Below are 55,700 nucleotides of genomic sequence, written 5' to 3' on the forward strand. Positions count from 1 at the left end.
GCCCTTGATCACCTGGTCCAGGCCGAACTCGACCGGCTGGCCGCGCTGGTAGCTGCTGTCGAAGACGGTGCCGTCAAGCAGCTTGCCTTCATAGTTCACGCGCACCTTGCTGGTCGGCATCGGGCGTTCGCCCGAACCCGGACGCAGCACCTGGTACTGCAGGCCCGACGCGGTGGTGACCACGCCCGGCACGGTCTTGTTCTTGGCCATGAAGGCGTTGCCTTCGGTGCGGTTGGTGCCGGCCTGTGCGGCGGCCTTGGCCTGCTGCTCGGCCTGCTTGGCGGCCATGAAGCCCTCCAGCGTGGCCTTGGCCTGCTCGGCCGTCATCTTCTGCGTGCCCTTGTTGAACGTGGTGTTGACCGCGTCGAACAGCGCATCCAGGTCCACTTCGTCCTTCAGCGGGGCCAGCGACGGACCCACGGCATAGCCGCCCAGCATCAGGCCGACCTTTTCACGGTCCACCTTCGGTGCCGGGGTGCCCGGTGCCACGCCCGGAACCGGCTGGCCGCTCTTGGCCGCCATGGCCATGCGCAGCGCCTGGTCGGTCTTCTGTGCTTCTTCCTGGGTGATCAGCGGCTGCTTGCCGTCGAAGGCATTGGTCACGCCGCGACGCAGGGCCGCCAGGTCGATCTCGCTGGAGATCGGGGCGAACGAGTTGGCCACATCGATGCCGATGGCGTAGCCGAGCTTTTCACGCTGGGAGGTCAAAACGGAGGTCTCCTTGGCAGCCGCACCTGCGGCCGGTTGTTGCGACATCGCGGTACCGGTGGCACCCATCGCCAGAATCAGAACCGACGCCGCGGCGCCGCGCATTCCCATCTTCATTCGCTGCTTTCCTGGAAGTGACTGGACGCCGACGTCGGCGCGAAACGAGCATTGTCGCACGCACGTGCGAGATGTCGAGGATGTCAGCGCGTTGCGGGCGTGACAGACAGCTCGCGTTCGATGGCCGCGACCAGCGCCGGATCATCGGGGGTGATCTTGCTGGGGAACTGCGCCACCACCCGACCGTCGCGCGCCAGCAGGTATTTATGGAAGTTCCAGCCCGGCTGCACGCCCGTGGCGGCGGCGAGGCGCTGATACAGCGGCGTCGCTCCCGGCCCGGTCACCTGCACCTTCTGGAACATGGGGAACTTGACGCCATAGGTAAGCGTGCAGAATTCCTGGATCTGCGCCTCGCTGCCCGGCTCCTGGCCCTTGAAGTCATTGGACGGGAAGCCCAGCACCGAGAAACCGCGCGCCGCATACTTCTTCTGCAGCGCTTCCAGGCCTTCGTACTGCGGGGTGAACCCGCATTTGCTGGCGGTATTGACCACCAGCAGCACCTTGCCGCCGTACTGCTTCTGCAGGTTGACGTCAGTTTTCCCCGCCAGCGGCCGGTAGTTCAGGTCCAACAGGTCAGCGGCCTGGGCCGCGCCACTGCCCAGCAGCCCGACCAGCAGCAGACCGCTGCCCCAACGACGGGCGCGCGCCCGCGCGGCATGGAACGGGGACGGCACGCGGTGGGTCTGGGGCATCACGGAACTCCGGATCGGGGGCTGGAAACCCTGCGTTGCAGGGCAGGCGGACTATATCACCGGGGGTTTTGGCGGAGTGTCTGCGCGCCGGCACGCGCTGCCGATTGCCCCGTCTGGCGGGCATTTCGCTGCAGTTGACGCACATGGCCGTCACCGCGCTGAATGCACGCGGACCGGTTTCAGCCGGCCGCGCGGACGGTAGTTCCATGGAAATCAAGCACTTGAGCATTGAGCGCCGTCATTGTCATGCCCCTGCCATCAGTTGGGTGATGTCGGGTATTGCACTTGGGCGTGCCGGTGTTATAGTTGCATACAACACCAGTCACCTGATGCAGGGGAAGCCCATGAACCGCATGCGCCACCACTCCGCCAAAGCCCTGACAGCCGCGTCCGCGCTGCTGTTGCTGGGCTGGTTCAGCATCCCCGCCGGTGACCGTGGCAGTGCTGCCGCCACCGGTGCGTTTGAAGGCCCGCAGGACGCAGGCGTCATCGAGGCAGGGACCGCCGACGGCGCCCCCACGCCCCCCCGCCGGCTGCACAGCTCCCTGTCCATGCCTTACTTCTCATTCGCACAGTCGCTGAACCCACGGAGCTGACCATGAGCGATATTCAATGGAGCGATGGTGCTCCGATCTACCGTCAGCTGAAAGAACGCGTGATTGCCATGATGCTTGACGGCATCATCAAGCCCGGCGACGCGCTGCCTTCGGTTCGACAGGTGGCCGCCGAGTACCAGCTCAACCCCATCACCGTTTCGCGCGCCTACCAGGAGCTGGCCGATGAAGGCCTGGTCGAGAAGCGCCGCGGCCTGGGCATGTTCATGACCGAAGAAGCGGCCACGCAGCTGCGCAGCAGCGAGCGCGACCGCTTCCTCAATGAAGAATGGCCGCTGGTCCTGGAGCGCATCCAGCGCCTGGGCCTGCATCTCGACGAATTGCTGCCCCAGGGGAAATCCTCATGAATGCCGTTGCAAGTGATGTCGTCATCTCCGCCCGAGGCCTGCGCAAGGCCTACAAGCAGACCCTCGCGCTGGACAACACCAGCTTCACCATCGCCCCGGGCCGCATCACCGGCCTGATCGGCCCCAACGGCGCCGGCAAGACCACGCTGCTCAAGGCGCTGCTGGGCCTGACCGCCGTGGAAGGCGAGCTGAGCGTGCTGGGGCTGGACCCGAGCGTGCAGCGCAACGCACTGATGAATGAGGTGTGCTTCATCGCCGACGTGGCGGTGCTGCCGCGCTGGATGAAGGTGCGCGATGCGATCGACTTCGTTGCCGGGGTCCACCCGCGCTTCGACCGCGCCCGCTGCGAACGCTTCCTGGCCAGCACCAAGCTGCAGCCCAAGCAGCGCGTGCGCGAACTGTCCAAGGGCATGATCGTGCAGCTGCACCTGGCACTGGTGATGGCCATCGACGCCAAGGTGCTGGTGCTGGACGAGCCCACCCTGGGCCTGGACATCCTGTACCGCAAGGAGTTCTACCAGCGCCTGCTGGAAGACTACTTCGACGAGCAGAAGACGATCATCGTGACCACCCACCAGGTGGAAGAGATCGAGCACATCCTCACCGACGTGATGTTCATCCGCGATGGCCGCATCGTGCTCACCACCGACATGGAAGACGTCGGCGAGCGCTACACCGAAGTACTGGTGTCGGCCGAGACGCTGGAGGCGGCACGCGCGCTCAAGCCGATCGACGAACGTTCCCTGCCCTTCGGCAAGACCGTGCTGCTGTACGACGGGGTACCGCGCGCCCAGCTCACACCGCTTGGCGAACTCCGCAGCCCGGGGCTGGCGGATCTGTTCGTGGCCATCATGAAGGGAACCTACGCATGAACACCGTCAACCACCCCATCAGCAAGGCCAGCACCTTCAAGTGGCTGCTGAAGCGTGAATACTGGGAAAACCGCGGCGGTTTCCTGTGGGCGCCACTGATCGCCGGCGGCATCTCGCTGGTGATGAGCCTGATCGGCATCATGATCGGCCTGTGGGGCCTGCGCCGTGCGGCTGAAAGCGGCAACCTGCATATCGACAATACCAACGTCAACGTCAACGGCCTGGACCTCAAGGTGCTGACCGAGCAGCTGGATGCCAACAGCCTGGCCGACCTGGGCAACACCCTGGATGCCACGCTGGTACTCAGCTCGCTGTGGCCGTTCGTGGTGCTGGCCTTCGTGGTGTTCTTCTACTGCCTGGGCGCGTTGTATGACGACCGCCGCGACCGCAGCATCCTGTTCTGGAAGTCGCTGCCGCTGTCGGACACCCAGACCGTGCTGTCCAAGGCGTTGAGCGCACTGCTGGTGGCGCCGGTGATCGCGGTGATCGCCTCGGTGCTGACCATGTTCGGCTTCATGCTGATCCTGTCCATCGTTGCACTGGCGCACGGCGGCAACCCGATGACCCTGATCTGGGGCCCGGCCAGCCCGCTGACCTTCGTGGTCAGCCACCTGTCCTGGCTGCCGGTCTACCTGCTGTGGGCGCTGCCGACGGTGGGCTGGCTGCTGATGTGGTCGGCCTGGGCCAAGTCCAAGCCGTTCCTGTGGGCGGTGATGCTGCCGCTGTTTGCGGGCATCATCGTCAGCAGCACCCATGTCATGAAGCTGTTCGACATGACCAGCGGCTGGTTCTGGCAGCACATCGTGGGCCGCCTGCTGCTGGGCACGCTGCCGGGCAGTGACCTGTTCTACCGCACCGAACAGCTGCAGGCGGTGATGCGCGACAGCGACAACGTGGCCGCGGCACTGTCGCCGTCCAGCCAGCTGGCTGCGCTGCAGATGCCCGAGCTGTGGATCGGTGCGGCTGCCGGCGTGGTGTTCATCATCGTCGCCATCCGCCTGCGCCGCCGCGCCGGCGAAATCTGATCCCGATCCCTTTCGAGGAACTGCCCATGATCCGCACCATCGCCCTTGCTTCCCTGCTGTTGCTGCCGCTGACGGCGCTGGCCGATGAGCCGCAGTGCAAGTTCAACGCGCCGCGTGACCTCAAGCTCAACGTGGCCGGTGCCAAGGCCGTCGTGTTCGAGGTGAACCAGCACGACCTGGTGCTGCAGGCCGGGCCGGGCGCGCCCCAGCTCAGCGGCCGGGCCTGCGCGTCCAACGCCGACTGGCTGCGCGAGCTGACCGTCACCCAGGAGAAGGTGGGTGACAAGCTGGTGGTACGCCTGCAGCGTGAGAACCAGGGGCTGCGGTTCAACATGGGCGGCGACAGCTACGCCTACCTGGACCTGCGCGGCACGATCCCGGACAACGTGCTGGTCCAGCTGAAAGTGGGCTCCGGCGATGCAGGCGTTACCGGCGCACAGTCGCTCAGCGCGGATGTGGGTTCGGGCGACATCACGTTGCGCGACATCAAGGGCCTGGTCACCGCGGCGATCGGCTCCGGCGATGTGGAGCTCGACGGTGCCGGTGCACTGAACCTGCTGTCGGTGGGCTCGGGCGACTTCACCGCCCGCAACCTGCGCGGCAACGCCACGGTCGGCACGATCGGCTCGGGCGACCTCACCCTGGACGGGGTGGCCGGCAATGTCGACATCAAGACCGTCGGTTCGGGTGACGTCGACCTGCGCCAGATCAAGGGCACTGTCAGCATGGGCAACATCGGCTCGGGCGATTTCGAGGCCCGCGATGTCGGCGGCAGTGTCAAGATCGAGCGCCACGGTTCCGGTGATGTAACGGTGCGCGGCGTCGGTGGCGACCTGACGGTAGCCAACAGCGGCAGCGGCGACATCAACCACAGCAGCGTCGGCGGCCGCGTGCAGCTGCCCCGCGGGAAGTAGCGCGGACGGTAGAGCGGACTGTTGGTCCGCTGCTCTCAACGACAAGCGGACCAACAGTCCGCTCTACACGCCTCAACACGGGATCTGACGATGAACATTCGACTGCTGCTGCCCACCCTGCTGCTGTGCCTGCCACTGGCGGCCTGCGGCAACGCCGATTCCAACAAGACCGACCCGGCCACCGGCAAGGCGGTGGTGGATGCGGATTCGATCGGCAAGAAGGTGCAGGACGCCACGGACAAGGCGCGCAAGGAGATCGCGCAGGGCAACATCAACATCTCCGACGGGCAGTCGAACAAGGCCGAAATCACGCCGCAGGGCGACCTGCTGATCAACGGCAAGGCGGTAACCATCGACGCCAACCAGCGCGCGCTGCTGCTGGACTACCGCAAGCAGGTGGAAAAACTGGCCGGCGCGGGCATGGAGATCGGCGTGGCCGGTGCCAACCTCGGCGTGAAGGCCGCCGGTGAGGCGCTGCGCGGCGTGTTCTCCGGGGACACCCAGGGGATCGAAGCCAAGGTGAACGCCGAGGCGGCCAAGATCGAAGCCAGCGCCAAGCAGCTGTGCGAGCTGCTGCCGACGATGATGGCCAGGCAGCAGGCACTGGCGGCGGCGCTGCCGGCCTTCAAGCCGTACGCCACGATGGACCAGCACGACATCGATGACTGCCACAACTGAGTCATCGCCGTCTGCGACGTTCGGTCGCAGGCGGGCCAACGGTACGGGGGGAGGACTACACTAGTCCTCCCCTTTTTTCATTCTTCGCCCGCCATGAAGAAGTTGTGCCTGCTGCTGTTCGCCCTGTTCTGCCTTGCCGCCACCGGCTGCGACCAGGAATACCGCAACCACCGCGCCGAGCGCGGCAAGCCCAAGATCACCGTCAGCGACGGCATGGTCACCGTGCGCCGCGCGCCGGCACCCAACATCATCGTGCTGCCCAACGGCCACATGAAGATCGACGAGATCGAAATCCCGCTCGACGCCGGCCAGCAGGCCCTGCTCCAGCAGATGTTCGGCCAGCTGCAGGTCCTGCGCCAGAACACCCTCACCGACGCGCCACCGGACCCGGACAAGCGCGCGATCAAGATTCAGGTCCCGCCCGGCATGCAGCCGATCCCGCCGGACCTCGTCACCCGCATCCCGGAGTTCAAGGCCTACACCGAGACCTTCGACAACCTGATGGCGGACCGGCGGTAAGGCGATGGTTTGCTGGTTTCCGCGCGCAGGGCCGGCGGGTACGGGGGTACGGGACACGCCGTGAACCGCAGGGGGCTGCCCGACGGCCGCCCCGCTTGGAAGAATCAAAACGCTGCTCTTGGCGTTTGGCGTTTGGCGTTTGGCGTTTGGCGTTTGGCGTTTGGCTTTTGGCTCTCAGCGCTCAGCTATCAGCGCTCAACCCCCGCCACCGCCGCCACCGGCGTGGATGCCGCCTGCGGTCAGGGTGGCCGGGTCGAGCAGGCGGCGCAGCTCCGCTTCTGAGAGACCGCTGTCTTCCTTTGCCACCTCCAGCACCGGGCGCTGCTCCTTGTAGGCGCGCTTGGCGATGGCCGCCGCCTTTTCGTAACCGATGATCGGATTCAACGCCGTCACCAGGATCGGATTGCGGGCCAACGCCTCGCGCACGCGGTCCTCGCGTACCTTCAGCCCCGCGATGGCCGTATCGGCCAGCAGCCGCGAGATGCTCGACAACAGCCCGATCCCGTCCAGCAGGTTGGCCGCGATCAACGGCAGCGTCACGTTCAACTGGAAGTTGCCCGTCTGCCCCGCCACCGTGATCGCCGTGTGGTGGCCGATGACCTGCGCGCACACCATCACCGTCGCCTCCGGAATGACCGGATTGACCTTGCCCGGCATGATCGAACTGCCCGGCTGCAGTGCCGGCAACTCGATCTCGCCCAGCCCCGCCAACGGACCGGCATTCATCCAGCGCAGATCGTTCGCGATCTTGATCAGCGCCACCGCCAACGCATTGAGCTGGCCGGACAGCTCCACCGCATCATCCTGCGCCGCCAGCCCCTCGAACTTGTTCTCCGCGCTGTCGAACCGCACCCCCGTCTGCTGCTTCAGGCGCTTGGCCACCCGCTCGCCAAAGCGCGGATCGGCATTGATGCCCGTTCCGATCGCCGTGCCGCCCAGCGGCAGCCGTCGCAGCCGCTTCAGGCTGTCTTCCAGCCGCTCCTGCGCCGACGACAACTGCGCCGACCACGCACCGAATTCCTGCTCGAACGTCAGCGGCATCGCATCCATCAGATGCGTGCGCCCGGTCTTGACCACCTTGCGCAGCGCACGGCCGCGCTTGTCGATCGTCTTGCGCAGGTGCACCAGCGCCGGCAGCAGCTGTTCCTGCACCCCCAGCAACGCCGACACGCGCAGCGCAGTAGGAATCACGTCATTGGAACTCTGCCCCTGGTTGACGTGGTCGTTGGGATGCACCGCGGTCTTGCCGGTCTTGCCGGCCCGATTGGCCAGCGTGGCAATCACCTCGTTGGCATTCATGTTCGAGGATGTGCCCGACCCCGTCTGGTACACGTCGATCGGGAAGTGCGCGTCGTGGCGGCCCTCGGCCACCTCGTCCGCCGCCACTTCAATCGCCTTGCCGATGTTCTTCGGCAGATGGCCCAGCTCGGCATTCACCGCCGCCGCCGCGCCCTTGACCAGGCCCAGCGCGCGGATGAAGCCGCGCGGCATGCGCTGGCCCGACACCGGGAAATTGTCCACCGCGCGTTGCGTCTGCGCGCCCCACAGTGCGTCTGCGGGCACCTGCAGTTCGCCCATGCTGTCGTGCTCGGTCCTGAAACCCTTGCTCATTGCATCACTCCGAATCTTTCAGTAGGAAAGGGAACGGCGGCTGGCAACGGGCCTGATTCCCTGGCTGGCGGCTCTACGCACGATACTCCCAAGCAGGAATGAAACCCAACAGCGCTGCGCTTCGGCTATGCTCGGAATTCGTGTTCATTCAGGCATCACCTCTCTCCCATGGGCGACGACCCTCACTGTAGTGCGCGCCACACCCCGCGGTTGTGGCCTGCCGATCCGCATGCCGCCGCCGCGGCCCGCACGTCCGCCGTCACCTGCAGCGCCCTGCGCCGGGGTCGGCGATGATCGTTGGCAACCTGCTGCTCCTGCTCCTGGCGCTGTTCCTGGTGGTGCTCAACGGCTTCTTCGTGGCCGCCGAATTCGCCCTGGTCAAACTGCGCCACACCCAGGCCGTCGGCCTGGCCGCCAGGCACGGCTGGCGCGGCCGACTGCTGCTCAACGTGCATTCGCACCTGGATGCCTACCTTTCCGCCTGCCAGCTCGGCATCACCCTGTCCTCGCTCGGCCTCGGCTGGGTGGGCGAGCCGGCGTTCGCCCACCTGCTGCAGCCGTTGTTCGACACGTTGGGCATGGGTCCGGAAGGCGCACGCCTCACCGCCTTCATCATTGCTTTCAGCCTGATTTCATTCCTGCATATCGTGCTGGGCGAACTGGCCCCCAAGTCGATGGCCATCCGTCGCCCCGAAGCCATGTCGCTGTGGACGGCCGCGCCGCTGTACCTGTTCTACTGGGCGATGTTCCCGGCGATCTGGCTGCTCAACCACAGCGCCAACGCACTGCTGCGGCTGGTCGGCTGGGGCGATGTGGAACACACCTCGCACCGCTATTCGCGTGAGGAACTGAAGCTGATCGTCGCGCGCCAGCAGCCCGGCGCCGGCGCCCCCGACCAGGACCTCACCCTGATGAGCCACGCGCTGGAGCTGCCCGAACTGGTGGCCGGCGACCTGATGCGCCCACGCGAGCACATGCGCGTGTTCCGCCAGGGCATGGGGCTGCCCGAAGTGATGGCCGAATTCGCAGAAAGCCGCTACAGCCGCTACCCGTGGTTCGACCGCGACGGCGAAGAGGTGCTGGGCATCCTGCACATGAAGGACCTGCTGGTGGAGATCGCCCGTGGCCATCCCACCGACGACCTGCGTGCACTGCTGCGCCCGGCCAACCTGATCGCACTGGAGACCCCGGTGACATCGGTGCTGGAACGCTTCCGCACCGGCACCACGCACATGGCCCTGTGCGTGGAAGAACATGGCCGCATCCTGGGGTATTTCACTCTGGAGGACCTGCTGGAAGTGGTGGTCGGCGACATCGAGGACGAACACCCGCACGTGGTCAAGGACGCCCCGACCCGGGGGGCCGACGGCAGCCTGCTGGTGGCCGGGTCCACCTCCATCTTCCGCCTGGAGCGCCTGCTCGGCCGCGACCTGGCCGCGCCGGAACACCTGAACTCGGTGGGCGGCCTGATCGTGCATCAGCTGCAGCGGCTGCCCGAGGAGGGCGAAGTCGTGCGCATCGACGGATTCCTGTTCACCGTCAAGCGCATGGCCGGCCACCGCATCCAGGCGGTGACCGTGCGCCTGGCCCCCGAGGACGCCGACGAGGAGCCCGGGGCAGCGTAGAATGACGGCCCCCGCCGTCATTGCCTGCGCCCGCCATGTCCGAATTCGCCCTGCTCGCCCTGTCCCCGCTCGATGGCCGCTATGCCGGCAAGGTCGACGCCCTGCGCCCGATCTTCTCCGAGTACGGTCTGATCAAGGCCCGCGTGAAGGTCGAAGTGGAGTGGCTGCTGGCCCTGGCCGATGAGCCCGGCATTGCCGAGCTCGCCCCGTTCGCGCCGGCCGCCGCCGCCCGCCTGCGTGCCCTGGCCGACGACTTCGCCCCGGCGCACGCCGCCCGCGTGAAGGAGATCGAGCGCACCACCAACCATGACGTCAAGGCGGTGGAGTACTTCATCAAGGAACAGCTCAAGGGCGACGCCGAGCTGGGGCCCGCGCTGGAATTCGTGCATTTCGCCTGCACCAGCGAAGACATCAACAACCTCAGCTACGGCCTGATGCTCGAGCAGGCGCGCCGCGACGTGCTGCTGCCCTCGCTGGACGGCATCGCCACGCTCCTGCGCACGCTGGCCCACGCCCAGGCCGAACAGCCGATGCTCTCGCGCACCCACGGCCAGACCGCCTCGCCCACCACCCTGGGCAAGGAAGTGGCCAACGTCGTCGCCCGCCTGGAGCGTCAGCGCCGCCAGATCGCCGCGGTCGAGCTCACCGGCAAGATCAACGGCGCCGTCGGCAACTACAATGCCCACGCCATCGCCTACCCCGATGTGGACTGGCCGGCCTTCGCCCAGCGTTTCGTCGAAAGCCTGGGCCTGGTGTTCAACCCGTACACCACCCAGATCGAGCCGCACGACAACATCGCCGAGATCGGCGACGCCGCCCGCCGCGCCAACATCATCCTGATCGACCTGGCCCGCGACATCTGGGGCTACATCTCGCTGGGCTACTTCAAGCAGAAGCTCAAGGAAGGCGAAGTCGGCTCCTCGACCATGCCGCACAAGGTCAACCCGATCGACTTCGAAAACGCCGAAGGCAACTTCGGCATCGCCAACGCCCTGTTCGAGCATTTCAGCGCCAAGCTGCCGATCAGCCGCTGGCAGCGCGACCTGACCGATTCGACGGTGCTGCGCGCGCTGGGCACGGCCTTCGGCCACAGCCAAGTGGCGCTGGACTCGCTGTCCAAGGGGCTGGGCAAGCTGACCGTGAACCCCGAGCGCCTGAACGGCGACCTCGACGCGTCCTGGGAAGTGCTGGCCGAAGCCGTGCAGACCGTCATGCGTCGTTACGGCCTGCCCAACCCCTACGAACAGCTCAAGGCCCTGACCCGCGGCCAGGGCATCACCGCCGAATCGATGAAGGCCTTCGTCGAATCGCTGGACCTGCCGGAAGACGCCAAGCAGGGTCTGCGCACCCTGACCCCGGGCGGCTACGTCGGCCTTGCGGCGGATCTCGCCAAGGCAATCTGACGCCGATAGCGGCATGTAAGTGAAGAAGGGACGCCAAGGGCGTCCCTTCTTCATTTAAGGCATTAAAGCCTTCAATTGTTGGATTGCTCGTACAGGGCCGGGGGGTGCAGGGGTACGGGACACGCTGCAAGTACGTCCATGCAAGCTCGTTCACGCCATCCATGGCGCTCTACGGTCCCGCACCCCCACACCCCCCGGCCCTCAGACAGTGAACTGGTGGCCGCACGAAAAGCGGTAGAGCGACGCCATGCGTCGCTGCCCTCCCAACCGCCAGCGCGACCATCTTTGAGGGGCGGCCGGCGGGTAGCCTCCTACGGGACTGTTGAAAACATGGATGTTTTCAACAAGCCCCCATGGACGGGTTCACGGCGTGTCCCGTAGGAGGCTGCCCGTCGGCCGCCCCAACACGTAGAACAAGAGGCGCCTAAGCTCTACGCGACAAACCACCACATGTGCACATCGCCGCCAACCAGCAGACAATAGGCAGGCCCGAGCGCGCGACCACGCCGCGCCCCGCTTTCCGTCTTTACGCTGCAAGGATTTCCCCATGGCCGCACGCAAGACCAAAACCCCCGTCATCGAAGTCCAGGCCCGTCCGGGCCTGCCGCTGGGCATGCCCGCCGCCACCTTCCTTCGCGATTACTGGCAGAAGCGCCCGCTGCTCATCCGCGGCGCCTTCCCCGATTTTGACACCCCCGTCCAACCCGAAGACCTCGCCGGCCTCGCCTGCGAAGAGACCGCCCTGTCGCGACTGATCAGCCACGACCGCGCCACCGATGGCTGGACCGTCCGCACCGGCCCGTTCCAGGAAGACGAATTCCCCGGCATGCCCGACCACGACTGGACCCTGCTGGTCCAGGACGTCGACAAGTGGGACCCCGACGTGCGCGCCCTGATCCAGCACTTCAACTTCCTGCCGCGCTGGCGCATGGACGACGTCATGATCAGCTTTGCCGCCACCGGCGGCTCGGTCGGCGCCCACGTCGACCAGTACGACGTTTTCCTGCTGCAGGCCTACGGCCACCGCCGCTGGCAGATCGACGCCAGCGAGTCGATCAAGGGCAAGCGCCCCCCGCTCGAGTTCCGCGACGACGTCGAACTCAAGCTGCTGCGCCGCTTCAAGCCCACCCACGACTGGGTGCTGGAACCGGGCGACATGCTGTACCTGCCGCCCAACGTCCCGCACAACGGCGTGGCCGAAGACCCCTGCCTGACCTTCTCGTTCGGCATGCGCGCCCCCGCCTCGGCCGAACTGATCAGCGACTACCTGGACACCCTGATCGAGGATGCCGATGAGGCCATCCGCTACCAGGACCCCGACCTCAAGGTCCCCGAAGACCCGAACGAAATCGACGTCGTCGCCATGAACCGCGTCGTTGAAGCCCTCAACGCCATCCGCATGAACGACCCCGACCGCCTGGGCGACTGGTTCGGCCGCTTCATCACCACCTACCGCGCCGCCGGTGACGTCGTGGCCTCCGGCGATGCCCTGCCGCGCGACGCCGTGGAAGCCGCACTCGCCGAAGGCATCGAACTCGGCCGCCACCCCTGGGCCCGGCTGGCCTGGCGCCGTGCCAAGCGCGGCGCCAGCCTGTACTGCAGCGGCCTGGAGTTCGCCCTGCCGGTCAAGGATGCCCAGACCCTCGCCGCCGCCGAACAGGTCGGTTCCGCCCTGTACCTGAAGCTGTCGGCCAAGGGCCGCGACGCCCTGCACCAGCTCGTCGCCGGCGGCTACTACCAGCTGCTCGATGGCCAGGCGTTCGACGACGAGGACGACTACCCCGAGGACGCGGTGGCCGAATACGAAATCATCGACGCCGCCGAAACCGTCGAGGTGGTCGAGGATGAAGACGTCCAGGCCAACGTGCACGAAGTGAACATCCACGAGGACGGCGTCGAGGTGATCGTCGATTTCGACGACAGCGATGACACCGACACCCCCGATGGCACCCCGTCACGCTGACATGGCGCAGCCCGGCATCCAGGTCGAGGTGGTCGACTACCCCGCGCAGCACGCCCTGCTGCACCGGGTCCGCCACGCCGTCTTCGTGGACGAGCAGCAGGTGCCGGCCGACCTGGAGATCGACGCGCTCGACCCGCTCAGCATCCACGTCCTGGCCCGCGACCCGCAGGGCCAGCCGGTGGGGGCCGGCCGCCTCACCCCGGATGGCCGGATCGGGCGCATGGCCGTGCTGGCCGACGCCCGCGGCCAGGGGGTCGGCGAACAGCTGCTGCTCGCCCTGATCGACGCCGCCCGCCAGCGCGGCTGGCGCGAGGTCACCCTGCACGCCCAGCTGCCGGCCCGCGCGTTCTATACCCGCCAGGGCTTCCTGCCCCACGGCGAGGTGTTCGAAGAAGCCGGCATCGAACACCAGCACATGCGCCGCGTGCTGGAGGGCGCGGTCGCCATCGACCGTGCCGACGAGGCGGTGGCCATCACCACCGCCCTGGTCCACCGCGCCCGCCGCCAGCTGTGGATCCACAGCCGGGTGCTCGACCCCGGCCTGCTCGATGCCCCGCCGGTGCTGGAGGCGCTGCGCCGCTTCGCCACCGCCCGCCGTGACAAACAGGCCACCCTGATCGTGCATGACGCGGCCGCCATCGCCCAGGCCGGCTCGCCCCTGCTCGGCCTGATCCAGCGCCTGCCCACCGTGTTCCGGGTGCGCCAGGTGAGCGATCCCATCGACCGCGCCCTCGCATCGGCATGCCTGCTCAACGACGCGGGCGACTACTACTTTCGTCTGAGCGGCCTGCGCTTCGACGGCGAAGCCGCGCTCGCGCTGCCTGCACGTTCGCGACCGTTGCAGGACGGTTTGCAGCGCGTATGGGAACGTTCGCGCGATTGCACCGAACTTCGCGCGCTCGGCCTGTAGGTCACGCCAGGGTCTCGAACCTGTCTGGCAATGACACCGCGGACCCTCCGCGGGACCTGCCGGTGCCCCTTCGTGTCCCGATGGGGGTACAATTTGGACCGTTAGATACCGCCCGCGCAGGGCTATTCATTTTCCCTGCCGGATCACTGAAGCCTTACCCCACAAGCGAATCCGACCCTCCATCGTGGACAATCTACTGAAGCAGTTTGCGCAGTCTTCGCAGCTCGCCGGCGGCAACGCCTCCTATATCGAGGATCTGTACGAGCAGTACCTCGTTTCTCCGGACAGTGTCGATCCCAAATGGAAGACCTACTTCGACGGCTTCAAGGGCCGCGAAGCCGGTGACATTCCGCACTCGGCCGTCATCGCCCACATCACCGAAGCGGCCAAAAACGCTGGCAACAGCGCCACGGCCACCGGTACCGGCGACGAACGCGAGCGCAATGTCGGTCGTCTGATCACCGCCTACCGGTCGCGCGGCCACCTCGATGCCCGCCTGGACCCGCTGGGCCTGGCGCAGGCCGTGAACTCGCCGGACCTGGGCCTGCCCTTCCACAGCCTGTCCGAGGGTGACCTCAACGCTGATTTCAGCACGGGCGGTGTCGGTGGCCAGCCGCGCATGAAGCTGCGCGACCTGCTGGAACGCCTGAAGAAGACCTATACCGGTTCGATCGGCGCGGAGTTCATGCACATCTCCGAGGTCGAGCAGCGCCAGTGGATCTACCAGCGCCTGGAACTGGCCGGTGGCAACTACAGCCTCGACGCCGACACCCAGCGCCGGACCCTGGAGCGCCTCACGGCTGCCGAAGGCCTGGAACGCTACCTGCACACCAAGTACGTCGGCCAGAAGCGCTTCTCGCTGGAAGGCGGCGACTCGCTGATTCCGATGATGGACACCATCATCCGGGATGCCGGCAAGGACGGCGTCAAGGACGTCGTGGTCGGCATGGCCCACCGCGGCCGTCTGAACGTGCTGGTCAACACCCTGGGCAAGAACCCGCGCAAGCTGTTCGACGAGTTCGAAGGCAAGTTCGAGCATGACGAGCACGCCTCGGCCGGCGACGTGAAGTACCACATGGGCTTCTCGGCCGATATCGCCACCGAAGGTGGCCCGGTCCACCTCGCCCTGGCGTTCAACCCGTCGCACCTGGAAATCGCCGACCCGGTGGTTGCCGGTTCCGTGCGTTCGCGCCAGGAGCGCCGCAAGGACACCGCGCGCAAGCAGGTCATGCCGATCCTGATCCACGGCGACGCCGCCTTCTCCGGGCAGGGCGTGGTCATGGAACTGTTCCAGATGTCGCAGGCCCGCGGCTTCGCCGTCGGTGGCACCGTGCACATCGTGGTCAACAACCAGGTGGGCTTCACCACGTCCAACCCGGAAGACACCCGCTCGACCCGCTACGCCACCGACGTGGCGAAGATGATCGCCGCGCCCGTGCTGCACGTGAACGGTGACGATCCGGAAGCGGTCGTGTTCGCCGCGAAGCTGGCCTTCGAGTTCCGCCAGAAGTTCGCCAAGGACGTGGTCATCGACCTGATGTGCTACCGCCGTTGGGGCCACAACGAGGCCGACGAGCCGGCGATCACCCAGCCGCTGATGTACCAGGTGATCCGCAAGCACCAGACCACCCGCGAGCTCTACGCCGCCCAGCTGGAACAGGCGGGCGTGATCGAAGCCGGCGCCGGCAAGGCGATGGTCGATGCCTACCGCAACAAGCTGGACGCGGGCGAAGTGACCACCGAGCTGGCCAAGGTCGAAAAGACCCCGCCGACCAGCGCGCTGTTCGTCGACTGGCCCAAGCTGCTGGAAGGCAAGCTGTCCGACCCGGTGTCCACCAAGGTCGACCCGGCCAAGCTCAAGCAGCTGGCCGAGCTGATCAACACCGTGCCGGCCGAAGTGGAACTGCACTCGCGCGTGTCCAAGGTGTACGACGACCGTCGCAAGATGGCCGCCGGCGAGATCCCTGGCGACTGGGGCTTTGCCGAGAACCTGGCCTATGCCACCCTGCTCGACGAAGGCCACGCGCTGCGCCTGGTCGGCCAAGACGTCGGCCGCGGTACGTTCACGCACCGCCACGCGATCCTGCACGACCAGAAGACCGACAACTACTACCTGCCGCTACGTCAGCTGGTGGATTCGCCGGAGAAGGCCACCATCATCGATTCGCTGCTCAGCGAAGAAGCGGTGATGGCCTACGAATACGGCTTCTCCACCACCGACCCGAACACGCTGTGCATCTGGGAAGGCCAGTTCGGCGACTTCGCCAACGGTGCCCAGGTGGTCATCGACCAGTTCATCGCCGCCGGTGAAGCCAAGTGGGGCCGCGTCTCCGGCCTGACCCTGCTGCTGCCGCACGGTTACGAAGGGCAAGGCCCGGAACACAGCTCGGCGCGCCTGGAGCGCTTCCTGCAGCTGTGCGCGCTGGAGAACATGCTGGTGGTCGTCCCGTCGACCCCGGCGCAGGCATTCCACATGCTGCGCCGCCAGCTGCACCTGACCACCCGCAAGCCGCTGGTGGTGATGTCGCCCAAGTCGCTGCTGCGCCACAAGCTGGCCGTGTCGTCCCTGGACGAACTGGCCAACGGCGAATTCCAGCATCTGATCGGCGACGCGAACGCCGATGTCAAGAAGGTCAAGCGCGTGGTGCTGTGCTCGGGCAAGGTCTATTACGACCTGCTGGAAGACCAGACCAAGCGTGGCCAGGACGACGTCGCCATCATCCGCGTGGAACAGCTGTACCCGTTCCCGCGCGCGCTGCTGGCCGCTGAGCTCAAGAAGTACGGCAAGGCCACCGACGTGGTGTGGACGCAGGAAGAACCGCAGAACCAGGGTGCGTGGTACCAGATCCGCCACCACCTGCAGTTCTGCCTGGCCGATGGCCAGAGCCTGCACTACGCCGGTCGCGCCCGTTCGGCATCGCCGGCCGCTGGACACATGGCGGACCACATCATCGAACAGCAGAAGCTGGTCGCCGATGCGCTGGTCAACCCGTTCAACGACACGTTCGCCGAATAACCTCCCCCTCATTCTAGAAAAAGACAAACCAGGAAGCTCCCGCATGGCCACCGAAGTCAAAGCCCCGGTACTGCCCGAATCCGTCGCCGACGGCACCATCGCCACCTGGCACAAGAAGGTCGGCGATGCCGTCAAGCGCGATGAAAACCTGCTTGATCTGGAAACCGACAAGGTCGTCCTGGAAGTGCCGTCGCCGGTTGACGGCGTACTGAAGGAGATCAAGTTCGAGGTGGGCGCCACCGTGACCTCGAGCCAGGTCGTGGCCGTCATCGAAGAAGGCGCCGTGGCGGCTGCCCCGGCCCCGGCTGCTGAAGCCAAGCCGGCTGCCGCTGCACCCGCCGCTGCGGCTGCTCCGGCCGCTGCTGCTGCGCCGGCCCCGGCCGCGAAGTCCGCTGCCGATGCCCTGCCCCCGGGCGCCCGCTTCAGCGCCATCACCGAAGGCGTGAACCCGGCCGACGTGGACGGCACCGGCCGTCGCGGCGCGGTGACCAAGGAAGACATCGTCAACTTCGCCCGCAATGGCGGTGCCGGCAAGGCCGCCGGTGCGCGTCCGGAAGAGCGCGTGCCGATGACCCGCATCCGCAAGCGCATCGCCGAGCGCCTGATGCAGTCCAAGAACAGCACGGCCATGCTGACCACCTTCAACGAAGTCGACCTGTCCAAGGTCTCGGCGGCGCGCAAGGATCTGCAGGACGAGTTCGTCAAGGCGCACGGCATCAAGCTGGGCTTCATGAGCTTCTTCGTGAAGGCCGCCGCCAACGCGCTGCAGCGCTTCCCGCTGGTCAACGCCTCGATCGACGGCGACGACATCATCTACCACGGCTACTCGGACATCTCGATCGCCGTGTCGACCGAGAAGGGCCTGGTTACCCCGGTGCTGCGCAACGTCGAGCGCATGTCGTTCGCCGACATCGAGAAGACCATCGCCGACTACGCCAAGAAGGCCCGTGACGGCAAGCTGAGCCTGGAAGAACTGCAGGGCGGCACCTTCACCGTGACCAACGGCGGCACCTTCGGTTCGCTGCTGTCCACCCCGATCATCAATCCGCCGCAGAGCGCCATCTTGGGCATGCACGCCATCAAGGAGCGTCCGATCGCCCAGAACGGCCAGGTCGTGATCGCGCCGATGATGTACCTGGCGCTGTCCTACGACCACCGCATCATCGATGGCAAGGACTCGGTGCAGTTCCTGGTGGACATCAAGAACCAGCTGGAAAACCCGGGCCGCATGCTGTTCGGCCTGTAAGACCTTCCGCATCAAGGATTATTTCAATGGCTGAACAATTCGACGTCGTCGTCATCGGTGCCGGTCCGGCCGGCTACCATGCCGCCATCCGCGCCGCGCAGCTGGGCCTGAAGACCGCCTGCATCGACGCTGCCCTGGGCAAGGATGGCAAGCCGGCCCTGGGCGGCACCTGCCTGCGCGTGGGCTGCATTCCGTCCAAGGCGCTGCTGGATTCCTCGCGCCAGTTCTGGAACATGGGCCACATCTTTGGCGACCACGGCATCAGCTTCAAGGACGCCAAGATGGACGTCGAGGCGATGGTTGGCCGCAAGGACAAGATCGTCAAGCAGTTCACGGGCGGCATCGCCATGCTGTTCAAGGCGAACAAGGTCACGGCGTACTACGGTTTCGGTGAGCTGCAGCCGGGCAACATCGTCAAGGTCAAGCAGCACGACGGTTCGGAAGTCGAGCTGAAGGGCACCAACGTCATCATCGCTGCCGGTTCGGACTCGATCGAACTGCCGTTCGCCAAGTTCGACGGCGAGACCATCGTCGACAACGTCGGCGGCCTGGACTTCACCGAAGTGCCGGCCCGCCTGGCCGTCATCGGTGCCGGCGTGATCGGCCTGGAACTGGGCAGCGTGTGGAAGCGCCTGGGTTCGGACGTGACCATCCTGGAAGCCCTGCCGGACTTCCTGGCCGCTGCCGACACCGAAGTGGCCAAGACCGCCGCCAAGGAATTCAAGAAGCAGGGCCTGGAGATCCGCCTGGGTGCCAAGGTCTCCAAGGCTGAAGTGACCGGCAAGGGCAAGAAGAAGGAAGTTGCCCTGACCTACACCGATGCCGAAGGCGAGAAGAGCCTGGTGGTGGACAAGCTGCTGGTGGCCGTTGGCCGCCGCGCCGCAACCAAGGGCCTGCTGGCCGAAGGTACCGGCGTCAAGATCAACGAGCGCGGCCAGATCGAAGTGGACGACCACTGCCATACCGGCGTGGACGGCGTGTGGGCGGTCGGTGACTGCGTGCGCGGCCCGATGCTGGCCCACAAGGGCTTCGAGGAAGGCATCGCGGTGGCCGAACTGATCGCGGGCCTGCCGGGCCACGTCAACTTCGACACCATTCCGTGGGTCATCTACACCGAGCCGGAGCTGGCCTGGGTCGGCAAGACCGAGCAGCAGCTGAAGGCCGAAGGCATTCCGTACAAGGCCGGCAGCTTCCCGTTCGCCGCCAACGGCCGTGCCGTGGCCATGATCGAACCGTCCGGTTTCGTGAAAGTCCTGGCCCACGCCGAGACCGACCGCATCCTGGGCATGCACCTGGTCGGCGCGAACGTGTCCGAGCTGGTCCACGAAGGCGTGCTGACCATGGAGTTCAGTGGTTCGGCCGACGACCTGGCCCGCATCTGCCACGCCCACCCGTCCCTGTCGGAAGTCGTCCACGACGCCGCCATGGCCGTGAGCAAGCGCGCGATCCACAAGGCCAACTGACCGGCCCTGGCGTGATGCAACGAAAAACCCCGCTTCGGCGGGGTTTTTTGTGGGTGGAGGAATGATCTTGATTGGCCGTAGAGCCACGCCCTGCGTGGCTGCGACCGTGCCATACACCTCGCAGCCACGCAGGGCGTGGCTCGCAGCCACGCAGGGCGTGGCTCTACCGCGTCCGGGCACGACACGTCGCGCAGCCACGCAGGGCGTGGCTCTACCGCGTCCTGGCACGACCGGTAGCGCACGACCGTTGGTCGTGCGCCCGGCATCACGCCGTTGCCGCGCGCCCACCGCCGAGCAGGCGTGCCGGCAGCATGAACAGCGCGCCCAGGAACGCGAACAGCGCCGAGAAGGTGATGCCGACCAACCGGAACGGCAGGCTCAGCAGCCACACGAACGGCCACGCTACCAGGGCCAGGATCGCCAGCGGCCAGCACAGCACGAACAGCAGGCACCACACGCCCAGCGCGAACAGGGTCTTCATGACGGTCTCCAGGGCGGCACCTTGCCGCTGCGGGTCCACGTTGCCGCCCTGCCCGGCCAGGTTCAACGGGTTTGCGACGAAACCCGGCATTCGCCGACGAAAGCGCGGTAGCGCCGGCCGTTGGCCGGCTCCCGACGAACCGTACATCACGCGGAGCCGGCCAGCGGCCGGCACCCGACGAACCGTACATCCCGCGAAGCCGGCCAGCGGCCGGCACTACCGTGACGCTTTCGGCGTTACTCGAACGACCCCACCGAATCGTGCGACAGGTTGTCGAAGCGGGTGTATTCGCCGAAGAACTTGAGCTTGCACGAGCCCGTGGGTCCGCCACGGTGCTTGCCGATGATGATCTCGGCCAGGCCCTTGTCGGGCGACGTTTCCTTGTTGTAATAATCGTCGCGGTAGATGAAGACGATCATGTCCGCATCCTGCTCGATTGCGCCGGATTCGCGAAGGTCGGCCATCACCGGTCGCTTGTCGGTACGCGTTTCCAGCGATCGGTTGAGCTGGGACAGCGCGATCACCGGCACGTTCAGTTCCTTGGCCAGGCCCTTCAGCGAACGCGAGATTTCCGAGATTTCGGTCGCGCGGTTCTCGCTGTTGCCCGGCACGCTCATCAGCTGCAGGTAGTCGATCACGATCAGGCCCAGGTCGTGCTCGCGCTTGAGGCGGCGGCACTTGGAGCGCAGGATCTCCGGCGACACGCCCGGCGTGTCGTCGATGAAGATCTTGGTTTCCTTCAGCATGCGGATCGCGCCGGTGACGCGGCTCCAGTCCTCGTCTTCCAGCTGGCCGGTACGCAGGCGCTGGGCATTGATGCGGCCGTTGGACGAAATCAGGCGCATCGCCAGCTGCGACGCCGACATTTCCATCGAGAACACCGCCACGCCCTTCTTCGACTTGATGGCCGCGTACTCGGCAATGTTCAGCGCCAACGTGGTCTTGCCCATGGCGGGACGCGCGGCCAGGATGATCAGGTCGGTCGGCTGCAGGCCGGCCGTCATCGCGTCGAAATCGGCGTAGCCGGTCGGCAGGCCGGTGATGTTGCCGCCGTTCTCGAAGCGGTTGCGCAGCTCTTCGAAGGCGTCCTTCAACGCGCCCGGCATCGCCACGAAATCGGTACGGCCACGCGCGCCCTGCTCGGCGATGGCGAACACCGACTTTTCCGCCGCCGACAGCAGTTCGCTGCTCTCGCGGCCTTCGGGCTGGAAGCCGTCGTTGACGATGTCCGTGCCCACCTGGATCAGCTGGCGCAACACCGCCTTGTCGCGCACGATCTCGGCGTAGGCCGAGATGTTCGCCGCCGACGGCGTGGTGCTGGCCAGTTCGATCAGGTAGGCGCCGTCGCCAACGAGCTCCATCTTGCCCTGCGACTCGAACCACTCGCCCAGGGTCACCGCATCGAACGGGCGGTCGCGCTCGGAAAGCTCACGGATCGCGCGGTAGATGGTCTGGTGGTCGCGCCGATAGAAATCGGTCTCGGTCAGCTGGTCGTTGATCCGGTCGTAGCTTTCCGGCGCCAGCATCAACCCGCCCAGCACCGCCTGCTCGGCCTCGATCGAGTGCGGTGGCACGCGCAGCGCATCGATGCGCATCTCGTCGCGATCATAGCGGTCACCGCGGTCTTTGCGGTCGGAACGGAAGCCGGAGCGGGCGGACATGAGGGGGTGTACTTCCTGCAGAGTGGAGCGAGGGACATGGTAGGCACGGAGCGGCCGCCACAGCCATGCACAACCCTGTGGATAAGCAGTGGATAGCTGGAGGTGCCCGGGCAAGCCAGCACGACCAACGGTCGTGCGCTACCGGTTGCGGTTACGCGGGGTAGTGCACGACCGTTGGTCGCGCGCCTTGTCGCCCATTATCGCAGAACCACCCTGCTCAATGCTGACCGCCGTGGGTGGCGATCCAGGCCAGGAACCTGTCGACGAAGCCCTGCAGGAAGTCGCGGGTGCCTTCATTGCTGATGGTGCCCTGCGCGTCGATCAACCCTTCCTTGAAATGAATGAATGCCTCGGGCTGGCCCAGCACGGGCATGTCCAGGTAGGACAGGATGTTGCGCAGGTGCTGCTGGGCCAACGCGGTGCCGATCACGCCGATGGAGGCGCCGATCACAGCGGCCGGCTTGCCGGCGAAGGCGCTGTGGCCGTAAGGCCGCGAGCCCAGATCGATGGCGTTCTTCAGCACGCCCGGCACCGAACGGTTGTATTCGGGGGTGACGAACAACACTGCGTCGGCCTTGCGGATCTGCTCTTTCAGGCGCAGGCCTTCGGCCGGGTAGTCCTTGTCGAAGTCCTGGTTGTACAGCGGCAGGTCGCCGATCTGCACGTACTCGAAGCGGGCCTTGCCGGCGGCCAGCTTCTCCAGCGCATGGGCCAGGGCCTGATTGTGCGAGCCGGTGCGCAGGCTGCCGACGAGCACGGCGATGGTGGGTTGGGCCATGGGAGGTCTCCGTTGGGGGGACCTTCAGCGTAGAGCCACGCCCTGCGTGGCGTCGTGAACGTGTCCGGGCAGCCACGCAGGGCGTGGCTCTACGGCGTGTGGCCGGCATTGCCTGGGACACGCATGGCGTGTCTCTACGCGCCTACCACTCCTGCCCGCACCTGCTTCCAATGCGCCTGCCAGGCCTGGAACATCAGCACGTTCCACAGGTGCGTGTGCCACTTTCGTTCGCCGTTCTTGAACTGCGCCCACAGGGGAGCCACCGCCTCTACGTTGAACACCCCTTCGGCCGCCAACCGCGCCGGATCGAGCAGTTCATCGGCCCAGCCGCGCAGGTCGCCCTTGAGCCACGCACTGACCGGCGCGCCGAAGCCGCGCTTGGGCCGGTGCACCATGTCCTGCGGCACATAACGGCCCAGCACGCGCTTGAGCAGGTACTTGCTTACCCCATCGCGGTGCTTCATCGACAGCGGCAGCGACCAGGCGAACTCGGCCACGCGCCAGTCCAGCAGCGGCGCGCGGGCTTCCAGGCTGACCGCCATGCTGGTGCGGTCCACCTTGCACAACAGGTCATCGGGGAGATAGGTATTGAAGTCGGCCAGCATCATCGCGTCGGCGGGCGAGCCCGCGCCGTGCAGCGGGTCGGCCAGGTCGTAGAAACTGCCCGCCCCGCGCGCGCCGATCACCGCCGCGACAGGATCGCGCCAGCGCGAGATGCGGTTGCGGTACACATCGCCGATGCCGCGTGCGCCGGTCTCGGCCAGCAGCGCGGCCAGCCCGCCCGTGCGCGACGCCTCGCCCTGGGTATGTGCGTGCGCGGCCATCCAACGTCGCAACGGCGCCGGTACCCGGCCCAGCATCGTCCAGTTGCGCAGCGCGCGCTGGTAGCGGCTGTAGCCGAAGAACAGCTCGTCGCCGCCATCGCCGGACAGGGCCACCGTCACCGCACTGCGCGCCAGCCGGGCCACCAGCGCGGTCGGCACCTGCGAGGCGTCGGCGAAGGGTTCGTCGAACATCGCCGGCAACTGCGGCACCACGGCGAGCGCATCGGCACCGCTGACGTACAGTTCGGTGTGGTCGGTGCCCAGGTGCGTGGCCAGCGCCTTGGCCAGTGGTGCCTCGTCGTGATCCGACCCTTCAAAGCCGATGCTGAAACTGTGGATCGGCGTGGACGACTGCGACTGCATCAGCGCGGCCACCACCGACGAATCGGTGCCGCCGGAGAGGAACACGCCCACCGGCACGTCGGCCACCATCCGCAGGCCCACCGCATCGCGCAGCAGCCCATCCAGCTGGTTCTCCGCCTCGTCGTCGGAGCCGACGAAGGGCACCGCCAGCGCCTGCTGCATGCGCTCGCGCGCGTTCCAGAACGGCTGTTGCTGCTGGTCCGGGCGGTGCGCGGCGGCGCCGGCCGCCACGGCCGCCGCGTCCAGCCGAAGCACGCGTCCCGGCATCAGCTTGAAGCAGCGCTCGTGGATGCAGTGCGGCGCGGGAATGTAGTCCAGCCGCAGCAGCAGCGTCAGCGCGTCGCGATCGATGTCGTTGTCGAAGGCCGGGTGCTGCCACAGCGCCTTGAGTTCGGAGCCGAACACCAGCGTGTCGCCCGCCCAACCGTAATACAGCGGCTTCTTGCCAACGCGGTCGCGGGCCAGCCACAGGCACTGCTCGGCACGGTCCCACAGCGCGATGGCGAACATGCCGTTGGCGCGCTGCAGGGTGTCGTCCAGGCCCCAGGCCACGAAGGCGGCCAGCAGCACTTCGGTGTCGGAATGGCCGCGGAAGGCATGGCCCAGGCCCTCCAGCTCCGCCCGCAGCGCGGCGAAGTTGTAGACCTCGCCGTTGTAGGCCAGCACGTAGCGGCCATCGTCGGACGACATCGGCTGGTGGCCCAGCGGCGACAGGTCGAGGATGCTCAAGCGGCGGTGCGCCAGCGCAATGCCGTTGCCGGCGTCGGCCCACACGCCGCTGTCATCGGGCCCACGGTGCACCAGGGCATCGCCCATCCGGCGTGCCAGTCCTTCCAGCGCGGCCTGCTCCCGTACGGGGGCGGCCAGCAACATTCCTGCCAGTCCACACATGCGTCAGTGTTCCTGCGCCAACACCCGCGCGGCGCTTACCAGCGCATTGTCGCTTGGAAGCACCGACATTGCTGCCCCCGCCAACGGGGTATAGGTGTCGGCACCGCACACGCGCTGCAGCGGCAGGTGGCCCAGCCCGGCCTCGACCAGGGCGGTGATCACGCCCTCGCCCACCCCGGCACTGTGCCGCCCTTCGTCCACCACCAGCACGCGGCGGGCATCGGCGCCCTGTTCGGCAATGAAGCGGGCGTTGAGCGGCACCAGCCAGCGCAGGTCCACCACCCGCACCTGCCAGCCCAGCTCGGCCTCGATCGTGCGGGCCGCACGCAGGCTCATCGGCACCCCGTTGCCGTAGGTGTAGATCACCAGGTCCGTGGCCTCCGGCGCATACACCCGCCCTTCGCCCAGCACCAGCGCCTGGTCGGGTGCCGGGTACGGGAACAGCCACTGGCCATCGCCGGCCGCGTGCAGGTCCTTGGTCATGTACAGCGCGATCGGTTCCAGGAACACCGCAACCCGGCCGTCCACCCTGGCCAGTGCGGCCAGGGTACGCAGCATCATCGCCGCGTCGTCGCCACGCGACGGGCAGCCGACCACCAGCCCGGGAATGTCGCGCAGCGCGGTGATCGAGTTGTCGTTGTGGAAGTGCCCGCCGAAGCCCTTCTGGTAGCCGAGCCCGGCAATGCGCACCAGCATCGGGTTGCGGTACTGGTCGTTGGAGAAGAACTGCAACGAACAGGCCTCGCCGCGCAGCTGGTCGGCGGCGTTGTGCAGGTAGGCCAGGTACTGGATTTCCGGAATGGGCAGCATGCCCATGTTGGCCAGGCCCTGGGCCATGCCCAGGATCATGGTCTCGTCGAGCAGCGTGTTGAACACCCGCCTGGGCCCGAACGCCTTGAGCAGGCCCTTGCTGACCGTATACACGCCGCCCTTCTGGGCAACGTCCTCGCCGAACAGCAGCGCCGAGGGGTATTTGCACAGCAGGTCATGCAGCGCCTGGTTGATCTGGATCGCCAGGTGCCGCGGCGGCTGCCGCTCGGGCAGCTGCGCCGCACCACCGAAGGCGGCCTCGCGCGCCTGCGCCGCAGCCGGCCGCGTGGCCTCGGCGAATACGGCCGCCGGCGTATACGGCGCCAGCGGCGCGATGATCTCGGCCAGGTCGTGCAGCCTCGGGCGCTGGTCGGCGGCCTCGGCGGCGGCGAAGCAGCGCGCGCGCATCGCCTCGTAGCGCTCCAGCAGCTGCGCGGGGGTCATCCAGCCCGATGCCAGCGCGATCTGCGCCGAGCGCAGCAGCGGGTCGGCCGCCTCCGCCGCGCACAGCTCCGGCAACGGGCGCCATTCGATCTCGAAATCGGTCCCCGCATGGCCCATCAGGCGGGTGGTGCGCAGGTGCAGGAAGGTGGGACGGCGAGTGCGACGGCAGTGCTCCAGCGCGTGTTGCACCTGGGCGTGGCCCGACGCCAGGTCCAGGCCGTCGGCGAAGACGTAGTCCAGCCCCGGACGCTGGCGGAAGCTCTCCGCGATCCAGCCCTCCGGCGTCTTGACCGAGATGCCGATGCCGTTGTCTTCGCACACGAACAGGACCGGCGCCGGCAGCCGCTGGTAGGCAGCCCACGCGGCGGTGTTGAAGGCGGTCTGCGCGGTGGCATGGTTGGCCGATGCATCACCGAACGAACAGATCACCACGCTGTCGTCGGGGATCGGCAGCCGGTGGCCGATGCGACGCGCGGTTTCGATGGCCATGGCCGTGCCCAGCGCCTTGGGCAGGTGCGAGGCGATGGTGGAGGTCTGCGGCAGCACCCACAGCGGCTTGCTGCCCCACACCTTGTGGCGGCCGCCACTGGCCGGATCGTCGCGGCTGGCAGCGAACGACAGCGCCGCGTCCATCACCGGGTCCATGCCCGGCAGCTGACGGAAGCGCTCGGCCATGAACGCCCCGGACCGGTAATGCAGGAACGCTGGATCGGTGTGCCGGGCCAGCCGCGCGACCAGTGCATTGCCTTCGTGCCCGGACGATCCAATCGTGTAGAAGACCTTGTTCTGTACCCGCAGCACGCGCGCCATCAGGTCCAGGTGGCGGCTGACCAGCTGCGACTCCAGCAGCGCATCGAAGCCCTGCGCATCCAGCGTGCTGCCTGGCAGGATCGGCGCATCCGGCGCGGGCCGCGGGCCCGGGTCACCTCGCCACTGCTGCACGTATTCGATGAAGTTGGCGTCACAGATCTCGGCCCGGTTGAGGGCCCTCATGCGCGCGGGAATCGGATCGGGAACCACAGCAGACATGCACACCCTCCAGCAGAGCCGAACGGACGACCGCGCCGAGCATGGCCGCAACCGGCGCCGCTTGCCAAGCGCGGGTGCACAAAAAAGGGACTAGCACCGCTTGCTTCTCCACTGAGCCCGCGACTGCCCCCAGATCTCGATCGGCTTGCCGTCGTGCGGCGGCGGCAGTTCGCCGATGCGCAGCAGCGTGCTGCCGAGTTTGCGCGCAACGGCCTTGGAGTTCTCATTGGCCGCGTCGATGGTGTGGATCACCTCGCCCCAGCCGAGCGTGTCGAACGCCCAGTCGATGGCGGCAGCCGCCGCCTCCGGTGCGTAGCCCCTGCCCCAGCTGGCGTGACGGACACTCCAGCCGACTTCAGTCCCCGGCCAGTCCAGCGGTTGCCACGGGCCCATGCGCCCCACCCATTCACCGCTGCTCTTCTCGATCACCGAAAACATCGAGAAGCCATACAGGTGCCAACTGCCCGCCAGGCAGCTGAAACTCCGCCAGGCCTGGGACGGCGCCTGCACGCCGCCCAGGTGCTGCATCACCTGCGGATCGGTGCAGAACTGCAGGAAGGCATCGAAGTCCTCCGCGCGCGGCGGGCGCAGGATCAGCCGGTCGGTTTCCAGGCGCAGCTCGAAAATGCTCATAAAGACACCCCGTTGATAGGCCGGGATCCATCTTCGCAGAACGAAAGAGGCCGGCAACATGCCGGCCTCCTCGTGCCCCCTGCACAACGCCCGGTTACCGGGTGCTGGTATCCAGCGCAGCGGTCTGGGTGACCAGCTGGCCGTCGACCACCGGCAGGCGGTCGCTGCTGGGCTTGTTGGCCATCTTGACGGTCTTTTCGACGCCGTCGTAGCGGTAGGTCACGTTGTAGCCGGTGACGTTGTTGCTGGTGCCCATGGCGATGCGGTTGCCCGGCTTGCTGGCCATGCGCATGGTCCCGGTGGTGCCGTCTTCGTTGCGGTAGGTCACGTTGTAGCCGGTGACCTTGGTCGACTCGGAGGTCGCCGTTTCGGTGTGGCACTGACGCTCGGTGCGGTTGACCACGCGGCCACCGACGTGGCGCTTGTCCACCTGGTTGCCGATCACGCCGCCCGCGACGGCGCCAGCGGCCGTGGCGGCCTTGCGACCGTTTCCGCCGCCCACCTGGTTGCCGAGCAGGCCACCAATGACCGCACCGGCCACGGTGCCGCCGACGTTGCCGTCGCGCTCGGGCAGGCGTTCCTGCACCACCACGTCATTGCAGACTTCGTGCGGGGTCTGGGTGGTGGAGGTTTCCCGGACCGGTTCGGTACCGATCACGGTCGCGTAGGCCTTTTCCTTCTGGGTCAGCGGGTCGACCTTGACCACGTCGGCGTATTCCAGCCGACCGGCCTTGTCCACGGCCACCTCGTCCGTCGCGGCGCCATCGTCGGCCAGCGGGGTGGTGTCCAGGCTGGGACGGGTCTGCGACGCCGTGACCGGGTCAGCAGAGGTGCCGCTCTTCATGAAGGCCGCGGTGGCAATGCCGCCGACCAGCAAGGCGCCTGCAGCGACCAGGGCAGTAGTAGTTGTGCTTTTCATATGCCGACTCCCTGCGGACCATCCGCAACGTTCTTGATGCGGATTCCAGCATGCGGCTCCTGAACGGAATCTCCACATGGCGCACACGCTGCGCTTACCCATTCAGGTTCTGTCGTCCCTGGGCTCGTGATAGCGTTTACAGCATCTGTCGAGGAGAGTGCGATGCCTGGTCCCCTGCTGCTGCCCGTCATGAACTGGGCCCGCCGGCTGCGTTACCCCACGCTGTTCAAGATCACCGCCGCACTGTTCGCGGTGACGCTGGTGATTCCCGACCCGATCCCGTTCGTGGACGAGATCCTGTTCGGGCTGGGCACTCTGCTGCTGGCCAACTGGAAGCGGCGCAGCGATACGCTTCCGCCCACCCTGCCGGGCCGTCGCGGCGCGTGAACCTGGTCGACAGCCACTGCCATCTCGACGCCAGCGAGTTCGATGCCGACCGCGCACAGGTAATCGCACGTGCGCAGGCTGCGGGGGTGCACAGCCAGGTGCTGCCGGCGGTCACCGCCGCCAGCTGGCCCACGTTGCGCGAGACCTGCCAACTGGCCGACGGGCTGCACCCGGCCTACGGCCTGCACCCGATGTTCCTCGACCAGCACCGCCCCGAGCATCTTGAGCAGCTGCGTGAGTGGATTGCCCGCGAGCGCCCCTGCGCAGTGGGCGAATGCGGGCTGGATTTCTTCGTGGACGGACTGGATGCCGAGCAGCAGCAGTTCTACTTCGACGGGCAGCTGCGTATCGCCCGCGAGTTCGACCTGCCGGTGATCGTGCATGCGCGGCGCGCCGTGGATGCGGTGATCGCGTCGATCAGAAAGGTGGGCGGGTTGCGCGGGGTGATCCACAGTTTTCCCGGCAGCCCGGAACAGGCCGCGCAGCTGCACACGCTGGGGTTCATGGTGGGGTTGGGCGGTCCGCTGACCTACGACCGTGCGCAGCGCCTGCAACGCCTGGTGGCGAAGTTGCCGGCGGAGCAGCTGCTGCTGGAGACCGACGCGCCGGACCAGCCCGACGCCGGCATCCGCGGCGAGCGCAATGAGCCGGCGCGGTTGACGGTGATCGCCGATACCGTGGCGACGTTGCGAGGCGAACCGGTGGGAGCGATTGCCGAGCAGACAACCGCCAATGCACGCAGGCTCTTCAGCCTGCCGTAGCGCCACGCCCTGCGTGGCTGCGCGCGATGCCCGAACGTAGGCCACGCCCTGCGTGGCTGCGCGCGATGCCCGAACGTAGAGCCACGCCCTGCGTGGCTGCGCGATGTCCGGCGAAGAGCATCCACGCAGGGCGTGGATCTACGGCGTCGCCTTTTTCTTCAGCAACATCTCCAGCGCCTTCCCCACCGCCGCAAACGCAAACGCGCCGGTGATGTGGGTGGCCGCGCCCAACCCGGCGCCGCAGTCCAGCTTGAGCGCCGCATCGGCACCCAGTTGCGGACGGATGCCGCACACCGACCCGTCGGCCTGCGGGTACTTCACGTTTTCCAGCGAGTACACCGCCGGCACACCGAAGTAGCGCGAGGCGTTCTTCGGGAAGTTGAAGTCGCTGCGCAGCTTCTTGCGGATCAACGCCATCATCGCGTCGTGCTCGGTACGCGAGACATCACGGATGCGCACCAGCGTGGGATCGGTGCGGCCACCGGCGGCGCCGACGGTCAGGATCGGCAGCTTGCGGCGGCGGCACCAGGCGATCGTTTCCACCTTCACCCGGAAGCTGTCGCAGGCATCGATGACCAGGTCAAAGTCGCGGTCCAGCAGCGCCACCATGTTCGATACGGTGAGGAATGAGGCAATTGCGTCAACTTCGATGTCGGGATTGATCGCGCGACAGCGCTCGGCCATCGCCTCCGCCTTGTTGCGCCCGTACTGCCCGGCCAACGCCGGCAGCTGCCGGTTGGTGTTGGACACGCAGATGTCGTCGGCGTCGATCAGCGTCAGGTGCCCCACCGCCGTGCGCGCCAAGGCTTCCACGACCCACGAGCCCACCCCGCCCATGCCGACCACCGCCACCCGGCGGCGCGACAGCAGGTCCACGGTGCCCACCCCATACAACCGGTCGATGCCGGCAAAGCGTTCGCGCAATACGTCATTCATGCCGCCCATTTTAGACGGGTGGACGCGCAAGGCGTACGCCCGCCCCGATGCCGGGCGTAGGATGCAGCGAGCCACCCACAAGGAAGCCCTGCGCATGAATGCCCCCGTCCCCGCCCGCCGTGCCTCGGCCGCCTACCGTTATCTCTTCGTCGCCGGGCTCGGCCTGCTGGTGGGCGTGATCGCCACGGTCATGGTCGCGCGCGCCCTGCAGGCCCGGCAGGATCCCTTCCCGACCAGCCTGATGCAGGTCATGAGCCGCCAGACCGACCTGCTGCGCGATGCGCAGGCGCAGAACCGCTGCAGCCTGGCCGACAGCGTGCCGCGCCTGCAGACGCTGCGTTCGCTGTCCAACGACCTGGACCTGGCGTTCCCGGCGCTCAAGGACAGCGCGCAGTTCCAGCAGCACGCCAGCGCCCTGCGCGCCACGCTCAACACCGCGCTGGCCGCGCCGCCGACCGACTGCCTGGCCATGGGGCAGCTGATCGAAACGATCCAGACCGACTGCAAGGCCTGCCACCAGGATTTCCGCTGATTCATCTGGCAGCCACGAAGCGGGCACCGGATTGGCGCGCTGTTCACGCAGGACACGACAGGATCTGCGCCATGCGCTCCAGACGCATTCTCGACCACCCCTTCTGGCCAGGAGAACCACCATGAAGATCCAACTGATTGCCGCCGCCGCCGTTGCCACCGTCGCGCTGGCCGGCTGCGCCACCACTTCGCCTGGTTATGGCAACAGCGGCTACAACAACAACAGCTACGGCAACAACGGTGGCAACTACAACACCAACCGCTGCGCCGACTGCGGCATCGTCACCCGCATCAACCAGGTGGCCTCGGGCCGCAGCGCGCCGAGCGCGACCGGTGCGATCCTGGGCGGCATCGTCGGCGCCGTGGCGGGCCATGAGATCTCCGACCATACCGGCGGCAGCAAGGGCAACCAGAATGTCGCCGCTGCGGCAGGTGCCGTGGGTGGCGCCCTGGCCGGCAACCAGATCCAGAAGAACGTCACCAGCGACACCTTCGACGTCACCGTGCGCATGGACGACGGGCGCACCGTGGTGGTCAACCAGCGTGATCTCGGCGGCATCCGCGAGAACACCTATGTGCGCGTGGTCAACGGCCGGGTGGTCATTCGCTGACCGGTTGCCGGGCCCGCGCTGCCTGAAAAGAAAGGGCCCGCTTGCGCGGGCCCTTTCCGTATTTCCAACCGCATGGTGTGCGCTTAGAGCGGCTTCACCTTGTCGGCCTGCAGGCCCTTCTGGCCGGTCACTACTTCGAACTCGACCGCCTGGCCTTCCTTCAGGCTCTTGAAGCCCTGGGAATCGATCGCACGGAAGTGTACGAACACGTCCTCGCCGCTTTCACGGCTGATGAAACCGAAACCCTTCGCGTCGTTGAACCACTTGACGGTGCCCTTCTCTGCCATCTTCCTTACTCCCTTACTGTCTTGTAATTGGTTACGCCCTGACAGGCGGCTGACGAGCAAGGGGGAAGCGAGGTGCAACGATGCAGCGGATCTGGAAGATCTACCATCATCAGGCCACGATCCACGGTGACCTTGCCAAGCTCAGCGACTGCAACTTAACCCGGGCAAAACGAAAAATCAACTACCTGATTTCGCATATGTCAACCCCATTTCCTTTACCATACTTGGCAGCATGGACCCTTCATTCATCTTTTACCTGTTAGCCGTCGTCCTGGTCCTTGTCGGCATCGCCGGGATCATCCTGCCGGCCCTGCCCGGCATTCCCCTGGTGTTCGCCGGCCTGCTGGTCGCGGCCTGGGCCGATGGCTTCGTGCATGTGGGCTGGGTGCCGCTGACCGTGCTGGGGCTGCTGACCCTGGCCTCGTTCGCGGTGGACGTGCTGGCCACCGTGGTAGGTGCCAAGCGGGTCGGTGCCAGCCGGAAGGCGCTGTGGGGCACCTTCATCGGCAGCATCGTGGGCCTGTTCTTCATGCCGATCGGGTTGTTCGCCGGGCCGCTGGCCGGGGCCCTGCTGGGCGAGTACTGGCATACCCGTGAGCTGGGCCGGTCGACCAAGGTCGGCCTCGCCACGTGGCTGGGCATCCTGCTGGGCTTCGCACTCAAGCTGGCGCTGGTGATCGCCATGCTGGGCATCTTCGCGTTCGCGTGGTTTTTCTAGGCGACGCAGACGGCTTCACATCGCGCGCACGGGGGTGACCGGCATAAACGCGCTGAGCCGACCGCTGCTGGCGCGCTGTTGCCCGCGTGCTGGCAGGAAGGGCGGACAGCGGCCACACTGTCCCTGTTGAACCATTCATTTACCGGCCTGTCCCCATGACCACCCCGCGCCCCCGTTCCGCCCTGTTCACCGCCCTGGCCCTGGCCACGGCCAGCCTGCCGCTGGCCGCACAGGAAGCGGCGCCGACCCCGGCCTCACCCGAAGCCTGCGCGCTGGTGGACACCGATGCGGCCCGGCTGGCGTGTTACGACAAGCTGTTCCGGCTCACCGCCGACACCACGTCGGCCGCCGACGCCGCCGCAACCGCCGCCAAGCAGGAGCCCCGCGAAGAGCGCCAGGCGGCGCGCACGCCCGATGCGCCCGCCACCGAGCGGGTCAAGCAGCGCCTGGGCGAAGTGTTCAAGAACGATGGCCACGAAGCGGCGCTGGCCAATGCCGGCAAGGGCTCGCTGCTCGACAGCCGCTGGGAACTGGCGCAGGACTCCAAGCTGGGCGCCTTCCAGTTGCGCGCCTACAAGCCGGTGTACCTGCTGCCGGCGTTCTGGACCAGCGACAAGAACCAGATGCCACAGTCGCCCAACCCGGACAACACGGTGGCCACGCCGCAGCAGCTGGACAGCAACGAGCTGAAGTTCCAGCTGAGCTTCAAGACCAAGGTCTGGGAGAACGTGTTCGGCGACAACGGCGACATCTGGGCCGGTTACACCCAGAGCTCGCGCTGGCAGGCCTACAACGCCGACAACTCGCGCCCGTTCCGTGAGACCAACTACGAGCCGGAAGTGATGATGGTGTTCCGCAACGGCTACTCCATCGGTGGCTGGCGTGGGCGCATGAGCGGCATCAGCCTGACCCACATGTCCAACGGCCGCGCCGATCCGCTGTCGCGCAGCTGGAACCGGGTGATTGCGAACATCGGGCTGGACCGCGAGAACTGGGCCCTGGTGCTGCGCCCGTGGTACCGCCTGCCCGAAGACCGCGAAGACGACAACAACCCGGACATCGAAGACTACATGGGCCGCGGCGACGCGACCCTGACCTGGAACCGCAACGGCCACGAGGTCTCGCTGATGGCGCGGCATTCGCTGCGCGGTGGCGACCGTTCGCACGGCGCGCTGCAGATCGATTACGGCTTCCCGATCAGCAACCTGCTGCGCGGTCACGTGCAGGTGTTCGATGGGTATGGCGAGAGCATGATCGATTACAACCACAAGGCCACGTATGTGGGTGTGGGCGTGTCGCTGCTGGAGTGGTATTGAGATACCCGCGCAGCCACCCAAGGGGTGGCTCTACGGTGCAGGCATGTAGAGCCACACCCTGCGTGGCTGGAACTGACAGGCGTAGAGCCACGCCCTGCGTGGCTGGAACGGGGACGGTTTCGTGCGCAGCCACGCAGGGCGTGGCGCTACGGCAGGCTTATGTCCAGTCGGTGATGCCTTCGCGCCGATACACCTCGGCGAACGCCGGGCGCGCTTTCATGCGTTCGGCGTAGGCCTTGAGCACCGGCCACGAATCGCTTGGCCGCGGCATGTTGCGCGACCAGCGCATCAGCATCACCAGCATGAAATCGACCACGCTCAGCGCTTCTCCCAGCACGTACGGGCCTGCGCCATCCAGGTGGTCGGCCATCTGCTGCCACGCACGTTCCAGCTGCTGTCTGGCCATCTCGCGGGTGGCCTCTGCGTTGTCCGCACCTGCCGGTTCGTCAGCATAGAACCACGCGCGGTAAGCCGGCTGCAGCGTGTTGGCGCACCAGAACATCCACCGGTAGGCCTCGCCACGTCCGGCCGTGCCCGGCGCTGGCAGCAGCCCGGCGTGCGGGTGCAGGTCAGCCAGCTGCAGGGTGATGGCGGCCGCTTCGGTCAGCACCTGGCCGTCGATCACCAGCGTGGGCACGCGGCCGGCCGGGTTGAGCGCCAGGTACTGGGCCGACTTCTGCTCGCGGGTGTCGAAGTCGAGCAGCACCAGCTCGTGTTCAACGCCCAGTTCGAGCAGCAGCCAGTGCACCACCAGCGAGGCGGTGCTGGAGGAGCCATACAAAGTCGTTGTCATCGGCGCGCTACCTGTGTGGAAAGCAGGCCCGGATTATCGCCGAGACCGTCCCCCGGTAGCGCCGGCCGTTGGCCGACCCAGGCGATCCCGAACGCCGGCCACCGGCCGGCGCTGCCGGAACTACGCGTCCAGGGGCGCCTGCCGCGGATCGAGGCGGCAGGCGCTGACCGTGGCAGGCCTCAGGCCACCACCACCGGAATCTTTCCGATGCGGGCCTGCCACTCGCGTGGGCCGGTGGTGTGCACCGACTCACCGGTGGAATCCACCGCCACGGTCACCGGCATGTCCTGCACGGTGAATTCGTAGATCGCTTCCATGCCCAGGTCGGCGAAGCCGACCACCTTGGCCGCCTTGATCGCCTTGGACACCAGGTAGGCCGAACCGCCCACCGCCATCAGGTAGGCCGACTTGTTGTCACGGATCGCCTCGATCGCCGCCGGGCCGCGCTCGGCCTTGCCGACCATGCCCAGCAGGCCGGTCTGTTCCAGCACCTGGCGGGTGAACTTGTCCATGCGGGTGGCGGTGGTCGGGCCGGCCGGGCCCACCACTTCGTCGCGCACCGGATCCACCGGGCCCACGTAGTAGATGAAACGGCCCTTCAGGTCGACCGGCAGCGGCTCGCCCTTGTCCAGCATTTCCACCATGCGCTTGTGCGCGGCGTCGCGGCCGGTGAGCAGCTTGCCGTTGAGCAGCAGCGTCTGGCCGGGGGTCCAGCTGGCGACGTCTTCGGGGGTGATCGTGTCCAGATCGACACGGGTGCCCTTGGAGGCGTCATAGGTGATCTGCGGCCAGTCTTCCAGCGACGGCGGGTCCAGCATCACCGGGCCGCTGCCGTCCAGGGTGAAGTGCGCATGGCGGGTGGCCGCGCAGTTCGGGATCATCGCCACCGGCAGGTTGGCCGCGTGGGTCGGGAAATCCTTGACCTTGATATCCAGCACCGTGGTCAGGCCACCCAGGCCCTGCGCGCCGATACCCAGCGCGTTGACCTTGTCGAACAGTTCCAGGCGCAGCTCTTCGGCGCGGTTGGAAGCGCCACGCGCCTTGAGTTCATTGATGTCGATCGGCTCCATCAGCGACTCCTTGGCCAGCAGCATCGCCTTCTCGGCGGTGCCGCCGATGCCGATGCCCAGCATGCCCGGCGGGCACCAGCCGGCGCCCATGGTGGGCACGGTCTTGAGCACCCAGTCCACGATCGAGTCGGACGGGTTGAGCATGGCGAACTTGCTCTTGGCTTCCGAACCGCCGCCCTTGGCCGCGACGATCACCTCGACGGTGTCACCGGGGACGACTTTGACGTTGACCACGCCCGGGGTGTTGTCCCGGGTGTTGATGCGCTTGCCGGCCGGATCGGCCAGCACCGAGGCGCGCAGTTTGTTGTCCGGGTAGTTGTAGGCGCGGCGCACGCCTTCGTTGGCCATGTCTTCCACGCCCATGGTGGCATCGTCCCAGCGGACGTTCATGCCGATTTCCAGGAACACGGTGACGATGCCGGTGTCCTGGCAGATCGGCCGGTGGCCTTCGGCGCACATCCGGGAGTTGATCAGGATCTGGGCCATCGCTTCCTTCGCGGCCGGCGACTCCTCGCGCTCGTAGGCGGCGGCAAGGCTCTTGATGTAGTCGACCGGGTGGTAGTACGAGATGTACTGCAGCGCGTCGGCGATGGACTGGATGAGGTCTTCCTGCTTGATCGATGTCACGACTTGCTCGCTTGCTGGGGGCTGGCGGGGTTGAGCCGGCCATTTTACGCCCTGACGCCGCCCGGCGTTGATAATCGCTCCCGTTAGCGCCCCGATCCCGGCCCCGGCCGCGCATCGGCTGTCACAACCACGCACCCTGCAGCGTCCTCCCGGCATGGATACCACCGATACCTTCCAGACCCACCGCCCCCGCCTGTTCGCCCTGGCCTACCGGCTGCTGGGCAGCCGCAGCGACGCCGAGGACGTGGTGCAGGACGCCTGGCTGCGCTGGCAGGGCGCCGACGCGGCCGGCATCCGCGACCCGGAAGGCTGGCTGGTGACCGCCACCACCCGGCTCGGCCTGGACCGGCTGCGCGCCCTGCGCAATGCCCGCATCGAGTATGTCGGGCCGTGGCTGCCCGAGCCGCTGGAGATCACGCTGGACCCCGACCCCCTGCACGACCCGGCGGAGCGCCACGCGCTGGCCGACGAGGTCTCGGTCGCGTTCCTGGCCCTGCTCGAACAGCTCGGGCCGGAAGAGCGCGCGGCGTTCCTGCTCAAGGACCTGTTCGACTATGACTACCCGCAGATTGCCGCACTGCTGGACCTCAGCGAGGCCAATTGCCGCCAGCGGGTGCACCGGGCGCGGCAGCGACTGCAGGCCGGGCGGCCGCGGTTCGCGGTGAGTGCCGGCCAGCACCGCGACCTGCTGGCGCGCTTCATGCACGCCTCCCAGCAGGGTGACCAGGCCGCGCTGATGTCCCTGCTGCATGCCAATGCCGAGATGATCTCCGACGGCGGCGGCCGGGTCACGGCGGCGATCCGCCCGCTGCTGGGGGCCGAGCGCATCGCGCAGCTGTACTGGGCCATCGCCCGGCGCAATGGCGCGCATCCCGCGCAGCTGGGCTACGTCAACGGCGAGCCGGCGATCCTGCGCTTCGAGGGCGCGCTGCTGCACTCGGTCACGTTGGTGGGCGTGGACGAAGGCCGGATCGTGCAGGTGCTCAGCGTGCTCAATCCGGAAAAACTGCAGGCGCTTGTCACAGCGCGCGATGCTGGCGCGTCCTCCTGATGAAGGCGGCCACCGTGGCCGTCATGGAGTTGCCCCATGTCCGCGTCACCCCGCGTTCCCTACACCCGCCTGGCAGCCGATGCGTTCAAGGGCCTGCTGGCCACCAGCAAGGCCGTGCATGACAGTTCGATCGACCCGACCCTGATGGAACTGGTGTTCCTGCGCGTGTCGCAGATCAACGGCTGCGGTTACTGCATGGACATGCATGGCACCGCCCTGCGCAAGGGCGGGATCGAGCCGCGCAAGCTGGACACGCTGCCGGCGTGGCACGAGAGCCGGTTTTTCGATGACCGCGAAAAGGCCGCGCTGGGCTGGGCCGAGGCGCTGACCCGGCTGAGCACGGCCGCGCCCTCGGACGCTGTCTTCGACGCGCTGGCGCCGCATTTCGATGAGAAGGGCATCAGCGATCTGAGCATGGGCATCGCGGTCATCAACGCCTGGAACCGACTGGGCGCAGGTCTGTTGCCGCCGTTGCCGTAACGCGTACCCACCACCGCTGGGCACCTGTCCGTTGGTGCGTGGCGGCCGTGACCGCCAGCGCCGCGTAGTGCCGGCCGCTGGCCGGCTCTCCGTACAACCTGCATCGTGAGGAGCCGGCCAGCGGCCGGCACTACGATTTTTCGTTACATCCCGAGGAGCCGGCCAGCGGCCGGCACTACGATTTTTCGTTACATCCCGAGGAGCCGGCCAGCGGCCGGCACTACGATGTTTCGTTACATCCCGGGGAGCCGGACAGCGGCCGGCACTACCGCTTTGTCACAACGCGGGCTGGCACAATGCGGCCATGCCCGCCTCCCCCGCTGCCGGTCCCTCCGGCCAGAAGAATCCCAGCCTGCGCGAACGCTTCAAGGCGATGCGCAACCTGCCCCCGTTCCTGCGCCAGGTCTGGCAGACCAGCCCCGCGCTGGCCACCGCCAGCCTGGGCCTGCGCATCATCCGTGCGCTGCTGCCGGTGGCGATGCTGTATGTCGGCAAGCTCATCATCGACGCAGCACTGCTGCTGAGCCGACACGAGGCGGGGTTCCCGCCGTTCGACGAGGCGCTGTACAGCGGCCTGCTCAATCCGCTGCTGGGCCTGCTCGCGCTGGAGTTCGGGCTGGCCATCGCCTCGGACCTGCTGGGCCGCATCGTCAGCTATGCCGACACGCTGCTCTCGGAGCTGTTCACCAACGTCACCAGCATCCGGTTGATGGAACACGCCGCCGAGCTGGACCTGGAAGACTTCGAAGACCCCGACCTGCAGGACAAGCTCGACCGCGCGCGCCGCCAGACCATGGGCCGCATGAACCTGATGAGCCAGCTGTTCGGCCAGGTGCAGGACGCCATCACCGTGGCCAGCCTGGCGGTGGGCCTGCTGGTCTACGCACCGTGGTTGATCCTGCTGCTGGGCGTGGCGCTGGTGCCGGCGTTCATCGGCGAAGCGCACTTCAATGCGGCCGGCTACAGCCTCAACTTCCAGTGGACGCCCGAGCGCCGCCAGCTGGACTACCTGCGCCAGATCGGCGCCAGCGTGGAAACCGCCAAGGAGGTGAAGATCTTCAACCTCCATCGGTTCCTGATCGACCGCTACCGGTTCCTGGCCGAGAAGTTCTTCCGCGCCAACCGCACGCTGGCGCGCAAGCGTGCGTTCTGGGGCACCCTGCTGGCCGCGCTGGGCACGCTGGGGTACTACACCGCGTACGCCTACATCGCCTGGCGCACCGTGCGCGGCGACTTCTCCATCGGCGACCTGACCTTCCTGGCCGGCAGCTTCCTGCGCCTGCGCCAGCTGCTGGAGGGCCTGCTGATCGGCTTCTCGCAGGTGGCCAGCCAGGCGCTGTACCTGGATGATCTGTTCTCGTTCTTCCAGATCCAGCCGGAGATCCACTCGCGACCCGATGCCGTGGCCATCCCGCAGCCGATCACCCAGGGGTTCGTCTTCGAGAACGTCGGCTTCCGCTACCCCGATGCCGAGTCCTGGGCGGTGCGCCACCTGGATTTCGAACTGCGCGCCGGGGAAGTGCTGGCACTGGTCGGCGAGAACGGCGCGGGCAAGACCACGCTGGTCAAGCTGCTGGCGCGTCTGTACGACCCCGATGAAGGCCGCATCCTGCTCGATGGACGCGACCTGCGCGACTACGACCTGGACGACCTGCGCGCCAACATGGGGGTGATCTTCCAGGACTTCGTGCGCTACAACCTGAGCGCCGGCGAGAACATCGGCGTGGGCCTGGTCGAGGCCATGACCGACGATGCGCGCATCCGCGACGCCGCGCGCCGTGGCATGGCCGAGGACGTCATTGCCGCCCTGCCCAACGGCTACGAGCAGCTGATCGGGCGCCGCTTCAAACAGGGCGTGGACCTGTCCGGCGGCCAGTGGCAGAAGATCGCCATCGCCCGCGCGTACATGCGCGATGCCCAAGTGATGATCCTGGACGAGCCGACCGCCGCGCTGGACGCGCGCGCCGAGTTCGAGGTGTTCCAGCGGTTCAAGGAACTGTCCGACAACCGCACCGCCGTGCTGATCTCGCACCGCTTCTCCTCGGTACGCATGGCCGACCGCATCCTGGTGCTGGCCGGGGGGCGGATCGAAGCCAGTGGCACCCACGCCCAGCTGATGACCCAAGGCGGCCGCTACGCCGAGCTGTTCGAGCTGCAGGCGGCGGGGTACCGCTGACCGGGGGCCGACGGGGGTTCAATGAGAATTTATCTCATTTGAGCTAAACTGGGCGGGACAACACAGATCAGACCCCACCCCCATGTCTTCCGCTTTCGGCGCCGAAACGGTGCTTGAGGTCCGTCACTGGACCGACGCCTACTTCAGCTTCACCACGACCCGCGACAGCGGTTTCCGCTTCGAGAACGGTCAGTTCGTGATGATCGGCCTGGAAACCGAGACCCGGCCGCTGCTGCGCGCCTATTCCATCGCCAGCGCCAACTGGGAAGAGAACCTCGAGTTCTTCAGCATCAAGGTGCAGGACGGTCCGCTGACCTCGCGGCTGCAACACATCAAGCCGGGCGACAAGGTACTGGTCGGCAGGAAGCCCACCGGCACCCTGCTCATCAGCGACCTGCACCCCGGCAAGCACCTGTACCTGCTGGGCACCGGCACCGGCCTGGCGCCGTGGCTGTCGGTGATCAAGGACCCGGAAACCTACGAACGCTTCGACAAGGTGATCCTCACCCACGGCGTGCGTTACGAAAAGGACCTGGCCTACCGCGACCTGTTCGAAAAGGAACTGCGCGAACACGAGTTCCTGGGCGAGATGATCGGCGACAAGCTGTTGTACTACCCCGCCGTGACCCGCGAAGCGTTCCCCAACCAGGGCCGCCTGACCTCGCTGCTGGAAAGCGGCGAGATGCAGCGCACGCTGGGCCTGCCCGAGCTGAGCCCGGACAACGACCGCGCCATGATCTGCGGCAGCCCGCAGATGCTGGCCGACCTGCGCACCGTGCTGGACGCCCGCGGCTTCCAGACCTCGCCGCGCATCGGCACCCCGGGCCATTACGTGTTCGAGCGCGCGTTCGTCGAAAAATGATCGCCGACCGTTGCACCACCGCGTAGAGCCACGCCCTGCGTGGCTGCTCTCCGGTGGGCACCGCGATGCCACGCAGGGCGTGGCTCTACAACGCCGCCTCGATATCCCCGCGCAGGCTTTCCGGCGTATCGGTCGGCGCATACCGCTGCAGCACCTGTCCATCGCGCCCGACCAGGAACTTGCTGAAGTTCCATTTGATGCCGCGGGTGCCCAGCAGACCCGACTTTTCCGACTTCAACCACTGCCACAATGGATGCGCGCCATCGCCGTTGACGTCAACCTTGTCCGACAGCGGGAAGTCCACTTCATAGGTCAACGAACAGAAACTGCGGATCTCCTCGGCATTGCCCGGTTCCTGGTGGCCGAACTGGTCGCACGGGAAGCCGATGACCACCAGCCCGCGCGGACCATACTCGCGCCATAGCGCCTCCAGCCCTTCGTATTGCGGGGTGAAGCCGCACTTGCTGGCCACGTTCACCAGCAGCAGCACCTTGCCCCGGTACTGCTCCAGCGCCTGCGGCTGGCCGGTGAGGTCCACGAACGAGAAATCGAAGGCGGTGGTCATGGCGGGAGCTCCAGAGCGGGTTACCGGCATTGTAGAGCCACCCCATGGGTGGCTGTGCATCGTTCTGGCGCCGCGCAGCCACCCAGGGGGTGGCTCTACGGTTCTGGTGCTCGCCGCCACCCAGGGGGTGGCTCTACGGTCAGGTGCCGCGCGGCTGCGACCGCTGCGCACATGCCTTTCGACACAAGCCCGGCCCCACCGGCCCGGGTTACCCTCGGGCACTTGTCTGACCGGAGAATTCCCCTTGACCACCCGTCTTGCCCTTGCTGTCGCCGTGACCCTCGGCCTTGCCCTGCCCGCCTATTCCGCCGTTGCCGCCGCCCCGGCCGCCAGCGCCGCCCAGCAGGCCAACCCGTTCTTCGCCGACAGCACCCTGCCGCTGCACTACCCGCAGTTCGACAAGATCAAGGACAGCGACTTCGCGCCCGCCTTCGACGCTGGCATGGCCCAGCAGCTGAAGGAAGTGGAGGCCATCGCCAACAACACCGCCAAGCCGACCTTCGACAACACCCTCATCGCCCTGGAAAAGAGCGGTGACACCCTGGATCGCGCCACGACCGTGTTCTTCAGCCTGGTCGGCGCCGACACCAACGATGCGCGCAAGAAGCTGCAGGCCGACTACTCGGCGAAATTCGCCGCGCACGCCGATGCCATCGCGCTGAACGGCAAGCTGTTCGCCCGCATCCAGTCGCTGTACGACACCCGCACCCAGCTGGGCTTGGACGCCGAAGGCGTGCGCCTGGTCGAGAAGTACTACGAGAGCTACGTGCGCGCGGGTGCCAAGCTCAACGAAGCCGACAAGACCAAGCTCAAGGAAATGAACGCCGAGCTGGCCAATCTGGGCACGAAGTTCAGCCAGAACGTGCAGAACGAAGTGAACGCCTCGGCCATCGTCGTCGATGACGTCAAGCAGCTCGACGGCCTGTCGGCCGAGCAGATCGCTGCCGCCGCCGAAGCGGCCAAGGCGCGCAAGCTCGACGGCAAGTACGTCATCGCGCTGCTCAACACCACCGGCCAGCCGCCGCTGACCAACCTGGCCAACCGCGACCTGCGCAAGAAGATCTACGACGCCTCGGTGACCCGCGGCAGCCGCGGTGGCGAGTTCGACAACACCGCGCTGGTCTCGCGCATCATGCAGTTGCGCGCCGACAAGGCCAAGCTGATGGGCTTCGACAACTTCGCCGCCTACAACCTGACCAACCAGACCGCCAAGAACCCAGAAGCGGTCAACGCCATGCTCGGCCAGCTCGCCCCGGCCGCCGTCGCCAACGCCAAGCGCGAAGCGGCCGACCTGCAGGCCATGATCGACAAGGAACAGAAGGCCGCCGGCAAGAAGAGCTTCCAGCTGGAAGCGTGGGACTGGGCCTACTACAGCGAGAAGGTCCGCCAGGCCAAGTACAACTTCGACGAGTCCCAGCTCAAGCCCTACTTCGAACTGAAGAACGTGCTGGAGAACGGCGTGTTCTTCGCCGCCAACCAGGAATACGGCCTGAGCTTCAAGCAGCGCACCGACCTGCCGGTCTACCACGACGACGTGACCGTCTACGACGTGTTCGACGCCGACGGCAGCCAGCTGGCGATCTTCATCTTCGACCCGTACGCGCGCGCCTCCAAGCGTGGCGGTGCGTGGATGAACTCGTACGTGTCCCAGTCCGCGCTGACCGGTTTCAAGCCGGTGGTGGCCAACCACCTCAACATCCCCAAGCCGCCGGCCGGCCAGCCGACCCTGCTGACCTGGGACGAAGTGACCACCACCTTCCACGAATTCGGCCATGCCCTGCACGGCATGTTCTCGAACGTGAAGTACCCGTACTTCTCGGGCACCTCGGTGCCGCGCGACTTCGTCGAGTTCCCCTCGCAGGTCAACGAGATGTGGTCGGACAACCCGCTCATCCTGAAGAACTACGCCAAGCACTACCAGAACGGTGGCGCCATGCCGCAGGCACTGCTGGACAAGGTGATCGCCGCGGCCAAGTTCAACCAGGGCTTCGCCACCACCGAATACCTGGGCGCGGCCATGCTTGACCAGCGCTGGCACCAGATCGGCCCGGACCAGGTGCCGGCCGCCAAGGACGTGATGGCCTTCGAGCGCGCCGCGCTGGAGAAGGACGGCATTTACTACGCGCCGGTGCCGCCGCGTTACAAGACCCCGTACTTCAGCCACATCATGGGCGGCTACTCGGCCGGCTACTACGCCTACATCTGGTCGGAAGTGCTGGACGCCAACACCCAGAAGTGGTTCCGCGAGAATGGCGGCCTGAGCCGCAAGAACGGCGACCACTTCCGTGCCACCCTGCTGTCCAAGGGCGGCAGCGTGGATGCCATGCAGCTGTTCCGCGATTTCGCCGGCCACGAACCGCAGATCGAGCCGCTGCTCGAAAAGCGCGGCCTGACCGCAGAAAAGAACTAACGCGGCCGGTGTAGATCGGACTGTGTAGAGCGGACTGTGTAGAGCGGACTGTGTAGAGCGGACTGTGTAGAGCGGACTGTTAGTCCGCTGATCCCTTGATCTGCTGTTTGAAACAAAAAACCGCCCGGCCAAAAGCCGGGCGGTTTTTTGTGGCGGCACGCGCAACGTCAATCCCGAATCAGGGACACGGACTTCGCGCGGACATCGATCAAGCCGTCCATCAGGTACCACCGGAAAATGTTGCGCTTCTCTTTCACATGACAGACCAGGGTGTTCCCGTGCATCCGCTCGACGGCAAGGCTTGGCATATCCATGCTCACGAGGCAGAAGACCACACCGCTCAGCACGATCCGCGCAGCGACGCGATCAAGCGAATCCTCCGTCGGGCACATTTGAACATGCAGCGTGCACGTTCCGTGCTTCGGTGAAACCTCGACCCTCAGCAGAATCGAATTCATGAAGTCCACGCCTGCAAGCGCCGTGAACGAGTCGGCTATCATCGTGCCGCCAGGCGTCTGATCAACGTCATCAGCGGCATCAACCGGATCAAGCTCCCGGCCATAGCTCAGCGATACGCTGCCTGGAATGGTCTCCAGCATGCCTCCGCACAGATAGTGACGTACCGCACCACGTTCGAGATCCACCCGGCAATTCTGGACGTTGCCTGCGAACGCGTTGGCCAGCAAATCCCTGAAATCCAGGCTGGCAAAACAACGCTCGACCGACGTCATTGCGAGCGCTGCCTCGGTCCTGTGCCTCGCGTGCTCTGTTTCATAGATCGCCATCTGCACGGTGCAGGACCGTGTTTCCACGCAGAAGGTCAGATCACCCAGCAGCGCGTCGTGAAACTCGATCTCGCGCAATCCTTGAAGCGTTTCAGCAGCACTCACACGCAGCTCCCCAGCAATGTTCCACGCACTTCGTCATTTTCCCGCATCCATTTCAGCCGGCACAAAAGATTCGGATCGGTAGGTGCATTTGAACCGGTGATCGGAAAGACGGAGGGTGAACGGACCCTTGTCGATATCGCCTCTGCTACCGGTAAATCCGCTTCCCCACTGCGGTTCGCCTACCGCGACGCGACGCGACTGCCCGGGCTTCACCCACAGCGTGTAGTGAGGAGGGTCGTGTGCGGAATGTGCCACACCGTTGCGCCAGCGTCGATCACCGTCATCAGCAACACATGATCACCGCGGCGCGATGTAGCCGCCCGGGACGCCGTTCGGCGACAGCACCAGCTGCCACAGCTGGGCGTGGCGGCAGCGGAAGCTGGCCATCGAGCCGGCCAGGTAGAAGCGCCACATGCGCCTGAAACGTTCGTCGTAACGCTGCGGGTCAAGACGCTCCCATGCCGCTTCAACATTGGCGCGCCAGGCCTGCAAGGTGCGGTCGTAATCGGGGCCGAAGCTGTGCCAGTCCTCCAGCACGAACAGACCCTCGTAGGCAGCGGTGATCTGCGCGGCCGACGGCAGCAGCGAATTGGGGAAGATGTAGCGCGCGATCCACGGGTCGGTGCGGTGGCGCGAACGGTTGCTGCCGATGCTGTGCAGCAGGAACAACCCGCCCGGCTGCAGGCAGCGCCGCGCCATCTCGAAGTAGCCGCGGTAGTTCTTGTCGCCGACATGCTCGAACATGCCCACCGACAGGATCGCGTCGAAGCGCTCGTCCACGTCGTGGTAATCCTGCAGCCGGATCTCGATCGGCAGGCCCGCGCACAGCGCGCGTGCGTAGTCGGCCTGTTCCTGCGAGATGGTGATGCCCACGCCGGAGACGCCGTAGCGTTCGGCGGCGAACTTCAGTGCCTCGCCCCAGCCGCAGCCGATGTCGAGCACGCGCTGGCCGGTGCGCAGCCCGAGCTTGCGGCAGATCAGGTCGAGCTTGGCTTCCTGTGCGCTGTCCAGATCGCTGGCGCGGGCCCAGTAACCGCAGCTGTAGACCAGCCGCTTGCCGAGCATGGCGTGGTAGAGATCGTTGCCGAGGTCGTAATGGCGGCGACCGACTTCCAGGTTGCCGCCGCCGGCCTGCAGGTTGAACAACCGCGCCTTGAGTCCGTCGGCCAGCTCGCGCCAGCCATGCACGCGCGCGTCCAGATGGGCCTGCATCACCTGCAGCAGGAAGCCATCCAGCGACGCCGCATCCCACAGCCCGTCCATGTAGCTTTCGCCCAGGCCAAGCGAGCCCTGGGCGATCACGCGGGAATAGAAGCGCGGGTCGTGCACGTGGATGTCATGGGGGCGGTCACCGTCGACAGTGACGTCCGCCTCGTGCAGCAACTCGATCACCCGCCGTTGCAGCCCCACGTCCACGGCCTGCCCTCCGCTAACCCTTGGCGAACAGGCCGGCGTAGGCCGGGGCAACGTGCGGGGCCAATACGCTGGCCGGCACGTCCACGGTCTGCGTGCCATCCGAGTACGGCCCCACCTGGTAGGGCGGGAACACGAAGCGCACGGCGGTGATCAGCCCGTTGGGGTCGGTGAGCGGCTGGAACTGGCCGAAGTTGTCGGCGCTGGCGCCGGTGCCATCGGCGATCATGCGGCTGGCGCTGCGCAGCGATTCCTGCAGCTGGCCCGGTTCCATGTCTTCGCTGCTGAGGCGCGTGGCCACGCGCTCGCGCAGCTGGTCGGCGATGTAGTCGCTGACCACGCCCCAGCCCTTGGTATCGGCAATCAGCTTGTCGGCGGTCAGCATCTGCTGCTGTTCGGGCAGCCACACGAAACGCGCCACCAGCGGCTCACCATGGGCGCCGCCGGTGTAGCGGCTGCCATCGGCACTGATCACCACCAGCGTTGGCGTGTCCAGCACCTTCTCGAAGCTCAGCGACAGCTCGTAGGGCATCGTCGGCTTGTCATTGCCCAGCCCGTCCACGGCCTGCTGCAGTTCGGCACGCGCGGCGGTGGCGTAGTCCGACAGCGCCTTGGCCAGGGCCGGATAGCGGTTGACGTCCTGCGGGTAGCTGATGCCGATCACGGCCTGTGGCGTGTTCTCGATCACGTCGCGCAACGCGACCGGTGCCTCGGCGGCCGCCGGGGCCTCGACGTTGCCCGGCAACGCCGTGGCGGCGGTATCGGCCGGTGCCGGTGCGGCACTGTCCTCGTCGCGCTTGCAGCCGGCCAGCAGCACCAGCCCCACGGCCAACGCCAGCGCGCCACTACGCAGCGCGCGGCGGTTTCCTGCGATGTTCATTGCAATCCCCTTGTTGAAACCCAGCATCATGATCCGTCGTCCCTGAAACATCCCCTGCCGTGCTCAAGGCACCAACAGGTCGTTGTATTCCTCGTGCCGCTCCAGGAAGGCTTCGGCATACGCACACGCCGGCACCACCTTGAACCTGTTGTCGCGCGCATAGCGCAGCGCCACCTTGGTCAGCTCCCCCGCGATGCCCTGGCCACTGATCGGCTCGGGTACCTCGGTATGGGTGATGGTCATGCGCTTTCCCTTGATCTTGTAGTCCAGCAGCGCCAGATGCCCACGGATGCGGGCCTGGAACCGGTGGCGGGCCAGATCGTGCTCCACCTCATATGCCAAACCCGGCGGGGTGACCGAAGCCATGGGCACTGTCTCCTGCGGCGACTGTGGCGATAGTGCGCAGCGTAGCGCCATGATCGCGTGAAGCCTGAACAGGGGCAACAGCCGACATTTTTTGTCACTTCCAGCCCTAAAGTCGGGCGGGCTCAAGCCGCTATCGGTAACGGACAGGTCGCAAAAGCTGGCACGGGTTTTGCGACTACCGACTGCCCCATCCGTGTCCCAAGGAGCGTTACATGGACCATGCACCCGATTTCACCCAGCCCGGCGATGCCGACAGCTCGCTGCTGGAAGGCCTGTTCCAGCTGGCCCTGAACGGCCAGACCCAGGGATCGGAATTCGATCTCATCGACCACGAGGTCTATGCCCGCCTGCTCAGCACCTACGGTGGCGACCGCCGTTTCGCGGCGTAAGGCAACAGCGTCACCACCCACGGTGGTGACCTGCTGGTAGGTACCGACCGTTGGTCGGTACCCGCTTCAGCCACCCAGCCTGAAGGTCGGGTTGCTCAGTTCGCGCAGGAAATGCTCGAAGATCGCCGGCCGCATGGCCAACATGAAGATCACGCCGAACGCGGCACCGGCCAGGTGCGCGCTGTGATTGATGCGGTCGCCGCCACGGCGGTCCATCCAGATGCTGTAGCCCACGTAGAACACGGCATAGATGATCGCCGGCGCGGGGATGAAGAACACGAAGATGATGCTCCACGGGCTGACCAGGATGAAGGCGAACAACACCGCCGACACCGCACCCGACGCCCCCAGGCTCAGGTAGTTCGGGTTCTTCTGGTTCTTCAGGTAGCTGGGCAGGATCGACACCACCAGCGCCCCCAGATAGAACGCCGGATAGGTCAGGTAGCTGCCTGTCAGGTTCACCATGAGCGCTTCGATCTGGCCGCCGAAGAAGAACAGCGTGATCATGTTGAACGCGAGGTGGGCCAGATCCGCGTGGATGAAACCGTAGGTCACCAGGCGGTCGTACTGGCGTTTACGGTCCACCGCCGGCGGCCACAGGATGAGGCGGTCGGCAAGGGCGCGGTTCTTGAACGCCATCCACGACACCAGGACGGTGATGGCGATCAGCAGCAGGTTGACGGGGGTCAGTTGCATGGGGGTACTCAGGCAGCGCGGTAGTTGTCGACCATACGATAGCGCTTTGCATACCAACCGAAGGCCAACGCCGCCACGAACGCGAAGCCGGCGAAGAAGAACATCAGGAACGCCGCCTCACTGAGCCCGGTACTGGCGATCTTGTGGGTCACCGTATCGTTGCGCACCGCCGCGTTGGACAGCAGCACCCACAGGTTGCCGATGGTGGTGGTCAGGTTCCAGAAGCTCATCACCACGCCCTTCATCGCCTGCGGCGCCTGGCTGTAGGCAAACTCCAGGCCGGTGGCCGAGACCAGCACCTCACCGAAGGTCAGCAGCGCGTACGGCAGCATCTGCCAGAAGATCGACATGACGTTGCCGCCGTCCATCATCACCTGGATGCCACCCACCACGATCCAGGCCAGGCCGCTGAAGGCGATGCCGGCGGTCATGCGGCGCAGCGCGGTCGGCTCGAAGCCGAAACGGCGCAGCGCCGGGTACAGCACCAGGTTGTTGAATGGAATCAGGATCATCACCAGCAGCGGGTTCAACGCCTGCATCTGCGAGGCGGTGAACCAGGACGGCATGGCCATCTGTTGGCCCTGCAGCACCCAGGTGGATGCTTTCTGGTCGAACAGCGAGAAGAACGGCGTGGTCAGCGCGAAGATCACCAGCACGCGCAGCACCGAACGCACCCCTTCCACGGCCTCGGCCGGATGCACGGCACGGGCGCGGTCAAGCTGGATCCAGGTGCCACCGCCCACGCCGACCAGCACCAGCACCAGCGCGATGCACAGGCAGATCACGATACCGAGCATGCCGACCAGGGCCATCGAGGCCACCGCCAGCACCGCACCGAGGATCGCCAGCGTGAGGCCCGGACGGCCCTTGCCCGGCACCTGCGCCGTCAGCGCGGTGCGCACCACGTTGCCGAACGAATGCGGGTCCTTCGGCGGCAGCGGGACCAGCACGTAGCGCTTGCGGCCCAGCCAGAACACGAAGGTGGCCACGAACATCAGGATGCCGGGAATGCCGAAGGCCCACTGCGGCCCCAGGTTCTTGAGCGCCAGCGGGATCAGCAGCGAGGCGAACAGCGAGCCGAAGTTGATGATCCAGTAGAAGGCGTCGAACACCAGCTTGGCCAGGTGCTTGTTGCTCTGGTCGAACTGGTCGCCCATGAACGAGGCCACCAGCGGCTTGATGCCGCCCGCGCCCAGCGCGATCAGGCCCAGGCCGAAGAAGAAGCCCTCGCGGCTGTTCTCGAACAGCGCCAGGCAGGCGTGGCCGGCGCAGTAGATCAGGCTGAACCAGAGGATGGTGTGGTACTTGCCGAAGAACTTGTCGGCCAGCCAGCCACCGAGCAGCGGGAAGAAATACACGCCGATCATGAAGCTGTGCATGATGTCCTTGGCCTCGCCGGCCCGCCCTTCGGACGTGATCTCCTGCAGCAGCAGCGAGGTGATCAGGAACTGCACCAGGATGTTGCGCATCCCGTAGAAACTGAACCGCTCGCAGGCCTCATTGCCAATGATGTACGGAATCTGGCGCGGCATTTTTCCCTTGCCGGCGCTGGCGGCTGCGATCGTGCTCATTCTATGGGGCTGTCCTGCGGGGTCTAAAGGGCGCAAGGTTACCGGAAGGGCCACGGGCACGCACGCTGCGTCCCTACGTGACAGGCCGTTCGCGACATGGCAGGAAATGCGCGCCGAACCCGCTCGAAGTCACGGCGCGTCGACGGCCAAAGCGTAAACTTATCGTTATGCGCCCCCTCCCCACGGTTGTTACAGCGCGCTGGCCCGGCTGGCTCCTGCTGCTCCTGCTGTCTACCTCCATCGCCTCGGCCCACGCGCGCCAGAGCGAGGACGGTGCACGCCTGTTGAAGATCGCCACACTGGAACTGCCCACCCAGGACGACAGTCAGTGGGAGCAGCGTCGCGATCAGCTGCTGCAGGCCCTGGAAGCGCTTCAGCCGGACGTGATTGCCGTGCAGCGGGTGCTGCAGACCCAAGGCCGCAACCCCGCCTGCTGGCTGGCCAGCCGGCTGCGCTACAGCTGCGACTTCGTCACCGCCGACCCGCCCAGCCAGCCGCTGCGGCACGGCAGTGCCCTGCTCAGCCGGCTGCCGGTGGCCGAGGACGGTGTCACCCTGCTGCACCCGCCCGGCCAGTTCAGCGCCGCCGGCATGCTGCGGGTGAAGCTGCAGGAGGAGCTGGTCAACATCTACGTGGCGCGGCTGCGGCCCGAGCCGGACGAGGTCAAGGTGCGGCAGCACCAGACCGGCGACCTGATGACCTGGATCGGTGCCACCTCCGATGGCCTGCCCTCGTTGATCGCGGGCGATTTCTCGGCCGACATCCGTGAACTGGTCGGCAGCTCGCCGGGGTTTCAGCCGGCGCGCAACAATCCCGGCGAGCGGGTCGATCCGCCATCCGCGGCGGGCGCGGCGCGCGGGCATGGGCTGGACGTGCTGTTCCAGGTCAAGCATTTCGCCGGCATGGGCCAGCAGCCGTTGAAACTGGCTGCGCTGGAAGGCACCGACGCAGGCGAGCTGCGCCTGGGCATCATTGCCACGTTGCGCTTGCAGGGCGAGTAGTGCCGGCCGCTGGCCGGCTCCAGGCAAATCTGTGCACCAGAGGTAGTGCCGGCCGCTGGCCGGCTCCAGGCGAATCTGTGCACCAGAGGTAGTGCCGGCCGCTGGCCGGCTCCAGGCGAATCTGTGCATCAGAGGTAGTGCCGGCCGCTGGCCGGCTCCAGGCGAATCTGTGCATCACGTGGAGCCGGCCAGCGGCCGGCACTACCGGTTTGCCTTCAGGCATCGCTTGGAGCCGGCCAGCGGCCGGCACTACCGGTTTGCCTTTATGCATCGCTTGGAGCCGGCAGCGGCCGGCACTACCGGTTTGCCTTCATGCATCGCTTGGAGCCGGCCAGCGGCCGGCACTACCGGTTGCAAAAAAAAGCCGGGCGTTTCCGCCCGGCCTTCTTCATTCACGCCGCCGATGAACTCAGGCGATCGCTTCCTGGTAACGACGCTCGACTTCGTTCCAGTCGACGACGTTGAAGAACGCGCCGATGTATTCCGGGCGACGGTTCTGGTACTTCAGGTAGTACGCGTGTTCCCACACGTCCAGCGCCAGGATCGGGGTGTTGCCGTTTTCCAGGGGGCTGTCCTGGTTGGCGCTGCTTTCCACCACGACCTTCTTGTCCGGGGTGACGCTCAGCCAGGCCCAGCCGCTGCCGAAGCGGGTCAGCGCGGCCTTGGTGAAGGCTTCCTTGAACTTCTCGAAGCCGCCGAGCTGGGCGTCGATCGCCTGGGCGACGTCACCGACCGGGTTGCCGCCGGCATTCGGGGCCATCACGGTCCAGAACAGCGAATGGTTGGCGTGACCGCCGCCGTTGTTGCGCACCACGCCCTGCAGGTTTTCCGGCAGCGACTTGGTCTTCTTCACCAGCTCTTCGATCGGCAGGTCGGCGTATTCGGTGCCTTCCAGTGCCGCGTTGACGTTGTTGATGTAGGTCTGGTGATGCTTGGTGTGGTGGATTTCCATCGTGGCCGCGTCGATATGCGGCTCGAGCGCGTCATAGGCGTAGGACAGCTTGGGCAGGGTGTAGGCCATGTGGTTCTCCTGGTAGCTCACTCGCCCGGCGAAGGCCGGGCGTTGCGAAGTCGATGATGGGGATGGCCGCCAAGCTTACCAAGGCCCACGTAAAGGAAGGGTACGCGTCATCGCATTCGCGCTGTCGCCCCACGCTTTGCTACGCAAACCGCGGGCCCCTTCTTACCAGCACCCACACCCCGCGCCTGTCGGCGCGCCCCCTCACTCAGGGGGCTCTGCTCCTGATGCGTTAAGGGGATGGCGACGTTACATTAACCTCGTCCCTCGCACACTCAACGTTCACATGCGCAAACCCCTATTACTGCTCGTCGCCATCTTCCTGCTGGTCGGCGGCCTCTTCGCCATCAAGGAAGCGCAGCGCGCGCCGAAGCCGCAGTTCGCCCCATCGCTGACCCAACCCGATGCAGGCCCCGCAGTCAGCACCGACGCACCGGCCAACCCGGGCGCCGCCGCGCAGCAGTCCTCCAGCGCCCTACCCGCCTTCCTGCCCGCCGAAGCGCGCCAGACCATCGCGCTGATCCAGCGCGGCGGCCCCTACCCGCACCGTCAGGACGGCGGGGTCTTCAGCAACCGCGAGCAGCGCCTGCCGGACCGCCCGCGTGGCTACTACCGCGAGTACACCGTGGATACGCCGGGCGCCGGCAACCGTGGCGCGCGCCGCATCGTGACCGGCGGCAACCCGCCGACCGGTTGGTTCTACACCGACGATCATTACGAAACCTTCCGCAGTTTCGACGTCCCACCCGCCGGGAGCTGGCAATGAACCACGATGCATTCGAACTGGGCCTGGACGACATCAACAACGCCGGCGTGTACTCCGTCGGCAACCAGGACATCGGGCCGCTGTCGGCGGCCATGCGCGACGCCGGGCTGCGCGTGACCACCATCGACCTGCACGGGTGCAATGACAAGCGTACCCTGCTGGCGCGCATCGCCGCGCAACTGGATTTCCCGCAGTCGTTTGGCGGCAACTGGGATGCGCTGTCGGACAGCCTGCGCGATCTGTCGTGGCTGCAGGCCAACGGCTATGCGCTGTTCTTCAGTGATGCCGATGGGTTGCGGGAGGGCGCGGAGAAGGACTTCGATACCTTCCTGGATGTGCTGGCCGACGCAAGCGATGCATGGACCGGGCAGAACGTGCCCTTCTGGGCATTCGTCGCGCTGCACAAGTAGCTGGGAACAGGTCTGGAGAAAAGCCCCCCTGAGTCAGGGGGGCGCGCCGACAGGCGCGCTTACCCGCCGTTGTCGTCCTGCAGTTCCTTCTTGAACGGAATGTCCGGCGGCGGGCGGGCCACGGCCGGCTGGTCCTGCATGTTCGGGTCGGTCAGACCGCAGCCGCCGCCGAACTGCAGGATCGACACCACGCAGGAAATCTTCGAACTGCTGCCCGGGATCGGAATCTCCACGGCCTTGATGCCCTTGCGCACCCACTCGGCCAGCAACGATTCGTTGGGCGCCCAGTATTTGTCGAACGAGGTCGGGGTGTAATCGTACGGCGGGCGCTTGAGCCAAGTGCCGGACTGCGCGATGCGTTCGCGGCTCCAGCCGTCGTTGTCGCCACCGGGCGCGCCGCGCGCGGTATCGCCACTGCCTTCCTGGCCGGGAACACGCACGCTGCCGTCGGCATTGAACAGGCCGTCGCCGGTGCGGCCGGCACCCTGGTTGGCCTGCGCGCCGTTGCGGTCGCCATCGCGGTTGCGGTTGGCGGCGCCCCAGTCGTCGCCGCGCGCCGGCGTTGCCCAGTTGCCCGGGTTCGGTGCGGGGCGCGCGGCCGGCATACTGGCCGGGGTTTTCGACGGCGTCGTCGCAGACGCGGCATTGCGGCTCGGTGCCGGCTGGGTGGCCGCGCCGGCGGTCGGGCTGGGCGTGGTCGCGGCGGTGGACGCTGCCGGCGTCGGCGTCGGTGATGGCGACGGACGCGGTGTTGCGTTGGGCACGGCGCGTTCGCGCACGGTGACCTCCGGGCTGCGCCCGGGCACGTTGATCTCGCGCTGCGGAACCGGTGCCACCGTGACCGACACCGACGGGGCCGGCGCAATCTCGCGTTCGCGGACCTGCAGCTCGCGCTGCGGCAGCGTCACTTCCACGCGCGGGCCCGGCGTGGGCACCGGCGGCGTGGGCGTATCCACCACGGTGACCTGGCGCTCGCGCACCGCCACGTCCGGCGTACGCAGTTGTGGTTCAACCGGCCGCAGCGTGGGCGTAACCGCGCGTGCGGCAGGGGCTTCCACCACCTCCACGGTGCGCTCGCGCACCTGCACCTCGGGTGCTTCGCGCGGAATCACCCGCACTTCGGTGCGCGGCACGCTGGTGGGCGGCACCACGAAATCGGTGGTGGCCTCGGCAACATCGGTGGCCTGGATCGGCTGTTCGACCGCCGTCGGCGCGGGCGGCGTCGGCGCGGGGGTTGGTTCGGCACTGGCGGCCGGCTGCGGCTCGGGCTGGGCCGGCGGCTGTGGGGCGGTGGCCGCTGCGGTACTGCCGGCACGCGCGCTCGCCGCAGCGGCCGAGGCGGCCTGCGCACTGGCCGCAGCCGCCGCGCTGCCAGCCGCGGCAGCCGGTTCGCCACCGCCACTTTCCTGCGGCGTGCCGCTGCCGATGAACTCCACCTGGATGCGTCCGCCATCGCCACCCTGCTCCGGCTCGGTCGGCGGACGGATCAACGCCACCCACAGCAGCAGCGCCGCGAACAGCACGTGCAGCAGCACGCTCAACACCGCCGAGGTCCAACGCATCCAGCGCTGGTCGCGCGGCGCGGGGTCCCAGGTCTGCCACAGCAGGCGGCGCAGCGCCTGTACGGTGCCCAGCGCCGGCAACCGGCCGGGCGAGCCGGGCAACGGCCGGTCGATCAACTGGGCAATCACTTCCGTAGAACGGAACGGACGCGGCAATGGCGTCAACGCGCGCAGCCACAGGCCCCACCCGTAGGGAAGGCCCGTGGTCTTTTCGACGATACGTTTGTCCGGCTGGCGAGCCAGCAGCCAATCGAGGATGTCGTCAGCCCGACGTGATGTCACGCAGGGCGATCAGGCAGCCGTGCCGCGGGGAATGTACGGCGCGTGCCCACTGTCATGGTCGGTCGCGTCGCGCACCGCAGTGATGCCGGGCACACGGCCCATCAGGGTCTTTTCGATGCCCTGCTTGAGCGTGACATCGGCCATGCCGCAGCCCTGGCAGCCACCGCCGAAGCGCAGCAGCACCACGCCATCGGCGGACACTTCCTGCACCGCCACCTTGCCGCCATGCGAGGCCAGCTGCGGATTCACTTCGTTCTCGACCACCCAGCGCACGCGCTCGACCAGCGAGGCGGCGTCGTTCGGGGCTTCACCCTTGATC

53 protein-coding genes (2 of these 53 only partly in view) are annotated in these 55,700 nt (G+C 66.8%); 29 read left to right on the forward strand and 24 right to left on the reverse strand.

The window, feature by feature from the left end; translation table 11 throughout:
* A protein-coding gene (locus AC3ITN_RS12035) for an FKBP-type peptidyl-prolyl cis-trans isomerase (RefSeq protein WP_489390647.1) crosses the window boundary here: on the reverse strand, positions 1–825 show its 5' portion. The gene continues 156 nt to the left of window position 1, outside the view; 825 of the gene's 981 nt are visible here — the first part of the coding sequence; its start codon is at positions 823–825; its stop codon lies beyond the left edge, outside the window.
* Between the two features lie 83 nt (positions 826–908).
* Positions 909–1,517, reverse strand: a complete 609-nt coding sequence (locus AC3ITN_RS12040) for a glutathione peroxidase (protein ID WP_489390648.1) — start codon at positions 1,515–1,517, stop codon at positions 909–911.
* 143 nt (positions 1,518–1,660) lie between these two features.
* Between AC3ITN_RS12040 and AC3ITN_RS12045 the strand changes: the two genes are divergently transcribed.
* The 7 genes from AC3ITN_RS12045 to AC3ITN_RS12075 all read left to right on the forward strand — a co-directional run bounded on the left by AC3ITN_RS12045 (position 1,661) and on the right by AC3ITN_RS12075 (position 6,486).
* Positions 1,661–2,113 carry a hypothetical protein gene (locus AC3ITN_RS12045; protein ID WP_489390649.1) on the forward strand — a complete coding sequence of 151 codons (453 nt, stop codon included), beginning with the start codon at positions 1,661–1,663 and terminating at the stop codon, positions 2,111–2,113.
* Between the two features lie 2 nt (positions 2,114–2,115).
* The gene (locus AC3ITN_RS12050) at positions 2,116–2,478 is read left to right on the forward strand and encodes a GntR family transcriptional regulator (protein WP_313346245.1); all 363 of its coding nucleotides are present in this window, start codon (positions 2,116–2,118) and stop codon (positions 2,476–2,478) included.
* Complete coding sequence (locus AC3ITN_RS12055; RefSeq protein ID WP_313346242.1) at positions 2,475–3,350, forward strand: ABC transporter ATP-binding protein; 876 nt, start codon at positions 2,475–2,477, stop codon at positions 3,348–3,350. The genes AC3ITN_RS12050 and AC3ITN_RS12055 overlap by 4 nt, the downstream gene beginning before the upstream one ends.
* Positions 3,347–4,375 carry an ABC-2 transporter permease gene (locus AC3ITN_RS12060; protein WP_313346239.1) on the forward strand — a complete coding sequence of 343 codons (1,029 nt, stop codon included), beginning with the start codon at positions 3,347–3,349 and terminating at the stop codon, positions 4,373–4,375. Before AC3ITN_RS12055 ends, AC3ITN_RS12060 begins: the two co-directional genes overlap by 4 nt.
* 26 nt (positions 4,376–4,401) lie before the next feature.
* Complete coding sequence (locus AC3ITN_RS12065; RefSeq protein WP_489390650.1) at positions 4,402–5,289, forward strand: DUF4097 family beta strand repeat-containing protein; 888 nt, start codon at positions 4,402–4,404, stop codon at positions 5,287–5,289.
* Between the two features lie 90 nt (positions 5,290–5,379).
* On the forward strand, positions 5,380–5,967 hold the full coding sequence (locus AC3ITN_RS12070; RefSeq protein WP_313346233.1) for a DUF2884 family protein: 588 nt from the start codon (positions 5,380–5,382) through the stop codon (positions 5,965–5,967).
* A gap of 93 nt (positions 5,968–6,060) precedes the next feature.
* On the forward strand, positions 6,061–6,486 hold the full coding sequence (locus AC3ITN_RS12075; protein ID WP_313346230.1) for a hypothetical protein: 426 nt from the start codon (positions 6,061–6,063) through the stop codon (positions 6,484–6,486).
* Between the two features lie 195 nt (positions 6,487–6,681).
* Here the strand turns inward: AC3ITN_RS12075 and AC3ITN_RS12080 are convergent, their stop codons facing one another.
* The gene (locus AC3ITN_RS12080; protein WP_489390651.1) at positions 6,682–8,097 is read right to left on the reverse strand and encodes a class II fumarate hydratase; all 1,416 of its coding nucleotides are present in this window, start codon (positions 8,095–8,097) and stop codon (positions 6,682–6,684) included.
* Positions 8,098–8,387: 290 nt separating this feature from the next.
* On the opposite strand from AC3ITN_RS12080, the gene AC3ITN_RS12085 reads away from it, so the two are divergent.
* The 7 genes from AC3ITN_RS12085 (at position 8,388) to lpdA (ending at position 19,723) form a co-directional block, all read left to right on the forward strand.
* Positions 8,388–9,722 carry a hemolysin family protein gene (locus AC3ITN_RS12085; RefSeq protein WP_313346225.1) on the forward strand — a complete coding sequence of 445 codons (1,335 nt, stop codon included), beginning with the start codon at positions 8,388–8,390 and terminating at the stop codon, positions 9,720–9,722.
* 35 nt (positions 9,723–9,757) lie between these two features.
* Positions 9,758–11,125, forward strand: coding sequence for an adenylosuccinate lyase (purB, locus tag AC3ITN_RS12090; protein ID WP_489390652.1), 1,368 nt, complete (start codon positions 9,758–9,760; stop codon positions 11,123–11,125).
* A gap of 547 nt (positions 11,126–11,672) precedes the next feature.
* Positions 11,673–13,088, forward strand: a complete 1,416-nt coding sequence (locus tag AC3ITN_RS12095; protein WP_489390653.1) for a ribosomal protein uL16 3-hydroxylase — start codon at positions 11,673–11,675, stop codon at positions 13,086–13,088.
* Between the two features lies 1 nt (position 13,089).
* On the forward strand, positions 13,090–13,998 hold the full coding sequence (locus AC3ITN_RS12100; RefSeq protein ID WP_489392922.1) for a GNAT family N-acetyltransferase: 909 nt from the start codon (positions 13,090–13,092) through the stop codon (positions 13,996–13,998).
* 184 nt (positions 13,999–14,182) lie between these two features.
* Positions 14,183–17,014: a 2-oxoglutarate dehydrogenase E1 component gene (locus tag AC3ITN_RS12105; protein ID WP_489390654.1), complete on the forward strand. Its 2,832-nt coding sequence runs from the start codon at positions 14,183–14,185 to the stop codon at positions 17,012–17,014.
* A 43-nt stretch (positions 17,015–17,057) separates the two neighbouring features.
* Positions 17,058–18,260, forward strand: a complete 1,203-nt coding sequence (gene sucB / locus AC3ITN_RS12110; protein ID WP_489390655.1) for a dihydrolipoyllysine-residue succinyltransferase — start codon at positions 17,058–17,060, stop codon at positions 18,258–18,260.
* Positions 18,261–18,286: 26 nt separating this feature from the next.
* Complete coding sequence (gene lpdA / locus AC3ITN_RS12115) at positions 18,287–19,723, forward strand: dihydrolipoyl dehydrogenase (RefSeq protein ID WP_313346209.1); 1,437 nt, start codon at positions 18,287–18,289, stop codon at positions 19,721–19,723.
* A gap of 265 nt (positions 19,724–19,988) precedes the next feature.
* On the opposite strand, the gene AC3ITN_RS12120 is transcribed toward lpdA, so the two are convergent.
* From AC3ITN_RS12120 to AC3ITN_RS12150, 7 genes are all read right to left on the reverse strand, one after another.
* Complete coding sequence (locus AC3ITN_RS12120; RefSeq protein WP_489392923.1) at positions 19,989–20,204, reverse strand: hypothetical protein; 216 nt, start codon at positions 20,202–20,204, stop codon at positions 19,989–19,991.
* 236 nt (positions 20,205–20,440) lie between these two features.
* Positions 20,441–21,865 (reverse strand): replicative DNA helicase, encoded by a 1,425-nt coding sequence (locus AC3ITN_RS12125; protein ID WP_313346206.1) that lies wholly within the window; start codon positions 21,863–21,865, stop codon positions 20,441–20,443.
* A gap of 217 nt (positions 21,866–22,082) precedes the next feature.
* The gene (locus AC3ITN_RS12130; protein ID WP_313346204.1) at positions 22,083–22,643 is read right to left on the reverse strand and encodes an NADPH-dependent FMN reductase; all 561 of its coding nucleotides are present in this window, start codon (positions 22,641–22,643) and stop codon (positions 22,083–22,085) included.
* Positions 22,644–22,777: 134 nt separating this feature from the next.
* Positions 22,778–24,721, reverse strand: a complete 1,944-nt coding sequence (gene asnB / locus AC3ITN_RS12135; RefSeq protein WP_489390656.1) for an asparagine synthase (glutamine-hydrolyzing) — start codon at positions 24,719–24,721, stop codon at positions 22,778–22,780.
* Between the two features lie 3 nt (positions 24,722–24,724).
* Positions 24,725–27,004 (reverse strand): thiamine pyrophosphate-dependent enzyme, encoded by a 2,280-nt coding sequence (locus AC3ITN_RS12140; RefSeq protein ID WP_489390657.1) that lies wholly within the window; start codon positions 27,002–27,004, stop codon positions 24,725–24,727.
* 90 nt (positions 27,005–27,094) lie between these two features.
* The gene (locus tag AC3ITN_RS12145) at positions 27,095–27,637 is read right to left on the reverse strand and encodes a GNAT family N-acetyltransferase (RefSeq protein ID WP_489390658.1); all 543 of its coding nucleotides are present in this window, start codon (positions 27,635–27,637) and stop codon (positions 27,095–27,097) included.
* Positions 27,638–27,731: 94 nt separating this feature from the next.
* Positions 27,732–28,556: a glycine zipper 2TM domain-containing protein gene (locus AC3ITN_RS12150; RefSeq protein ID WP_313346195.1), complete on the reverse strand. Its 825-nt coding sequence runs from the start codon at positions 28,554–28,556 to the stop codon at positions 27,732–27,734.
* A gap of 162 nt (positions 28,557–28,718) precedes the next feature.
* Here AC3ITN_RS12150 and AC3ITN_RS12155 point away from each other — a divergent pair, with 162 nt between their 5' ends.
* Both AC3ITN_RS12155 and AC3ITN_RS12160 read left to right on the forward strand, forming a co-directional pair.
* The gene (locus AC3ITN_RS12155; protein WP_313346192.1) at positions 28,719–28,943 is read left to right on the forward strand and encodes a DUF6116 family protein; all 225 of its coding nucleotides are present in this window, start codon (positions 28,719–28,721) and stop codon (positions 28,941–28,943) included.
* Positions 28,940–29,704 (forward strand): TatD family hydrolase, encoded by a 765-nt coding sequence (locus AC3ITN_RS12160; protein ID WP_489390659.1) that lies wholly within the window; start codon positions 28,940–28,942, stop codon positions 29,702–29,704. The genes AC3ITN_RS12155 and AC3ITN_RS12160 overlap by 4 nt, the downstream gene beginning before the upstream one ends.
* Before the next feature lie 138 nt (positions 29,705–29,842).
* Here the strand turns inward: AC3ITN_RS12160 and AC3ITN_RS12165 are convergent, their stop codons facing one another.
* The gene (locus tag AC3ITN_RS12165; RefSeq protein WP_489390660.1) at positions 29,843–30,640 is read right to left on the reverse strand and encodes a tRNA threonylcarbamoyladenosine dehydratase; all 798 of its coding nucleotides are present in this window, start codon (positions 30,638–30,640) and stop codon (positions 29,843–29,845) included.
* Positions 30,641–30,734: 94 nt separating this feature from the next.
* Here AC3ITN_RS12165 and AC3ITN_RS12170 point away from each other — a divergent pair, with 94 nt between their 5' ends.
* Together AC3ITN_RS12170 and AC3ITN_RS12175 are read left to right on the forward strand one after the other, a co-directional pair.
* Positions 30,735–31,172, forward strand: coding sequence for a hypothetical protein (locus AC3ITN_RS12170; RefSeq protein WP_489390661.1), 438 nt, complete (start codon positions 30,735–30,737; stop codon positions 31,170–31,172).
* Positions 31,173–31,293: 121 nt separating this feature from the next.
* Positions 31,294–31,782 carry a glycine zipper 2TM domain-containing protein gene (locus tag AC3ITN_RS12175; RefSeq protein WP_313346182.1) on the forward strand — a complete coding sequence of 163 codons (489 nt, stop codon included), beginning with the start codon at positions 31,294–31,296 and terminating at the stop codon, positions 31,780–31,782.
* An 83-nt stretch (positions 31,783–31,865) separates the two neighbouring features.
* Here the strand turns inward: AC3ITN_RS12175 and AC3ITN_RS12180 are convergent, their stop codons facing one another.
* The gene (locus tag AC3ITN_RS12180) at positions 31,866–32,069 is read right to left on the reverse strand and encodes a cold-shock protein (RefSeq protein WP_313346179.1); all 204 of its coding nucleotides are present in this window, start codon (positions 32,067–32,069) and stop codon (positions 31,866–31,868) included.
* 232 nt (positions 32,070–32,301) lie between these two features.
* On the opposite strand from AC3ITN_RS12180, the gene AC3ITN_RS12185 reads away from it, so the two are divergent.
* Together AC3ITN_RS12185 and AC3ITN_RS12190 are read left to right on the forward strand one after the other, a co-directional pair.
* Positions 32,302–32,787 carry a DUF456 domain-containing protein gene (locus tag AC3ITN_RS12185; RefSeq protein ID WP_313346176.1) on the forward strand — a complete coding sequence of 162 codons (486 nt, stop codon included), beginning with the start codon at positions 32,302–32,304 and terminating at the stop codon, positions 32,785–32,787.
* 155 nt (positions 32,788–32,942) lie between these two features.
* Positions 32,943–34,103: a phospholipase A gene (locus AC3ITN_RS12190; RefSeq protein ID WP_489390662.1), complete on the forward strand. Its 1,161-nt coding sequence runs from the start codon at positions 32,943–32,945 to the stop codon at positions 34,101–34,103.
* A 157-nt stretch (positions 34,104–34,260) separates the two neighbouring features.
* On the opposite strand, the gene AC3ITN_RS12195 is transcribed toward AC3ITN_RS12190, so the two are convergent.
* Together AC3ITN_RS12195 and AC3ITN_RS12200 are read right to left on the reverse strand one after the other, a co-directional pair.
* Entirely contained in the window at positions 34,261–34,896 is a 636-nt protein-coding gene (locus tag AC3ITN_RS12195; RefSeq protein ID WP_489390663.1) for a glutathione S-transferase family protein, read from the reverse strand.
* A gap of 179 nt (positions 34,897–35,075) precedes the next feature.
* Entirely contained in the window at positions 35,076–36,593 is a 1,518-nt protein-coding gene (locus AC3ITN_RS12200) for a fumarate hydratase (RefSeq protein ID WP_489390664.1), read from the reverse strand.
* A gap of 154 nt (positions 36,594–36,747) precedes the next feature.
* Here AC3ITN_RS12200 and sigJ point away from each other — a divergent pair, with 154 nt between their 5' ends.
* The 4 genes from sigJ (at position 36,748) to AC3ITN_RS12220 (ending at position 41,162) form a co-directional block, all read left to right on the forward strand.
* Entirely contained in the window at positions 36,748–37,644 is an 897-nt protein-coding gene (gene sigJ, locus AC3ITN_RS12205) for an RNA polymerase sigma factor SigJ (RefSeq protein WP_489390665.1), read from the forward strand.
* Between the two features lie 36 nt (positions 37,645–37,680).
* Positions 37,681–38,124 carry a carboxymuconolactone decarboxylase family protein gene (locus AC3ITN_RS12210; protein ID WP_489390666.1) on the forward strand — a complete coding sequence of 148 codons (444 nt, stop codon included), beginning with the start codon at positions 37,681–37,683 and terminating at the stop codon, positions 38,122–38,124.
* 304 nt (positions 38,125–38,428) lie between these two features.
* Positions 38,429–40,300 (forward strand): ABC transporter ATP-binding protein, encoded by a 1,872-nt coding sequence (locus AC3ITN_RS12215; protein WP_489390667.1) that lies wholly within the window; start codon positions 38,429–38,431, stop codon positions 40,298–40,300.
* 82 nt (positions 40,301–40,382) lie between these two features.
* Positions 40,383–41,162: a ferredoxin--NADP reductase gene (locus tag AC3ITN_RS12220; protein ID WP_489390668.1), complete on the forward strand. Its 780-nt coding sequence runs from the start codon at positions 40,383–40,385 to the stop codon at positions 41,160–41,162.
* Positions 41,163–41,247: 85 nt separating this feature from the next.
* On the opposite strand, the gene AC3ITN_RS12225 is transcribed toward AC3ITN_RS12220, so the two are convergent.
* Positions 41,248–41,727 carry a glutathione peroxidase gene (locus AC3ITN_RS12225; protein ID WP_489390669.1) on the reverse strand — a complete coding sequence of 160 codons (480 nt, stop codon included), beginning with the start codon at positions 41,725–41,727 and terminating at the stop codon, positions 41,248–41,250.
* A 244-nt stretch (positions 41,728–41,971) separates the two neighbouring features.
* Between AC3ITN_RS12225 and AC3ITN_RS12230 the strand changes: the two genes are divergently transcribed.
* Positions 41,972–44,137, forward strand: a complete 2,166-nt coding sequence (locus AC3ITN_RS12230) for a M3 family metallopeptidase (protein ID WP_489390670.1) — start codon at positions 41,972–41,974, stop codon at positions 44,135–44,137.
* 167 nt (positions 44,138–44,304) lie between these two features.
* Here the strand turns inward: AC3ITN_RS12230 and AC3ITN_RS12235 are convergent, their stop codons facing one another.
* From AC3ITN_RS12235 to AC3ITN_RS12250, 4 genes are all read right to left on the reverse strand, one after another.
* Entirely contained in the window at positions 44,305–45,027 is a 723-nt protein-coding gene (locus AC3ITN_RS12235; RefSeq protein ID WP_489390671.1) for a hypothetical protein, read from the reverse strand.
* A 297-nt stretch (positions 45,028–45,324) separates the two neighbouring features.
* The gene (cfa, locus tag AC3ITN_RS12240; protein WP_489390672.1) at positions 45,325–46,443 is read right to left on the reverse strand and encodes a cyclopropane fatty acyl phospholipid synthase; all 1,119 of its coding nucleotides are present in this window, start codon (positions 46,441–46,443) and stop codon (positions 45,325–45,327) included.
* A gap of 13 nt (positions 46,444–46,456) precedes the next feature.
* Positions 46,457–47,320 (reverse strand): DUF3298 and DUF4163 domain-containing protein, encoded by an 864-nt coding sequence (locus AC3ITN_RS12245; protein ID WP_489390673.1) that lies wholly within the window; start codon positions 47,318–47,320, stop codon positions 46,457–46,459.
* 63 nt (positions 47,321–47,383) lie between these two features.
* Positions 47,384–47,686 (reverse strand): GNAT family N-acetyltransferase, encoded by a 303-nt coding sequence (locus AC3ITN_RS12250; protein WP_313346150.1) that lies wholly within the window; start codon positions 47,684–47,686, stop codon positions 47,384–47,386.
* Positions 47,687–47,898: 212 nt separating this feature from the next.
* Here AC3ITN_RS12250 and AC3ITN_RS12255 point away from each other — a divergent pair, with 212 nt between their 5' ends.
* Positions 47,899–48,075, forward strand: coding sequence for a hypothetical protein (locus AC3ITN_RS12255; protein ID WP_313346148.1), 177 nt, complete (start codon positions 47,899–47,901; stop codon positions 48,073–48,075).
* A gap of 66 nt (positions 48,076–48,141) precedes the next feature.
* On the opposite strand, the gene AC3ITN_RS12260 is transcribed toward AC3ITN_RS12255, so the two are convergent.
* Both AC3ITN_RS12260 and AC3ITN_RS12265 read right to left on the reverse strand, forming a co-directional pair.
* Complete coding sequence (locus tag AC3ITN_RS12260) at positions 48,142–48,771, reverse strand: rhomboid family intramembrane serine protease (RefSeq protein WP_313346145.1); 630 nt, start codon at positions 48,769–48,771, stop codon at positions 48,142–48,144.
* Between the two features lie 8 nt (positions 48,772–48,779).
* The gene (locus tag AC3ITN_RS12265; protein ID WP_489390674.1) at positions 48,780–50,342 is read right to left on the reverse strand and encodes a POT-type proton-dependent oligopeptide transporter; all 1,563 of its coding nucleotides are present in this window, start codon (positions 50,340–50,342) and stop codon (positions 48,780–48,782) included.
* 167 nt (positions 50,343–50,509) lie between these two features.
* On the opposite strand from AC3ITN_RS12265, the gene AC3ITN_RS12270 reads away from it, so the two are divergent.
* Positions 50,510–51,343 carry an endonuclease/exonuclease/phosphatase family protein gene (locus AC3ITN_RS12270; protein ID WP_489390675.1) on the forward strand — a complete coding sequence of 278 codons (834 nt, stop codon included), beginning with the start codon at positions 50,510–50,512 and terminating at the stop codon, positions 51,341–51,343.
* Between the two features lie 409 nt (positions 51,344–51,752).
* Here the strand turns inward: AC3ITN_RS12270 and AC3ITN_RS12275 are convergent, their stop codons facing one another.
* Entirely contained in the window at positions 51,753–52,364 is a 612-nt protein-coding gene (locus AC3ITN_RS12275; protein ID WP_489390676.1) for a superoxide dismutase, read from the reverse strand.
* Positions 52,365–52,647: 283 nt separating this feature from the next.
* Between AC3ITN_RS12275 and AC3ITN_RS12280 the strand changes: the two genes are divergently transcribed.
* Positions 52,648–53,127 (forward strand): guanyl-specific ribonuclease, encoded by a 480-nt coding sequence (locus tag AC3ITN_RS12280; RefSeq protein ID WP_489390677.1) that lies wholly within the window; start codon positions 52,648–52,650, stop codon positions 53,125–53,127.
* Positions 53,124–53,537 carry a barstar family protein gene (locus AC3ITN_RS12285; RefSeq protein WP_489390678.1) on the forward strand — a complete coding sequence of 138 codons (414 nt, stop codon included), beginning with the start codon at positions 53,124–53,126 and terminating at the stop codon, positions 53,535–53,537. The genes AC3ITN_RS12280 and AC3ITN_RS12285 overlap by 4 nt, the downstream gene beginning before the upstream one ends.
* A 59-nt stretch (positions 53,538–53,596) precedes the next feature.
* Here AC3ITN_RS12285 and AC3ITN_RS12290 read toward each other — a convergent pair whose 3' ends face one another.
* Complete coding sequence (locus AC3ITN_RS12290; protein ID WP_489390679.1) at positions 53,597–55,381, reverse strand: hypothetical protein; 1,785 nt, start codon at positions 55,379–55,381, stop codon at positions 53,597–53,599.
* Positions 55,382–55,390: 9 nt separating this feature from the next.
* Positions 55,391–55,700, reverse strand: partial view of an NfuA family Fe-S biogenesis protein gene (locus AC3ITN_RS12295; protein WP_313346124.1) — the 3' portion only. 290 nt of this gene lie beyond the right edge of the window; 310 of the gene's 600 nt are visible here — the last part of the coding sequence; its start codon lies beyond the right edge, outside the window; it ends in the stop codon at positions 55,391–55,393.

The sequence above is a fragment of the Stenotrophomonas sp. KH_036_B genome (assembly GCF_057839485.1).

What these genes read in the sequence shown, in the direction of transcription:
- AC3ITN_RS12040 (WP_489390648.1), bottom strand. Translation starts at nt 1,517, where the DNA reads ATGCCCCAGACCCACCGCGTGCCGTCCCCGTTCCATGCCGCGCGGGCG.
- AC3ITN_RS12045 (WP_489390649.1), top strand. Translation starts at nt 1,661, where the DNA reads ATGGCCGTCACCGCGCTGAATGCACGCGGACCGGTTTCAGCCGGCCGC.
- AC3ITN_RS12050 (WP_313346245.1), top strand. Translation starts at nt 2,116, where the DNA reads ATGAGCGATATTCAATGGAGCGATGGTGCTCCGATCTACCGTCAGCTG.
- AC3ITN_RS12055 (WP_313346242.1), top strand. Translation starts at nt 2,475, where the DNA reads ATGAATGCCGTTGCAAGTGATGTCGTCATCTCCGCCCGAGGCCTGCGC.
- AC3ITN_RS12060 (WP_313346239.1), top strand. Translation starts at nt 3,347, where the DNA reads ATGAACACCGTCAACCACCCCATCAGCAAGGCCAGCACCTTCAAGTGG.
- AC3ITN_RS12065 (WP_489390650.1), top strand. Translation starts at nt 4,402, where the DNA reads ATGATCCGCACCATCGCCCTTGCTTCCCTGCTGTTGCTGCCGCTGACG.
- AC3ITN_RS12070 (WP_313346233.1), top strand. Translation starts at nt 5,380, where the DNA reads ATGAACATTCGACTGCTGCTGCCCACCCTGCTGCTGTGCCTGCCACTG.
- AC3ITN_RS12075 (WP_313346230.1), top strand. Translation starts at nt 6,061, where the DNA reads ATGAAGAAGTTGTGCCTGCTGCTGTTCGCCCTGTTCTGCCTTGCCGCC.
- AC3ITN_RS12080 (WP_489390651.1), bottom strand. Translation starts at nt 8,097, where the DNA reads ATGAGCAAGGGTTTCAGGACCGAGCACGACAGCATGGGCGAACTGCAG.
- AC3ITN_RS12085 (WP_313346225.1), top strand. Translation starts at nt 8,388, where the DNA reads ATGATCGTTGGCAACCTGCTGCTCCTGCTCCTGGCGCTGTTCCTGGTG.
- purB (WP_489390652.1), top strand. Translation starts at nt 9,758, where the DNA reads ATGTCCGAATTCGCCCTGCTCGCCCTGTCCCCGCTCGATGGCCGCTAT.
- AC3ITN_RS12095 (WP_489390653.1), top strand. Translation starts at nt 11,673, where the DNA reads ATGGCCGCACGCAAGACCAAAACCCCCGTCATCGAAGTCCAGGCCCGT.
- AC3ITN_RS12100 (WP_489392922.1), top strand. Translation starts at nt 13,090, where the DNA reads ATGGCGCAGCCCGGCATCCAGGTCGAGGTGGTCGACTACCCCGCGCAG.
- sucB (WP_489390655.1), top strand. Translation starts at nt 17,058, where the DNA reads ATGGCCACCGAAGTCAAAGCCCCGGTACTGCCCGAATCCGTCGCCGAC.
- lpdA (WP_313346209.1), top strand. Translation starts at nt 18,287, where the DNA reads ATGGCTGAACAATTCGACGTCGTCGTCATCGGTGCCGGTCCGGCCGGC.
- AC3ITN_RS12120 (WP_489392923.1), bottom strand. Translation starts at nt 20,204, where the DNA reads ATGAAGACCCTGTTCGCGCTGGGCGTGTGGTGCCTGCTGTTCGTGCTG.
- AC3ITN_RS12125 (WP_313346206.1), bottom strand. Translation starts at nt 21,865, where the DNA reads ATGTCCGCCCGCTCCGGCTTCCGTTCCGACCGCAAAGACCGCGGTGAC.
- AC3ITN_RS12130 (WP_313346204.1), bottom strand. Translation starts at nt 22,643, where the DNA reads ATGGCCCAACCCACCATCGCCGTGCTCGTCGGCAGCCTGCGCACCGGC.
- asnB (WP_489390656.1), bottom strand. Translation starts at nt 24,721, where the DNA reads ATGTGTGGACTGGCAGGAATGTTGCTGGCCGCCCCCGTACGGGAGCAG.
- AC3ITN_RS12140 (WP_489390657.1), bottom strand. Translation starts at nt 27,004, where the DNA reads ATGTCTGCTGTGGTTCCCGATCCGATTCCCGCGCGCATGAGGGCCCTC.
- AC3ITN_RS12145 (WP_489390658.1), bottom strand. Translation starts at nt 27,637, where the DNA reads ATGAGCATTTTCGAGCTGCGCCTGGAAACCGACCGGCTGATCCTGCGC.
- AC3ITN_RS12150 (WP_313346195.1), bottom strand. Translation starts at nt 28,556, where the DNA reads ATGAAAAGCACAACTACTACTGCCCTGGTCGCTGCAGGCGCCTTGCTG.
- AC3ITN_RS12155 (WP_313346192.1), top strand. Translation starts at nt 28,719, where the DNA reads ATGCCTGGTCCCCTGCTGCTGCCCGTCATGAACTGGGCCCGCCGGCTG.
- AC3ITN_RS12165 (WP_489390660.1), bottom strand. Translation starts at nt 30,640, where the DNA reads ATGAATGACGTATTGCGCGAACGCTTTGCCGGCATCGACCGGTTGTAT.
- AC3ITN_RS12170 (WP_489390661.1), top strand. Translation starts at nt 30,735, where the DNA reads ATGAATGCCCCCGTCCCCGCCCGCCGTGCCTCGGCCGCCTACCGTTAT.
- AC3ITN_RS12175 (WP_313346182.1), top strand. Translation starts at nt 31,294, where the DNA reads ATGAAGATCCAACTGATTGCCGCCGCCGCCGTTGCCACCGTCGCGCTG.
- AC3ITN_RS12180 (WP_313346179.1), bottom strand. Translation starts at nt 32,069, where the DNA reads ATGGCAGAGAAGGGCACCGTCAAGTGGTTCAACGACGCGAAGGGTTTC.
- AC3ITN_RS12185 (WP_313346176.1), top strand. Translation starts at nt 32,302, where the DNA reads ATGGACCCTTCATTCATCTTTTACCTGTTAGCCGTCGTCCTGGTCCTT.
- AC3ITN_RS12190 (WP_489390662.1), top strand. Translation starts at nt 32,943, where the DNA reads ATGACCACCCCGCGCCCCCGTTCCGCCCTGTTCACCGCCCTGGCCCTG.
- AC3ITN_RS12195 (WP_489390663.1), bottom strand. Translation starts at nt 34,896, where the DNA reads ATGACAACGACTTTGTATGGCTCCTCCAGCACCGCCTCGCTGGTGGTG.
- sigJ (WP_489390665.1), top strand. Translation starts at nt 36,748, where the DNA reads ATGGATACCACCGATACCTTCCAGACCCACCGCCCCCGCCTGTTCGCC.
- AC3ITN_RS12210 (WP_489390666.1), top strand. Translation starts at nt 37,681, where the DNA reads ATGTCCGCGTCACCCCGCGTTCCCTACACCCGCCTGGCAGCCGATGCG.
- AC3ITN_RS12215 (WP_489390667.1), top strand. Translation starts at nt 38,429, where the DNA reads ATGCCCGCCTCCCCCGCTGCCGGTCCCTCCGGCCAGAAGAATCCCAGC.
- AC3ITN_RS12220 (WP_489390668.1), top strand. Translation starts at nt 40,383, where the DNA reads ATGTCTTCCGCTTTCGGCGCCGAAACGGTGCTTGAGGTCCGTCACTGG.
- AC3ITN_RS12225 (WP_489390669.1), bottom strand. Translation starts at nt 41,727, where the DNA reads ATGACCACCGCCTTCGATTTCTCGTTCGTGGACCTCACCGGCCAGCCG.
- AC3ITN_RS12245 (WP_489390673.1), bottom strand. Translation starts at nt 47,320, where the DNA reads ATGAACATCGCAGGAAACCGCCGCGCGCTGCGTAGTGGCGCGCTGGCG.
- AC3ITN_RS12250 (WP_313346150.1), bottom strand. Translation starts at nt 47,686, where the DNA reads ATGGCTTCGGTCACCCCGCCGGGTTTGGCATATGAGGTGGAGCACGAT.
- AC3ITN_RS12255 (WP_313346148.1), top strand. Translation starts at nt 47,899, where the DNA reads ATGGACCATGCACCCGATTTCACCCAGCCCGGCGATGCCGACAGCTCG.
- AC3ITN_RS12260 (WP_313346145.1), bottom strand. Translation starts at nt 48,771, where the DNA reads ATGCAACTGACCCCCGTCAACCTGCTGCTGATCGCCATCACCGTCCTG.
- AC3ITN_RS12265 (WP_489390674.1), bottom strand. Translation starts at nt 50,342, where the DNA reads ATGAGCACGATCGCAGCCGCCAGCGCCGGCAAGGGAAAAATGCCGCGC.
- AC3ITN_RS12270 (WP_489390675.1), top strand. Translation starts at nt 50,510, where the DNA reads ATGCGCCCCCTCCCCACGGTTGTTACAGCGCGCTGGCCCGGCTGGCTC.
- AC3ITN_RS12275 (WP_489390676.1), bottom strand. Translation starts at nt 52,364, where the DNA reads ATGGCCTACACCCTGCCCAAGCTGTCCTACGCCTATGACGCGCTCGAG.
- AC3ITN_RS12280 (WP_489390677.1), top strand. Translation starts at nt 52,648, where the DNA reads ATGCGCAAACCCCTATTACTGCTCGTCGCCATCTTCCTGCTGGTCGGC.
- AC3ITN_RS12285 (WP_489390678.1), top strand. Translation starts at nt 53,124, where the DNA reads ATGAACCACGATGCATTCGAACTGGGCCTGGACGACATCAACAACGCC.